The organism is Streptomyces massasporeus, from assembly GCF_014648995.1.
Taxonomy (GTDB): domain Bacteria; phylum Actinomycetota; class Actinomycetes; order Streptomycetales; family Streptomycetaceae; genus Streptomyces; species Streptomyces massasporeus.
In genome coordinates this window covers 566108-621753 of sequence record NZ_BMSE01000001.1, presented here as the reverse complement: position 1 = coordinate 621753, position 55646 = coordinate 566108, and the positions used below count along the sequence as shown (strand labels likewise).

Annotated in this window: 54 protein-coding genes and 2 tRNA genes (2 of these 56 running past the window's edge); 27 read left to right on the top strand and 29 right to left on the bottom strand. The window is 72.1% G+C overall.

Features of this window, described 5'->3' with window-relative positions; all coding sequences use genetic code 11:
- A protein-coding gene (locus IE153_RS02890; protein ID WP_189588107.1) for a Glu/Leu/Phe/Val dehydrogenase dimerization domain-containing protein crosses the window boundary here: on the bottom strand, positions 1–201 show its beginning. The gene continues 978 nt to the left of window position 1, outside the view; 201 of the gene's 1179 nt are visible here — the first part of the coding sequence; it begins with the start codon at positions 199–201; its stop codon lies off the left edge, out of view.
- Between the two features lie 128 nt (positions 202–329).
- Here IE153_RS02890 and IE153_RS02885 point away from each other — a divergent pair, with 128 nt between their 5' ends.
- From IE153_RS02885 to IE153_RS02830, 12 genes are all read left to right on the top strand, one after another.
- Entirely contained in the window at positions 330–1595 is a 1266-nt protein-coding gene (locus IE153_RS02885) for an MBL fold metallo-hydrolase (protein WP_189588105.1), read from the top strand.
- Between the two features lie 693 nt (positions 1596–2288).
- A complete protein-coding gene (locus IE153_RS02880) occupies positions 2289–4553 on the top strand; it encodes an ATP-binding protein (RefSeq protein ID WP_189588103.1) in 2265 nt (754 codons plus the stop codon).
- 68 nt (positions 4554–4621) lie between these two features.
- Complete coding sequence (locus IE153_RS02875; protein WP_031135180.1) at positions 4622–5053, top strand: roadblock/LC7 domain-containing protein; 432 nt, start codon at positions 4622–4624, stop codon at positions 5051–5053.
- Between the two features lie 2 nt (positions 5054–5055).
- Positions 5056–5427 (top strand): DUF742 domain-containing protein, encoded by a 372-nt coding sequence (locus IE153_RS02870; RefSeq protein WP_031107809.1) that lies wholly within the window; start codon positions 5056–5058, stop codon positions 5425–5427.
- A complete protein-coding gene (locus IE153_RS02865; protein ID WP_189588101.1) occupies positions 5405–6034 on the top strand; it encodes a GTP-binding protein in 630 nt (209 codons plus the stop codon). The genes IE153_RS02870 and IE153_RS02865 overlap by 23 nt, the downstream gene beginning before the upstream one ends.
- Before the next feature lie 61 nt (positions 6035–6095).
- Complete coding sequence (locus tag IE153_RS02860) at positions 6096–6668, top strand: GAF domain-containing protein (protein WP_189588099.1); 573 nt, start codon at positions 6096–6098, stop codon at positions 6666–6668.
- Positions 6669–6848: 180 nt separating this feature from the next.
- A complete protein-coding gene (tdh, locus tag IE153_RS02855; RefSeq protein ID WP_189588097.1) occupies positions 6849–7877 on the top strand; it encodes an L-threonine 3-dehydrogenase in 1029 nt (342 codons plus the stop codon).
- Between the two features lie 36 nt (positions 7878–7913).
- On the top strand, positions 7914–9107 hold the full coding sequence (locus IE153_RS02850; protein WP_189588095.1) for a glycine C-acetyltransferase: 1194 nt from the start codon (positions 7914–7916) through the stop codon (positions 9105–9107).
- A 36-nt stretch (positions 9108–9143) separates the two neighbouring features.
- A complete protein-coding gene (locus IE153_RS02845) occupies positions 9144–10046 on the top strand; it encodes a LysR family transcriptional regulator (protein WP_189588094.1) in 903 nt (300 codons plus the stop codon).
- A 46-nt stretch (positions 10047–10092) separates the two neighbouring features.
- Entirely contained in the window at positions 10093–10665 is a 573-nt protein-coding gene (locus IE153_RS02840; protein WP_189588092.1) for a helix-turn-helix domain-containing protein, read from the top strand.
- Positions 10662–11189 (top strand): GNAT family N-acetyltransferase, encoded by a 528-nt coding sequence (locus IE153_RS02835; RefSeq protein WP_189588090.1) that lies wholly within the window; start codon positions 10662–10664, stop codon positions 11187–11189. Before IE153_RS02840 ends, IE153_RS02835 begins: the two co-directional genes overlap by 4 nt.
- Positions 11190–11219: 30 nt before the next feature.
- Positions 11220–11576, top strand: coding sequence for an MmcQ/YjbR family DNA-binding protein (locus IE153_RS02830; protein WP_031107820.1), 357 nt, complete (start codon positions 11220–11222; stop codon positions 11574–11576).
- A gap of 13 nt (positions 11577–11589) precedes the next feature.
- Here IE153_RS02830 and IE153_RS02825 read toward each other — a convergent pair whose 3' ends face one another.
- Both IE153_RS02825 and IE153_RS02820 read right to left on the bottom strand, forming a co-directional pair.
- On the bottom strand, positions 11590–12501 hold the full coding sequence (locus IE153_RS02825; RefSeq protein WP_189588089.1) for a transketolase family protein: 912 nt from the start codon (positions 12499–12501) through the stop codon (positions 11590–11592).
- Between the two features lie 28 nt (positions 12502–12529).
- Entirely contained in the window at positions 12530–13234 is a 705-nt protein-coding gene (locus tag IE153_RS02820) for a thiamine pyrophosphate-binding protein (RefSeq protein ID WP_189588088.1), read from the bottom strand.
- Positions 13235–13370: 136 nt separating this feature from the next.
- Between IE153_RS02820 and IE153_RS02815 the strand changes: the two genes are divergently transcribed.
- A tRNA-Pro gene (locus IE153_RS02815) sits at positions 13371–13444 on the top strand.
- A gap of 11 nt (positions 13445–13455) precedes the next feature.
- Here the strand turns inward: IE153_RS02815 and IE153_RS02810 are convergent.
- The 7 genes from IE153_RS02810 to IE153_RS02780 form a co-directional block, all read right to left on the bottom strand.
- The gene (locus tag IE153_RS02810) at positions 13456–14475 is read right to left on the bottom strand and encodes an MASE1 domain-containing protein (protein ID WP_189588086.1); all 1020 of its coding nucleotides are present in this window, start codon (positions 14473–14475) and stop codon (positions 13456–13458) included.
- A gap of 103 nt (positions 14476–14578) precedes the next feature.
- Positions 14579–15910, bottom strand: a complete 1332-nt coding sequence (locus IE153_RS02805; protein ID WP_189588082.1) for a PP2C family protein-serine/threonine phosphatase — start codon at positions 15908–15910, stop codon at positions 14579–14581.
- Positions 15911–15958: 48 nt separating this feature from the next.
- Positions 15959–16495: an NUDIX hydrolase family protein gene (locus IE153_RS02800; protein ID WP_031107824.1), complete on the bottom strand. Its 537-nt coding sequence runs from the start codon at positions 16493–16495 to the stop codon at positions 15959–15961.
- Positions 16496–16571: 76 nt separating this feature from the next.
- Positions 16572–17711, bottom strand: coding sequence for an amidohydrolase family protein (locus IE153_RS02795; RefSeq protein WP_438817894.1), 1140 nt, complete (start codon positions 17709–17711; stop codon positions 16572–16574).
- Between the two features lies 1 nt (position 17712).
- Entirely contained in the window at positions 17713–19116 is a 1404-nt protein-coding gene (locus IE153_RS02790) for a type I glutamate--ammonia ligase (RefSeq protein WP_189588078.1), read from the bottom strand.
- A gap of 47 nt (positions 19117–19163) precedes the next feature.
- Positions 19164–19976, bottom strand: coding sequence for an SAM-dependent methyltransferase (locus IE153_RS02785; RefSeq protein ID WP_189588077.1), 813 nt, complete (start codon positions 19974–19976; stop codon positions 19164–19166).
- Positions 19977–20131: 155 nt separating this feature from the next.
- Positions 20132–20950, bottom strand: a complete 819-nt coding sequence (locus IE153_RS02780) for a hypothetical protein (protein WP_189588075.1) — start codon at positions 20948–20950, stop codon at positions 20132–20134.
- A gap of 238 nt (positions 20951–21188) precedes the next feature.
- Here IE153_RS02780 and IE153_RS02775 point away from each other — a divergent pair, with 238 nt between their 5' ends.
- Genes IE153_RS02775 through IE153_RS02745 form a run of 7 tightly spaced genes read left to right on the top strand, consistent with a single transcriptional unit; the run spans position 21189 to position 28171 of the window.
- Positions 21189–21809 (top strand): helix-turn-helix domain-containing protein, encoded by a 621-nt coding sequence (locus tag IE153_RS02775; RefSeq protein WP_189588073.1) that lies wholly within the window; start codon positions 21189–21191, stop codon positions 21807–21809.
- Between the two features lie 52 nt (positions 21810–21861).
- Positions 21862–23259, top strand: coding sequence for a M24 family metallopeptidase (locus IE153_RS02770; RefSeq protein ID WP_229828679.1), 1398 nt, complete (start codon positions 21862–21864; stop codon positions 23257–23259).
- The gene (locus IE153_RS02765; protein WP_189588071.1) at positions 23259–24236 is read left to right on the top strand and encodes a thiamine pyrophosphate-dependent dehydrogenase E1 component subunit alpha; all 978 of its coding nucleotides are present in this window, start codon (positions 23259–23261) and stop codon (positions 24234–24236) included. Before IE153_RS02770 ends, IE153_RS02765 begins: the two co-directional genes overlap by 1 nt.
- A complete protein-coding gene (locus IE153_RS02760; protein WP_189588069.1) occupies positions 24224–25204 on the top strand; it encodes an alpha-ketoacid dehydrogenase subunit beta in 981 nt (326 codons plus the stop codon). Before IE153_RS02765 ends, IE153_RS02760 begins: the two co-directional genes overlap by 13 nt.
- Before the next feature lie 41 nt (positions 25205–25245).
- A complete protein-coding gene (locus IE153_RS02755) occupies positions 25246–26607 on the top strand; it encodes an amidohydrolase family protein (protein WP_189588068.1) in 1362 nt (453 codons plus the stop codon).
- Entirely contained in the window at positions 26604–27485 is an 882-nt protein-coding gene (locus tag IE153_RS02750; RefSeq protein WP_189588067.1) for a cupin domain-containing protein, read from the top strand. The genes IE153_RS02755 and IE153_RS02750 overlap by 4 nt, the downstream gene beginning before the upstream one ends.
- Positions 27482–28171 (top strand): SDR family oxidoreductase, encoded by a 690-nt coding sequence (locus IE153_RS02745; RefSeq protein WP_189588066.1) that lies wholly within the window; start codon positions 27482–27484, stop codon positions 28169–28171. The genes IE153_RS02750 and IE153_RS02745 overlap by 4 nt, the downstream gene beginning before the upstream one ends.
- A gap of 104 nt (positions 28172–28275) precedes the next feature.
- On the opposite strand, the gene IE153_RS02740 is transcribed toward IE153_RS02745, so the two are convergent.
- The 4 genes from IE153_RS02740 to IE153_RS02725 are packed head-to-tail and all read right to left on the bottom strand — an operon-like array spanning position 28276 to position 30055.
- Positions 28276–28923 carry an HhH-GDP family DNA glycosylase gene (locus tag IE153_RS02740; protein WP_189588065.1) on the bottom strand — a complete coding sequence of 216 codons (648 nt, stop codon included), beginning with the start codon at positions 28921–28923 and terminating at the stop codon, positions 28276–28278.
- A 4-nt stretch (positions 28924–28927) separates the two neighbouring features.
- On the bottom strand, positions 28928–29272 hold the full coding sequence (locus IE153_RS02735) for a DUF3140 domain-containing protein (RefSeq protein WP_189588064.1): 345 nt from the start codon (positions 29270–29272) through the stop codon (positions 28928–28930).
- A gap of 52 nt (positions 29273–29324) precedes the next feature.
- A complete protein-coding gene (locus IE153_RS02730) occupies positions 29325–29801 on the bottom strand; it encodes a Dps family protein (protein WP_189588062.1) in 477 nt (158 codons plus the stop codon).
- Positions 29798–30055: a WhiB family transcriptional regulator gene (locus tag IE153_RS02725; RefSeq protein WP_189588060.1), complete on the bottom strand. Its 258-nt coding sequence runs from the start codon at positions 30053–30055 to the stop codon at positions 29798–29800. The genes IE153_RS02730 and IE153_RS02725 overlap by 4 nt, the downstream gene beginning before the upstream one ends.
- A gap of 185 nt (positions 30056–30240) precedes the next feature.
- On the opposite strand from IE153_RS02725, the gene IE153_RS02720 reads away from it, so the two are divergent.
- Positions 30241–31428, top strand: coding sequence for a thiolase family protein (locus IE153_RS02720; protein ID WP_189588058.1), 1188 nt, complete (start codon positions 30241–30243; stop codon positions 31426–31428).
- Between the two features lie 133 nt (positions 31429–31561).
- Positions 31562–32335, top strand: a complete 774-nt coding sequence (locus IE153_RS02715) for a sulfite exporter TauE/SafE family protein (RefSeq protein WP_142156972.1) — start codon at positions 31562–31564, stop codon at positions 32333–32335.
- Here IE153_RS02715 and IE153_RS02710 read toward each other — a convergent pair.
- Entirely contained in the window at positions 32321–33121 is an 801-nt protein-coding gene (locus tag IE153_RS02710) for an HAD-IIA family hydrolase (RefSeq protein ID WP_189588056.1), read from the bottom strand. The genes IE153_RS02715 and IE153_RS02710 overlap by 15 nt on opposite strands.
- 216 nt (positions 33122–33337) lie before the next feature.
- Between IE153_RS02710 and IE153_RS02705 the strand changes: the two genes are divergently transcribed.
- Positions 33338–34078 (top strand): cobalt-precorrin-6A reductase, encoded by a 741-nt coding sequence (locus IE153_RS02705; RefSeq protein WP_189588054.1) that lies wholly within the window; start codon positions 33338–33340, stop codon positions 34076–34078.
- Positions 34079–34281: 203 nt separating this feature from the next.
- Here IE153_RS02705 and cobF read toward each other — a convergent pair whose 3' ends face one another.
- Both cobF and IE153_RS02695 read right to left on the bottom strand, forming a co-directional pair.
- Positions 34282–35052: a precorrin-6A synthase (deacetylating) gene (gene cobF, locus IE153_RS02700; RefSeq protein ID WP_189588052.1), complete on the bottom strand. Its 771-nt coding sequence runs from the start codon at positions 35050–35052 to the stop codon at positions 34282–34284.
- A gap of 278 nt (positions 35053–35330) precedes the next feature.
- Positions 35331–35903 (bottom strand): DUF309 domain-containing protein, encoded by a 573-nt coding sequence (locus tag IE153_RS02695; RefSeq protein WP_189588050.1) that lies wholly within the window; start codon positions 35901–35903, stop codon positions 35331–35333.
- Positions 35904–36001: 98 nt separating this feature from the next.
- On the opposite strand from IE153_RS02695, the gene IE153_RS02690 reads away from it, so the two are divergent.
- The 3 genes from IE153_RS02690 (at position 36002) to IE153_RS02680 (ending at position 38073) form a co-directional block, all read left to right on the top strand.
- Positions 36002–36075 (top strand) — tRNA-Pro (locus tag IE153_RS02690).
- A 134-nt stretch (positions 36076–36209) separates the two neighbouring features.
- A complete protein-coding gene (locus IE153_RS02685) occupies positions 36210–37193 on the top strand; it encodes an aldo/keto reductase (protein WP_189588048.1) in 984 nt (327 codons plus the stop codon).
- A 55-nt stretch (positions 37194–37248) separates the two neighbouring features.
- Positions 37249–38073 carry a DUF427 domain-containing protein gene (locus IE153_RS02680; RefSeq protein ID WP_189588046.1) on the top strand — a complete coding sequence of 275 codons (825 nt, stop codon included), beginning with the start codon at positions 37249–37251 and terminating at the stop codon, positions 38071–38073.
- On the opposite strand, the gene IE153_RS02675 is transcribed toward IE153_RS02680, so the two are convergent.
- The 8 genes from IE153_RS02675 to IE153_RS02640 all read right to left on the bottom strand — a co-directional run bounded on the left by IE153_RS02675 (position 38039) and on the right by IE153_RS02640 (position 48262).
- A complete protein-coding gene (locus IE153_RS02675; RefSeq protein WP_189588045.1) occupies positions 38039–38767 on the bottom strand; it encodes a TetR/AcrR family transcriptional regulator in 729 nt (242 codons plus the stop codon). The genes IE153_RS02680 and IE153_RS02675 overlap by 35 nt on opposite strands.
- 84 nt (positions 38768–38851) lie before the next feature.
- Positions 38852–40207 (bottom strand): glycoside hydrolase family protein, encoded by a 1356-nt coding sequence (locus IE153_RS02670; protein WP_189588044.1) that lies wholly within the window; start codon positions 40205–40207, stop codon positions 38852–38854.
- 1 nt (position 40208) lies between these two features.
- The gene (locus IE153_RS02665; protein WP_438817893.1) at positions 40209–41036 is read right to left on the bottom strand and encodes a polysaccharide deacetylase family protein; all 828 of its coding nucleotides are present in this window, start codon (positions 41034–41036) and stop codon (positions 40209–40211) included.
- Complete coding sequence (locus IE153_RS02660) at positions 41018–42130, bottom strand: GNAT family N-acetyltransferase (protein WP_189588043.1); 1113 nt, start codon at positions 42128–42130, stop codon at positions 41018–41020. The genes IE153_RS02665 and IE153_RS02660 overlap by 19 nt, the downstream gene beginning before the upstream one ends.
- 3 nt (positions 42131–42133) lie before the next feature.
- The gene (locus IE153_RS02655; protein WP_189588535.1) at positions 42134–43279 is read right to left on the bottom strand and encodes a glycosyltransferase family 2 protein; all 1146 of its coding nucleotides are present in this window, start codon (positions 43277–43279) and stop codon (positions 42134–42136) included.
- Between the two features lie 1605 nt (positions 43280–44884).
- On the bottom strand, positions 44885–45271 hold the full coding sequence (locus tag IE153_RS02650; protein ID WP_189588042.1) for a hypothetical protein: 387 nt from the start codon (positions 45269–45271) through the stop codon (positions 44885–44887).
- Positions 45268–47142 (bottom strand): glycosyltransferase, encoded by a 1875-nt coding sequence (locus IE153_RS02645; protein WP_189588041.1) that lies wholly within the window; start codon positions 47140–47142, stop codon positions 45268–45270. The genes IE153_RS02650 and IE153_RS02645 overlap by 4 nt, the downstream gene beginning before the upstream one ends.
- 319 nt (positions 47143–47461) lie before the next feature.
- A complete protein-coding gene (locus IE153_RS02640) occupies positions 47462–48262 on the bottom strand; it encodes a glycosyltransferase family 2 protein (protein WP_189588039.1) in 801 nt (266 codons plus the stop codon).
- Between the two features lie 160 nt (positions 48263–48422).
- Between IE153_RS02640 and IE153_RS02635 the strand changes: the two genes are divergently transcribed.
- On the top strand, positions 48423–50342 hold the full coding sequence (locus tag IE153_RS02635) for a glycoside hydrolase family 15 protein (protein ID WP_189588037.1): 1920 nt from the start codon (positions 48423–48425) through the stop codon (positions 50340–50342).
- Here the strand turns inward: IE153_RS02635 and IE153_RS02630 are convergent.
- The 4 genes from IE153_RS02630 to IE153_RS02615 all read right to left on the bottom strand — a co-directional run.
- The gene (locus IE153_RS02630) at positions 50246–53392 is read right to left on the bottom strand and encodes a putative bifunctional diguanylate cyclase/phosphodiesterase (protein WP_229828676.1); all 3147 of its coding nucleotides are present in this window, start codon (positions 53390–53392) and stop codon (positions 50246–50248) included. The two genes, IE153_RS02635 and IE153_RS02630, sit on opposite strands and share 97 nt — an antisense overlap.
- Before the next feature lie 6 nt (positions 53393–53398).
- Positions 53399–54496, bottom strand: coding sequence for a UDP-glucose 4-epimerase GalE (gene galE / locus IE153_RS02625; RefSeq protein ID WP_189588035.1), 1098 nt, complete (start codon positions 54494–54496; stop codon positions 53399–53401).
- Between the two features lie 85 nt (positions 54497–54581).
- A complete protein-coding gene (locus IE153_RS02620) occupies positions 54582–55367 on the bottom strand; it encodes a GntR family transcriptional regulator (protein WP_189588033.1) in 786 nt (261 codons plus the stop codon).
- A gap of 21 nt (positions 55368–55388) precedes the next feature.
- A protein-coding gene (locus tag IE153_RS02615; RefSeq protein ID WP_189588533.1) for a CoA-acylating methylmalonate-semialdehyde dehydrogenase crosses the window boundary here: on the bottom strand, positions 55389–55646 show its final stretch. It continues 1236 nt past the right edge of the window; only the last 258 of its 1494 coding nucleotides appear in the window; its start codon lies beyond the right edge, outside the window; it ends in the stop codon at positions 55389–55391.

Below are 55646 nucleotides of genomic sequence, written 5' to 3'. Positions count from 1 at the left end.
GTAGCGGTTCGCGGGGTCGTAGTGCAGGGCCTCCTTCACGGTCATGCCGCGGGCGAGACCCGCGACCTCGTCCAGGGTGCAGCCCGCGCGCATCCGCAGACCGCCGCTGGAGACTCCGCGCACCAGCCGGTCGACGACCAGGAAGCCCTGCCGGCCCGTGAGGTGATCGGTCCAGGTCAGGGACAGCAGGGGGGTGGCCATACGGGCTCCTTAGCCGCCGGGATACTGAATCACCGGTCAGTATCTCCTGCGGTGGGACCCCTGTGATCCGGTGTTGTCGGAGGGGCCGACCATAATGGAAAGCCTGACCGACTCCACCTGGAGGTACCGTGGCCGGTTTCCGTACCCTGAGCTCCGGGCTCCGCGCGCTCCAGCCCGGGGCGTTCGGCGCGGATCCGAGCGGTGAGCGCATGGCGCGCATCCGCAGATCGCCCCATTTCAAGGACGGGGTCTTCCAGAACCCCGGCGGTCCCGCGCGGACCCGGCCCTCGGGCTCGACCCTGGACTTCGCGAAGGTCTTCTTCGACAAGGACACCCGGCCCCGCCGCACCCCGAAGGGCACCGTCCCGGTGCACTCCACCACCCTCGCCGACATCGCCCGGCCCCCCGCCACCGGCCTGCGGCTGACCTGGATGGGGCACTCCAGCGTCCTCGCCGAGATCGACGGCCGGCGCGTCCTGTTCGACCCGGTGTGGGGCGAGCGCTGCTCCCCCTTCTCCTTCGCCGGGCCCAAGCGGCTGCACCCCGTCCCCCTGCCGCTCGCCGCGCTCGGCCCGGTCGACGTCGTGGTGATCTCGCACGACCACTACGACCATCTGGACATGCCCACCATCAAGGCCCTCGCGGGCACGGACACCCTGTTCGCCGTGCCCCTGGGTGTCGGCGCGCACCTGGAGCACTGGGGCGTCTCGGCCGACCGGCTGCGCGAGCTGGACTGGCACGAGACCGCCAAGATCGGCGGCCTCACCCTGACCGCCACCCCGGCCCGGCACTTCTGCGGCCGCGGGTTGCGCAACACCCAGCACACCCTGTGGGCCTCCTGGGTCGTCGCCGGGGACGAGCACCGGATCTACCACAGCGGTGACACCGGTTACTTCGACGGCTTCAAGGAGATCGGCGCCGAGCACGGGCCGTTCGACGCCACGATGATCCAGATCGGCGCCTACTCCGACTTCTGGCCCGACATCCACATGACCCCCGAGGAGGGCATGCGCGCCCACCTCGACCTCCAGGGCGGGCCGGAGCACGGTCCGATGCTGCCGATCCACTGGGCCACCTTCAACCTGGCGACCCACCCGTGGGCGGACCCCGGCGAGGGGACGCTCGCGGCCGCCCGCGCGGTGGGTGCCGGTGTCGCCCTGCCCCGTCCCGGCGAGCCCTTCGAGCCCACGGCCGAGACGGTCCCGTCGGAGCCGTGGTGGCGTGGGGTGGCGCTCGCCCCGGCGGGCGGTCGCGCGGCCGGGGAGGCCCTCGCCGGAGCCGGTATCAAGACGGCCTCGGACGCGGCAGCCGTGGCCCAGGTCGACACGGTGAGTGACGGTGCTCGCGGGGCCGGTAAGGGCACCGAGGACCCCGAGACGCTCCCTGCGGGCTGACCCGGGGCGTACGGCAGACGAACGGCGAGGGCCGGGGAGCGAGAGGCTCCCCGGCCCTCGCCGTCTGCGTGCGACCGCTTCTGACCAGGTCTGATCGAGCTCTTTGCGTTCCTGGTCGAATGTGCGGAGGGGTTATCGGTCTGTCGTGCGAGGCCTCATACCAGAGCGGGACGCTCACCGTATGAGTTTGTCAACTGCCCACCGCACATGATGCGCTGGCGACTACTGTCAGTGGCCGTCGGGAAGCAGGGCGGATCAGGGAGTGGGGGCCGGCACGTGCAGGCGCAGGGCGGACGAGGGAGTCGACGCGACGGGGATCCCCGCTGCCCACGCGCCACCGACGCCGGCACGGGCGCGGCCGAGGACACGGGTGCCGGTGCCGACCGCGCGGGCACTGCTGTCGACCGCACGGGCCCTGCCGTCGGTGGCGCGGAAACCTCCGTCGGTGGCGCGGGTGTGGCCCGGCCCGGCGAGGGTGCGGCCCGGTTCGGCGCCGCAGCCGTAGGGGCCCCCGGCCCGGGGCGGCCCGCCGGTCCCCGTGGCGTCAGTGGCGCCGGCGTCGGCGGTGGCGCGCGGAAGCCGGGGGAGGCCGGGCGCACGGCCCGGGGCGCGCGCAGGCGGCCGCGCGAACCCGGCCGCACCCCCGCAAGCTCCCCTGGCACCCCGGCCCGACGGACCAGCACGAGGACACCGATGTCTCACCTCCGCGCCCCGGCCACACGCGCAGACCGCCGTGAGGGCGGGCGGCACGGGCGGCCCGCCGTCCGCACCGCACCCGCGCTGCCCGAGACCCACATACGGCCCCAGCTGCTGCGTCTCGCGGTGCTGCCCCCCGTCGCCGTCGCCCTCAGCGGCTGCGCCGCCGTCCTCTTCATCGTCCGGTCCACCGGAACGCGGCCGGGCCTCACCCTGTGGGCCGTGCTCGGCGGCGCGGTCTTCGTGGCCCTCGTCGGCATCGCCGTCGCCGCGGTCGCAGCCAACCGGGCCGCCCGGTCCGTGCACGACCGCATCGGCGTCCTGCGCCGCAGCACCGCACGGCGCGAGGCCGACCTGCGCACCCTCGTCGAGACGCTGCGCCGCGGCGACGGGCCGCCGCAGCTCGCCCCGCAGAGCCGCCACGCAGGTCCCGCCGAGGACGGCGACGACTTCGACCTCCTCGCCGCCGACCTGTCCCGCGCGCACGACGGCGCCGTCACCGCCGTCGTGCAGGCCTCCCAGCTCTCCAGCCAGGCCGGCAGCGAACAGAAGCTCGAGGTCTTCGTCAACCTCGCCCGGCGCCTGCAGTCCCTGGTGCACCGCGAGATCTCCATCCTCGACGAGCTGGAGAACGAGATGGAGGACCCCGACCTGCTCAAGGGGCTCTTCCACGTCGACCACCTCGCCACCCGCATCCGCCGCCACGCCGAGAACCTCGCCGTGCTCGGCGGCGCCGTCTCCCGCCGCCAGTGGAGCAACCCGGTCTCCATGACCGAGGTGCTGCGCTCGGCCATCGCCGAGGTCGAGCAGTACTCGCGGGTCAAGCTCGTGCCGCCGATCGACGGGCAGCTGCGCGGCCACGCCGTCGCCGACGTCATCCACCTCCTGGCCGAACTCGTCGAGAACGCCACGGTGTTCTCCGCCCCGCACACCCAGGTCCTGCTGCGCGCCAACCTCGTCACCTCCGGGCTCGCCGTCGAGGTCGAGGACCGCGGGCTCGGCATGCCCCTGGAGGAGCAGACGCGGATGAACGCGCTGCTCGCCGACCCCGACCAGGTGAACGTCGCCCGGCTCCTCGCGGACGGCCGCATCGGCCTGTTCGTCGTCTCCCAGCTCGCCCGGCGGCACGGCATCACCGTCCGCCTCCAGACCAACATCTACGGCGGAGTGCAGGCGGTGCTCGTCGTACCGCAGGCGCTTCTCGGAGCCGAGGCGGGGGCGGGAACGCCCGGGGGAGCGGGGCAGTCGACGGCAGGTGCCCCCGGTGCGGATGGTCCGGCGCTGCCGGGGCGGCCGGACGGGCAGGCCGGTCGGAGCGGTCCGGCCGCCCCGGGCAGGCAGGCCGGGCCGAACGGGCAGGTTGCCGCCGGTGCCGGTGGCGCGTCGAGGGGGCTGTCCCTGGTCGTCGACGGCGGTGAGGCCGGGCTCTCGTCCGTGCCGCTGTCCGCGTCCGGAGCCGGGCCGTCGGGTCCGCTCACCCCACCCACCGCGTCCCCCTCATCCATCGCGCCCCGAAGGCACGAGCAGGGGACCGAATCGGCCTCGGGCGGGAGCACACCGGACGGCCGGCCCGCGCCCCTGCCCATGCGGGGGGCCCGCCGGGAGCGTCCCACCCCGGCCGAGGCACGGCCCGGTATCAGTCCCGACGACCGGCGGACCCTCGCCGAGCACGTCACCGAGCCGCCCACCCCCCGCAACGGCACCGTCCGCGGCACCATGGGCAAGCCCCAACTGCCCCGTCGCCGCGCCCAGGAGCACATCGTGCCCCAGCTGCGCGACGGCCCGACGCCACGCCAGGACCCCGAGTACCTCGTGGGCCACGACCCCGGTCTGATGGCGGCCTTCCAGCGCGGCATCAGCCTCGCGGAGGCCCAGCAGAGCATGGAGGCCGGCAACACGGAGTGGGGCGACACGTCGTCCGTCCACACGGAGTCCGTCCACATGGCGTCCGCGCACACGGAGTCCGTCCACATGGCGTCCGCGCACACGGAGTCCGCCCACATGGACTCCTCCTACACGGACTCCTCCGACACGGGCTCCGCCCCCATGGAGATCGCCCACATGGACTCCTCCTACGCGGACTCCGCCCACACGGACCCGGCAGCCACGGGCTCCACCCGCAGGGACCCGATGCCCGTCCGCCCGGTCCACCTCGAGGCGCTCCCCTCGGAGCTGTCCCCCTCGAACAGGCCGACGCCCGGGTCCCGTTCCGACCACCCCACGACCACCACCCGGCAGGACGGGAGCGCACCCGCCGGATGACCACCCCCCTTCCCACCCCCACCCCCAGCGCTCCCGCAGACCTTCGTACCCCAAGGAGTCGATCCACCATGGCGAGCGATGCGCCGACCGCCCATGTATCCGATCTCGACTGGCTGATGAGCGGCCTCGTACAGCGCGTACCGCACACGAGCGCCGCGGTGCTGCTGTCCTGCGACGGGCTCGTGAAGTCCGTGCACGGTCTCGACCCGGACAGCGCCGACCACATGGCCGCCCTGGCCTCCGGCCTGTACTCCCTCGGCCGCAGCGCCGGAGTCCGCTTCGGCGACGGTGGCGACGTACGGCAGGTCGTCGTCGAACTCGCCTCGACCCTGCTGTTCGTCACCACCGCCGGCTCCGGCACCTGCCTGGCCGTGCTGGCCGGCCGCGAGGCCGACGCGGCCGTGCTGGGCTACGAGATGGCGATGCTGGTCAAGAGCGTCCGCCCCTACCTGGTGACCGCTCCCCGGCAGTCCGTCGAATCCCCGGCGATGAGGCCTTGAGCGTGACGGCGGCCGGTGACGGGCCCTGGCTCGACGACGCGGCCGGGCGGCTGGTGCGGCCGTTCACGGTCAGCAACGGCCGCACCCGTCCGTCCGTCGCGCTCGACCTCGTCTCGCAGGTGATGGCCACCGGGGCGACCCCCCTCGGCTATCTCGGCCCCGAGCACGCCCAGGCGCTCGAACGGTGCCGGGTGCCCGTCGCCGTCGCCGAGGTCGCCGCCCATCTCACACTGCCGGTGGCCGTCACCAAGGTGCTGCTGGCGGACCTCGTCGACTGCGGGGCGTTGACCACCAAGCCCCCCGCGTTCCACCACAACCCGACGGACCGGGCCCTTCTGGAGGCAGTGCTCGATGGACTACGACGACAGCTCTGACTACACCGACGGACCGGGCCACGGCGCCGACCCGTTCCCCACCGCGCTGAAGATCCTGGTGGCGGGCGGGTTCGGCGTGGGCAAGACGACCTTCGTCGGCGCGGTCAGCGAGATCGCGCCGCTCAGCACGGAGGAACTGCTCACCACCGTCAGTGCCGCGACCGACAACCTCGACGGCATCGAGAACAAGGTCGAGACGACCGTGGCCATGGACTTCGGCCGCATCACCCTCGACCCCCGGCATGTGCTGTACCTGTTCGGCACGCCCGGACAGGAGCGGTTCTGGTTCATGTGGGACGAGTTGTGCGAGGGCGCGCTGGGCGCGGTCATCCTCGCCGACACCCGCCGGCTGGAGGAGTGCTTCGCCGCCGTCGACTTCTTCGAACAGCGTGGCCTCGAATTCGTCATCGCCGTCAACGAGTTCGACGGCGCCTACCGCTACGACCCCGAGGAGGTGCGCGGTGCCCTGGATCTGTCCGATGACGTCCCCGTCGTGTGCTGCGACGCGCGGATCTCCAGCTCCGGGGTCCAGACCCTGCTGACTCTGGTGCGCCACCTCATCGCCCACACCCCGGCCCCGGCGACGGGGTACGGCGCCCACATGTGACCCCCGCACACCTGCCACGGAGGCCGTAGATGACGCGAGTTCACAACCCGGGAGCACGCCCATGACCTACGACCCGCCGCGCCCGGCCGGTCGTCTGCTGCTCACACCCGAGGACAAGGAGGCCCCCGCCCGCACCCGCCGACTGCGCAGACTGGGCCTGGGGGAGCGCCCCGAACCCGCACTGGACTCCTTCGCGGTCCGCCTCGCCGAGTTCACCGGTGCGCCGTACGCCATGGTCAACCTCCCCGACGAGCAGGGGCAGTTCTACGCGGGCCTGCACGTGCCGGCTGTGGCGCCGGTGGTGCGCAGCGACGGCACCAGCCCGCGCCTCAGCCGTGCCCTGCCCCGCGACCACGGCTTCTGCCCCCATGTGGTGGCGCGCCGCAAGGCCCTCGCCCTGGAGGACGTCGGCGACTATCCGCGGTTCGCGGGCAATCCGGTGGTCGACGAGTTCGGCATCCGCTCCTATCTGGGGGCGCCGCTCATCGACGGCACGGGCCTGGTGCTGGGCACCATCAGCGTCGCCGACGTCGAGCCGCGGCCGTGGGGGAAACCGGGCCTGACGGCGATCAAGGAACACGCCGCGCAGCTCGTCGTGGCGCTGGAGAGCCGGGACGGCCTGCCGCCCTACTGAAGCCCGGGATTCGCGCGGGCCCCCCGGGGCGTGAAGGAAAGCTGCGGCGGCGCTTAAGAAATCCTCGATGGACCGGCGCGCCCGCCGTACGGCAGATTTCAGTGCGATCCCACTCCTCTCCCGGTCCAGGGGTTCCTTCGGCATACCCGGAGCCGGGACTCACCCCCAGGAGCCGTAGCGGTGAAGGCGCTGGTCAAGCAGAAGGCGGAACCCGGGCTGTGGCTCGTGGACGTCCCCGAGCCCACCGTCGGGCCCGGCGACGTACTCATCAAGGTGCTGCGCACCGGAATCTGCGGCACCGACCTGCACATCCGGGCCTGGGACGGCTGGGCCCAGCAGGCGATCAGCACCCCGCTCGTGCTCGGACACGAGTTCGTCGGCGAGGTCGTCGAGACGGGACGGGACGTCACCGACATCGCGATCGGCGACCGCGTCAGCGGCGAGGGCCACCTGGTGTGCGGCAAGTGCCGCAACTGCCTGGCCGGGCGCCGGCACCTGTGCCGGGCCACCGTCGGGCTCGGGGTGGGCCGCGACGGAGCGTTCGCCGAGTACGTCGCCCTGCCCGCCGCCAACGTCTGGGTGCACCGGGTGCCCGTAGACCTCGACGTGGCCGCGATCTTCGACCCGTTCGGCAACGCCGTGCACACCGCGCTGTCCTTCCCGCTCGTCGGCGAGGACGTCCTGATCACCGGCGCGGGACCCATCGGCCTGATGGCCGCCGCCGTGGCCAGGCACGCCGGCGCCCGCAACGTCGTGATCACCGACGTCAGCCCGGAGCGGCTGGAGCTGGCCCGCAAGATCGGTGTCAGCCTCGCGCTCGACGTCTCAGGCTCCACCATCGCCGACGGGCAGCGCACGCTCGGACTACGCGAGGGCTTCGACATCGGCCTGGAGATGTCCGGCCGCCCCGAGGCCATGCGCGACATGATCGCCAACATGACGCACGGTGGCCGGATCGCGATGCTCGGCCTGCCCGCGCAGGAGTTCCCCGTCGACTGGGCCCGCGTCGTCACCTCGATGATCACCATCAAGGGCATCTACGGCCGCGAGATGTTCGAGACCTGGTACGCCATGTCGGTCCTGCTCGAGGCCGGCCTGGACCTCGCGCCCGTCATCACCGGCCGCTACGGCCACCGCGACTTCGAGGCGGCGTTCGAGGACGCGGCGAGCGGCCGCGGCGGCAAGGTCATCCTCGACTGGACCGCGTAACCCCCCTTCTCCGCAAGCACCTTAGGAGCTTCCCTCATGTTCGACTCCGTGCGCGACGACCTGCGTGCCACCCTCGACGAGATCCGCGCCGCCGGCCTGCACAAGCCCGAGCGCGTGATCGGCAGTCCGCAGTCCGCCACCGTGAACGTCACCGCGGGCGGCCGTCCCGGCGAGGTCCTGAACTTCTGCGCCAACAACTACCTCGGCCTCGCCGACCACCCCGAGGTCGTCGCCGCCGCCCACGAGGCCCTGGACCGCTGGGGCTACGGCATGGCCTCCGTCCGCTTCATCTGCGGCACCCAGGAGGTGCACAAGGAGCTGGAGGCGCGCCTGTCCGCCTTCCTGGGCCAGGAGGACACGATCCTCTACTCCTCGTGCTTCGACGCCAACGGCGGCGTGTTCGAGACGCTGCTCGGCCCGGAGGACGCGGTCATCTCCGACGCCCTCAACCACGCGTCGATCATCGACGGCATCCGCCTGTCCAAGGCCCGCCGCCTGCGCTACGCCAACCGTGACCTGGCCGAGCTGGAGGCCCGGCTCAAGGAGGCCTCCGACGCGCGCCGCCGCCTGATCGTCACCGACGGCGTCTTCTCCATGGACGGCTACGTCGCCCCGCTGCGCGAGATCTGCGACCTCGCCGACCGCTACGACGCGATGGTCATGGTCGACGACTCCCACGCCGTCGGCTTCGTCGGCCCCGGCGGCCGCGGCACGCCCGAGCTGCACGGCGTCATGGACCGCGTCGACATCATCACCGGCACCCTCGGCAAGGCCCTCGGCGGCGCCTCCGGCGGCTACGTCGCCGCCCGCGCCGAGATCGTCGCCCTGCTGCGCCAGCGCTCCCGGCCGTACCTGTTCTCCAACACCCTCGCCCCGGTCATCGCGGCGGCCTCCCTGAAGGTCCTCGACCTGCTGGAGGCCGCGGACGACCTGCGCGTCCGGCTGGCCGAGAACACGGCCCTGTTCCGCGGCCGGATGACCGAGGAGGGTTTCGACGTCCTCCCCGGTGACCACGCCATCGCCCCGGTGATGATCGGCGACGCGGCGGTCGCCGGGCGCATGGCCGAGCTGCTGCTGGAGCGCGGCGTCTACGTCATCGGGTTCTCGTACCCGGTGGTGCCGCAGGGCCAGGCCCGGATCCGCGTCCAGCTGTCGGCCGCGCACTCCACGGAGGACGTCAACCGCGCGGTCGACGCCTTCGTGGCGGCGCGGGCCGAGCTGGAGGGCTGACGAGCAGCACAGGGTGCATTTGAGACAATCGATCGCATGATCGAAGCGCGGCGGCTCCACATCCTCCGGGCGGTGGCCGACCACCGTACGGTGACGGCGGCTGCCGCCGCGCTGTATCTCACGCCGTCGGCCGTGTCCCAGCAGCTCGCCGCCCTGGAGCAGGAGACCGGCCACCGGCTCGTCGAGCGCGGCGCCAAGGGGGTACGGCTCACCCCCGCCGGCGAGATCCTGCTCAACCACACCAACGCGGTCCTCGCCCAGCTGGAGCGGGCCGAGGCCGAGCTCGCCGCGTACAGCTCGGGAGCGGCCGGCACCGTCACGGTCGCCTCGTTCGCCACCGGAATCGCCTTGGTCGTCGCGCCCGCCGTGGCCGCTCTGGCCCACTCGGCGCCCGGGATCCGCATCCGTGTCCAGGACGCCGAGGGCGACGCCAGCCTGCCGATGGTGCTGGACCGGCAGGTCGATGTCGCCGTCGCCGTCGAGTACCGCGGGGCCCCGCCCGCCGACGACCCGCGACTGGCCCACGTGCCGCTGTACGCCGAGCCCTTCGACGCGGTCGTCCCCGTCACCCACCGCCTGGCCGATGCGGCCGAGGTGCCCCTCGCCGACCTGGCCAAGGACCCGTGGATCGGCCAGTACCCCGGCAACCCCTGCCACGACGTGGTGATCCTGGCCTGCGAGAACGCCGGTTTCCAGCCCCGTATGGAGCACTCCTCGGACGACTTCCGCGCGGTCGTCGCCCTCGCCTCGGCCGACGCGGGCGTCGCCCTGGTGCCGCGCTCGGCGCTGCGCGGCATGGACCTCACCGGGGTGGTCGTGCGCCCTGTCGACGGAACGCCCCCCACCCGCCGGGTCTTCGCCGCCGTCCGCAGGGGAGCCGAGGAGCACCCCCTGATCCGCCCCGTGCTGGACGCGCTCGGCGAGGCAGCCAGGCTGTGAGCGCCCCGTAACACCGTCGTCTCATATCCGGGATAGCATCCCGGATATGAGAGGCGACGAGACGGATCCCGTGGACGCCCGGCTGGGAGCGCGCCTGGCCGAGCTGCGGGCCGAACACGACTGGTCCCTGGGTGAGTTGGCCGACCGCAGCGGGGTGAGCCGGTCCACCCTGTCCCGGGCCGAGCGGGCGGAGACCAGCCCCACGGCCTCCGTCCTGAACCGCCTGTGCGCCGTCTACGGGCGCACCATGTCCCAGCTCCTCAGCGAGGTCGAGGCCGAACCGGAGGCCGTCGTCCGCTCCGCGGCCCAGCCCGTGTGGCAGGACCGCACCTCCGGCTTCGTACGCCGGTCCGTGTCGCCCCCGCACGCCGCCCTGCGCGGCGAACTCGTCGAGGCCCGCCTCGCACCCGGCGCCGACCTCGCCTACGACCGTCCGCCCGTGGCCGGACTGGAGCAGCACATCTGGATCCTGGAAGGGGCCCTGGAGGTGACCGCGCAGGACACCGAGCACCGTCTGGTCACGGGGGACTGCCTGCGGATGCGGGTGTGGGGCCCGACCCGGTTCCGGTGCGCGGACCCCGGGGGCGTTCGCTACCTGCTGGCGGTGGTGCGGCCGTGAACCGACTGGACGAGTCTCAACTGCTGCGAAAGGCAGCGGAGTTGGCGGATCTGCTGACCTGCACCGTGAACGGGGGCGCCTCCGTCGGCTTCCTCGCCCCGCTCGGCCCGGCGGAGGCCCTGGCCTGGTGGCGGGGCCGGGCCGCCGACGTCGCCGCGGGCCGGCTCGCCGTATGGGTGGCGTGCGACGGGGAGCGGGTGCTCGGCACCGTCAGCCTGGCCTTCGCCGAGAAGGCCAACAGCCGTCACCGCGCCGAGCTCGTGAAGCTGATGGTGGCGCCGGAGGCCCGTGGGCGCGGCCTCGGCCGCGGGCTCCTGGCCACGGCGGAGGCCGCGGCCACGGCGGCCGGCATCACCCTCCTGCACCTGGACACCGAGACCGGCAGCCCCGCCGAACAGCTGTACCGCTCCAGCGGATGGACCCCTGTCGGCGCCATCCCGGACTACGCGGCCGACCCCGGAGGCGTCCTGCGGCCGACGACGATCTACTACAAGCACGTACCGGTAACCGCTCCCACCAGGTGACTGTCGGTGGGAGCCGATACGGTGCCTGCCATGCCGGATGCCGAAGACGTACGACGGATCGCCTTGTCCCTGCCGGACACGACGGAGAAGATCGCCTGGAGCATGCCCACGTTCCGGGTCGCGGGAAAGATGTTCGCCACGCTGCCGGAGAACGAGACCTCCATCGCCGTGCGCTGCCCCAAGGAGGAGCGCAACGAACTGGTGCTCGCCGAACCGGGGAAGTTCTGGATCGCCGACCACGAGTCCCAGTTCGCCTGGGTGCGCGCCCGGCTCGACGCCCTGGAGGACGAGGGCGAGCTGCGGGACATCCTCGCCGACTCCTGGCGCCAGGCGGCCCCGACCCGGCTCCTGGAGGCCCACCCGCGGATCGGCCTGCCCGCGGAGTGACGTCCTCCTGATCTCAGACGCGGACCGTCGCCCCGAGGAACCCCGAGATGCGCTCCCGCAGCGACCGGGCGTCGAGACCATGGGCGGCGACGTGCTCCTCCAGCCGCCCGTACCGCCGCAGTTCGCGACGGCCCACGCCCAGCCCGAGGACCCGGTGCGGCACATCCGCCAGCCCGTCGTTCGCGGCGGCCGTCGACGTGCCCGCCAGGTAGGGCTCGACGAGGACGACGTCCGTCCCGGCCGTCTCGGTGGCCCGCCGCAGGGCGGCGCCGTCGAAGGGGCGGACGGTGGTCGCGTACAGGACGGTGACGTCCAGCCCCTCGGTGGCGGCGAGTACGGCGTCGAGCATCGGCCCCACGGCGACGACCACGCCGGAGCGTCCCTCGCGGACCGTACAGAAGCGCTCCCCGTCGACCGGCAGCGCCTGCCCGTTGGCCTGGACGGACAGCCGTACGTACACCTTGTCGTCGCCCGCGGCGACCGCGTGCCGCAGCAGCGTCTCGGCCTCGTCCGGGTGCCCCGGCACATGGACGGTCCAGCCGTCCAGGGTGTCGAGCAGCGCCACGTCGCCCGGCGCCATGTGCGTGTAGCCGCCGGCCGGCCAGTCGAAGGAGGCGGCGGCGCTCACCAGCACCGCGCCCGCCTCCTGGTGCCCGAGGTCCAGCTTCACCTGTTCGAAGGGCCGCTCCACGAGGAAGCTGGCGAAGGTGTGCACGACGGGCCGCAGCCCGGTGAGTGCCAGCCCCGCCGCCGCCCCGATCAGGAGCTGCTCCCGGATGCCGACGTCGACGACCCGCCCAGGATGGCGGCGGGCGGCCGCGGCGAAGCCGTCCGTGCCGATCGCGGCGAGGACCACCGCCACCCGGGGATCCTCGTCGAGCAGCCGGGAGACGACAGGGGCGAAACGGTCACGCATGGTGTCCATGGAAGCAAGACTCCTCGGTAGCGGAAAATCAGGCGGACTTCGGCTCGACCCGGGCCACGACCACGTGCGGGCGACCCGGGTGCGGCGCGGTGAAGGCGGCGTACAGGGCCTCGTGGTCACGGCCGTCGACGGTCAGCGTGGACCAGCCCGCCGCCTCGAAACGGGCGGCGATCCCGCCGGGGCGGGCGTATGTGGCGGAGGAGTTGTCGACGACGACGGTGTGCAGCCGGTCGAGCCCGGCGGGCCCGGCGAAGGCGATCGCCTCGTGGTTGCTGCCCTCGTCCAGCTCCGCGTCCCCGACCAGCGTCCACACCCGCGGCTCGTCGAGCCCCTGGGCGCGCAGCCCCAGCGCCGTACCGACGGCGATCGGCAACCCGTGCCCCAGCGATCCGCTGCCGATCTCGGCCCCTGGCACGAGCGTCCGGTCCGGATGGTGGCCGAGCGGGGAGTCGTACGAGCCGAAGCCCGCCAGCCACTCCACCGGGAGGAACCCCTTGGCGGCCAGCACGGCGTAGTACGCCATCGGCCCGTGCCCCTTCGACAGCAGGAACCGGTCCCGCCCGGGGTCGTCCCCGCCCTCCGGGCTCACCCGCAGCACCCGGTCGTACAGCACCCACAACACGTCCAGCGTGGACGTCGCGGCCGGGCCGTGCTTCTCGTCGCCGGTCATCAGGCCCATCAGGCCCGCCAGGTCGGCATGCGCGGAGGTGTACGTCTGCGTCGCGTCGGTCATGACGACGAGCGTGCAACCTCAACCAGCCTTGAGGTCAAGCGGCGCCAACCCGGAAACGGATGCGCGATCACCGGTGCGAGTGCGGTATTGTTTCCCTGCGCGTTCGGCCGGGGGAACTCCCAGGTCAGACGGGCAACGGGACGTGGCGCAGCTTGGTAGCGCACTTGACTGGGGGTCAAGGGGTCGCAGGTTCAAATCCTGTCGTCCCGACTGTGAGGCAGTCATTCAGAGGCCGTATCGGATTCCACGGATACGGCCTCTTGATCATTTCTGCGGACGGAGAGCGCCGGCCGGCGGTCGCTGGTGGCGATCCTGGTCGCCATCTCGGCGAGCTGTCTGCACGCCTGCGCGATCTCCCGCTCGGTCTGGGCGCGTTCCCCCACGGCCGCCCCGAGCAGCAGCGCGGTCAGCGAGGCGGAAGCGTTGAACGCCTGCAGTGTGATCATATTGGTGAACAGGTCGTGGCCGGCGAACGGGCCGGATTTCTGCCCGGCCGCGACGATCGCGAAGACCGACACCGCGAGGGCGCAGGGCGCGGCCCCGGACAGCCGGAAGCGGAAGCCGGCCCAGATCAGCAGCGGGAAGCCGAGGAACAGCAGCGGGGTGTCGCTGGTCTCGACGAAGCCGACGCAGGCCGTGGCCGCCACCAGCAGGATCCCCTCCGCCCACCGGGCCGGTGAGACGCCCCGCGGCCACCGGGCCGAGCGGAGCAGGAGCAGCACCGGCGTGACCGCCAGGACGCCCATCGCGTCACCGGTCCACCAGACCGACCAGGTCGACGCGAAGTCGCCGGTGTCCAGTACACCGGTCAGGGCCAGCGTCCCGCTGCCGACCGTGGCGCTGACCAGCATCCCGGTGAAGGCGCCCAGGAAGATCAGGGCCAGCGCGTCCCGCAGCCGGTTCAGTTCGTTGCGGAACCCGGCACGGCGGAGCAGGACGTACGAACAGACCGGTGCGAGCGTGTTGCCCGCGGCGATCGCGAGAACGGCCGGCAGCGAGGGTCCCAGCGTGACGTTGACCAGGAACGCCCCGAGGGCGATCCCGGGCCAGACCCGGGGGCCGAGCAGGAGCAGGCTCGCCAGCGCGATGCCGCTCGGCGGCCACAGGGGGGTGACCTGGCCCCGCACCAGTTGCTGGAGCAGTCCGAGCTCGGCAGCGCCGTAGTACAGCCCGGCGACGGCGCAGATCTCCAGGGCGACCCGGACGTCGCGCCGGGGCCGTGCCTGCCGCGCGACCGTCATCGGGACCTCCGCATCGACATCCCCCGACCATCATCCGCCGGATCCCCCGGATCCTCCACAACGCCGCTGAGCTGGATGTTCGGGCCTCGCCGGCGCCCGGGCGTCAGGCCGTCGGGGTGCGCAGGGCGAGGAGGGCGATGTCGTCGTGACCGTCGCTCGGGTGGTCGTCGGCCAGGGCGCACACGAAGTCCCGCAAGGGCAGAGCGGCGTGGAGCGCGGCGAGATCGGCCAGCTCGCCCAGGCTCCGGTCGATAGGGTGGGCGGGATGCTCGATCAGGCCGTCGGTGTAGAAGACCAGGGTGGTGCCGGGGGGAAGGAAGCGGGAGTGGTCCGGACGGGGCTCCTCGGGGTCGACCCCGAGCGGCAGTCCGGGCTCGCCGGTCAGGACCTCGACCCGGCGCTCCGGGGTGATCAGCAGGGGCGGGACATGCCCCGCGGTGCTCCAGCGCAGGCGCCAGCCCGGTCCCTCCGGCTCGATCCGGGCCAGAGCGGTGGTCGTGACGGGGTTGGGCGTGACCGCCTGGAGCGTGCGGTCGAGCCGGGTCAGGACCGCGCCCGGTGAACTGTCCCGGTCGAAGAGCAAGGCGCGCAGCATGTTGCGGACGGAAGCCATGGCGGCCGCGGCGTGCAGATCGTGCCCGGCCACGTCACCGATGACGACCGCCACGACGTCGTCGGGCAGCGGGATCGCGTCGTACCAGTCCCCGCCCAGCCTGCTGGGCTCGGCGGCCGGCCGGTAGACGGCCGCGGCGGTGAACGGGCGCAGGTCGGGCAGCGTGGGCAGCAGCAGCCGCTGGAACTGCTCCGCCCCGAGCCGCACCTGTTCGAACAGGCGGACGTTCTCGATCGCGATGCCGGCGGCGCTGGCGAGGGCCACCACCACGTTCTCGTCCTGGACGTCGAAGGGCTGCCCGTCGCGCCGCTCGGAGAGGTACAGATCGCCGTAGATCTCGTTGCGAACACTGATGGCGACGCCGAGCAGGGTCCGCATGTGCGGGTGGCCGGGCGGGAAGCCGACGGAGGAGGCGTGGGCCGGGATGTCGCCGATCCGCAGGGGCTCGGGGTGGCTGATCAGATGGCCGAGGACACCCCGGCCGGTGGGCAGACCGGTCTCGGCCAGGTCGGCACGCTCCCGCGCGGACAGGCCGGCGGTGATGAACTCCTCCAGGTGCTCACCGGTGTCGTTGAGCACGCCGAGGGCGCCGTAACGGGCGCCCACCAGGTCCATGGCCGTGGTCACGATGCGGTGCAGTACCGCGGGCAGCTCCACCTCACGGCTGATGGCCACCACGGCGTCCAGCAGGCCCTGCATGCGGTCCATCGCGTCCAGCAGGGCGCGCAGCTGCTCGTCGATCCGGCTCAGCTCCGTGCGCAGGCGCACATGCAGGTCGGGAAGATGCGGCTGCCCCGCGAACGGGTCCTGCTCCGCGTCCATCACGAGCACCTCCAGGCCGGAGGGCGGTCACGTGAAAGAGCTTAGGCCTCAGATCGCGCAGCCCGCATGCGCCAGCGCCTGCTTCAGCAGCACCCCGTGCCCGCCCGGCATCTCGCTCTGCACCGCCTCCGAGACGGCGTCCTGGGGGCTGAACCACACCAGGTCGAGCGCGTCCTGCCGGGGCCGGCAGTCGCCCGTCACCGGCACGATGTAGGCGAGGGACACCGCGTGCTGGCGCGGGTCGTGGTAGGGCGTGATGCCCTGCGTCGGGAAGTACTCCGCGACCGTGAACGGCTGGAGCGACGCCGGGACGCGGGGCAGCGCGACCGGGCCGAGGTCCTTCTCCAGGTGGCGTAGGAGGGCGTCGCGGACGCGCTCGTGGTGCAGCACGCGGCCGGAGACCAGCGTCCGGCTGACCGTACCGTCGGGGCCGATGCGCAGCAGCAGGCCGACGCTGGTCACCTCGCCGCTGTCGTCGACGCGGACCGGGACGGCCTCGACGTAGAGGATCGGCATGCGGGCGCGTGTCATCTCCAGCTCGTCGGAGGACAGCCAGCCGGGCGTGGTTTCGGTCATGTCAGACATTGCTTGATCATACTTTCAGCCGTTCGGACTTCCTGGGTAGCCGCTCCAGGAGAACTGTGACCGGCCACACGCCTGTTCAATCGTCCTCCGGCCCGTCGGCCTCCAGCCGGTAGACCCGCAGGGCGTTGTCCCGCCCGGTCCATCGCGCGATCCGCAGCGCGTCCGGCAGGGACAGCTCGTCGGCGTCCACACGCTCCTGGAGCAGTTCCGCGAGCCCTTGCCGGAAGGCGAGCGCCCCGAGGTGGTAGAACTCGGCCACACCATAGGCGTCCGAGCTGTACAGCAGTTTGCGGAACGGTGTGATCTCCAGGGCCTCCGCGAGGACCGCACCGGCCCGGGCGGGGCCGACGTGGTGCAGGGTGAGTCCGACGTCGAGGTACACCTGCTCGAAGACCGCGGCGAGGTAGGCCGCCTGTCGCTGGTAGGGCCAGCAGTGCAGGAGCAGGACGGGGATCGTCCCGGCGGTGAGGTGCAGCCAGTCGGTGAGGTGGGTGGGGTCGACGCGGTGCAGCCGGATGTCGTTGTCGCCGAACCCGGTGTGCAGCTGGAGCGGCAGACCGAGGTCGACGGCGGTCCACAGCAGGTGCCGCACGAGGACCGGGTCGTCGAGGCGTCCGACCCCGGAGAGCCAGTACCGGGCCGCTTCGGTGACCTCCGCCTCCGAGGGGCGGGCCGGGTCCAGGTCGAATCCGGTGCGGTAGGCCGCCACCGACTTCACGGCCACCACGCCGGGCCGCCGCACGGCGGCCAGCGCTGCCGCGTGGAAGGCGTCCGCGTAGGCGTCCGGTTCGACGCCCGAGGCCTGCACCGACTCCGCGACACCCTCCAGCCGTACGACCTCGTACGAGGTCCCGCCCGCGGCCTCGGCGATCTCCCGCGGCGTGGTGAGGGGGTCGGGCGCGTAGCCGGTGTCGACGCAGAAGACGTCCGTGCCCGCGGTGCGCAGGAAGCGGCGCTGCACCTCGCGCCGGCCGAGTTCCGAGCGGCGGGCGAGGTACTCCTCGGCGGGCGCGTGCCGGGGCAGGTCGAGCAGGGGAGCGCAGTGACGGCGCACGGCCACGCCCACCGGGCTGTCGAAGGGCGAGATCCCCGGCCACGCCTCGCCCTCGGTGAGGAGGGACTCGAAGGCGTCCCGGCCGAGGTCGGCCGTGACGGTGCCGTGGCAGTGGTGGTCGACCAGCCGTACGGAGTCGAGTGCCTCACGGACCGCGCTCACGTCAGTACACCCAGCGGTACGCCGCCGCCACCTGGTCATCGTCCAGCCCGGCGACGGACGCCTGCTCGCCCCGCCGTACGGCGATGACCGCGTCGGCCAGGACCGGGCCGAGGGCCGTCCGCAGGGCCTCGTCGTCGCGGAAGGCCTCGACGGCCCGCTCCAGGGACTCCGGCAGTCGGCGCACGCCCCGGGCCGCCGCCTCGGCCTCGCCCAGGTGGGCCGGGTCGCCGGTGGTCTCGTCGGGCAGGACGGCGGACGACGTCAGGCCGTCCAGACCGGCGGCGATCAGGGCACCGATCGCGAGATAGGGGTTGGCGGCCAGGTCGACGGGCTTGATCTCCAGGTTGGCCGCCCGGTCGCGCAGCCCCGCGGTGCCGGTGACGACCCGCAGCGCGGTCTCCCGGGTCTCGCGGCCCCAGGCGGTGAACACCCCGGCCCACTGGGAGGGCTTGAGCCGCAGACGGCTGGCGGGGCTCGGGGCGGTGACGGCCGTGAGGGCGGGCAGATGGGCCAGGATGCCGGCCGTGAACGACTCGGCCTGAGCCGTCATGCCGTGGCGGCGCTCGCCCCCGGCGTGCAGGTTCGTCCCGTCACGCCAGGCGGACAGATGGACGTGCCCGCCGTTGCCGACGCCCCGGCCCACCACGGCCGGGGCGAACGAGACCCGCAGTCCGTGCCGCTGGGCCACCGCCCGGACGGTCTGCCGGACCAGCACACTGCGGTCGGCCGCCGCCACCGGATCGAGAGCACCCACCGAGATCTCGAACTGCCCGGCCGCGTACTCGGGATGGACCTGCTCGACGTCCACGCCCTGGGCCGCGCACGCCGCCAGCAGGTCGGCGGTGTAGTCCCCGAGCTCGATCTGCCGGGTCGCCCCGTACGCCGGTCCGGTCGTCGCGGGCACGAACGCGTCGCCGGGCGCGTCGCCCCGGGCGACGCTCCACTCGATCTCGATGGCGGCCTTGAAGGTGAGACCGTGCCGCTCGGCCGCCTCGGTGACGATCCGGCGCAGGAACGTGCGGGTGCAGCCGGGATGCCGCTCCCCGGCCTGCGTGACGCGGTCCACCGGCGCCCAGGCCCAGCCGGGCTGCCCGGCCAGGACGACGAGCCGGTCGAGGTCCGGGTAGAGGCGCAGATCACCGTCGGGGGAGCCGAGGACGTCGGTGGTGACGATGGAGTCGTTCGCCAGGAACGTGTCGAACACCGGTGACATGCCGACGCCCCAGGCCGCCGCGGCGGCGAGCCGGGCCGTGGGGACGGTCTTCACCCGGCCGATGCCCGCGGTGTCGACGTAGGCCAGCACGACGCCGTGCACACCCCGCCCGGCGAGTTCGCCGCTCAGCGCGGTGGCCCGCTCGACGTCGCCGGGGCGGCCGCCGGGCACGGGATCGGCCAGGGTGGTCATATGTCCTCCGCGGTTGTCCGGGTTCTTCTCCGGCGAAGGCGGCGCCGTCAGGGCTTCACGGCCACCGCGCCGTACTGCGGTACCAGCACCGACGAGCCGGGCTCGGCGCGCCACTGCCCGCACGACACCATGCCCGGTTCGAGCACCTCGAGGCCCTCGAAGAACGCGGCGATGTCGGCGCCGCTGCGGGCCGTGATCGGGGGAGTGGCGTTCTCGTTCCAGAACTTCATGGCCGGGATCTGGCCCGCGCCGCCGAGCTCGTCGTCGAAGGTCGGGTGGGTGAGGACCAGGAAGCTGCCGGACGGCGCCGCGGCCATCACCCGCCGCACGATGTCCCGGGCCTTGTCGACGTCCAGGACGAAGTTGAGGATGCCCAGCATCATCACCGCGATGGGCCGCGTGAAGTCGAGGGTGTGACCGGCCCGTTCGAGGATGGCGTCCGGGTCGTGCACATCGGCGTCGATGTAGGCGGTGACGCCGTCGTGGGTGCCGGTGAGCAGGGTGCGGGCGTGCACCAGGACGATCGGGTCGTTGTCGACGTAGACGATGCGCGCGTCGGGCGCGATCCGCTGGGCGATCTCGTGGGTGTTGTCCGCCGTCGGCAGTCCCGTGCCGACGTCGAGGAACTGCCGCACCCCGCGCTCACCGGCGAGGAACGACACGGCCCGGCCGAGGAAGTCCCGGTCTGCTCGGGCGATGTCCCGGATGATCGGGAACATGCCGGCGACGTGCTCGCCGACCTGCTGGTCGACCTCGTAGTTGTCCTTGCCGCCGATCCAGTAGTTCCACACGCGCGCGTTGTGTGCCACACCGGTGTTCAGCCTCGCCGACCCTCCCGAAGGGGTGTGGCCATCACTCACGACTCGTCCTCTCCCTCGCACGCACGACCGAGGCCGGTCGCCGCCGCCCATTGTGCCGCTCCGATGATCACGCTGTCCCGGGAATCGGCGGAGCGGGCACGGCGGTTGAGGCGGGGCCGGCGAGCGGGAGAGAGCTGCTTGCCGTGCCGGCCGGTCTAGTCGGTGGGGCTCGCGGCGGGCGACTTCCCGGCCAGGACGTCCTCCAGCCGCTGGGTGCCCTGTTGCGCCGCCTGCTTCATGGAGTCGTCCTCGCCCCCGTCGAGCCCGCCCGCCGTGACGGTGATCGCGTCGTCGCCGACCCGTACGGCGGCGACGTTCAAGGTCAGCGTGGCGTCGTTGCCGTCGACCGAGCCCTGCACCGTCACGCGCAGGCCCTGCCGGGCGTCGCCCACCTTGGGCACCGAGGTCTCGATGACCTGGACGGTGCGCTTCTCCTTGCCGTCGGTCACGGTGAACTGGTCGCACTTCTCCGGCAGCGTCGCCATCCAGTTCAGGGAGTCCTGCGGATCGGTCCGGTCGTAGGAGGCGACCTGGTACAGCAGGCGGGAGTCGCCCTGCTCGAAGCCGCGCAAGGCGGACGCGCCCGACGGCCGGCCCAGCAGATCGTCGTCGTACAGGGAGTCGATGAGCCGCTGGCAGTCGGACGCCTGGGCCTTGCCGGACACGAAGTCGGACACGTCGACCGTGCCGACGAGGAGGCTGTCGTGCCAGTTCTCGGCCTCCGTGTCCTTGACCTGCGTCCAGTCGTCCTCGATGTCCGCCTCGGTGATCAGCGCGGTCCGGGCGCCGTTCGTGGAGAGGGTGGCGGTGGGGGAGGGGGTCTGCCGCACGTCGGCGACCTGGGACGCGGTGACGCCGGAGACGCGCGAACCGTCCGTGCCGCCGTCGTCCGAGCAGGCGGCGGTGGAGAACAGCGTGCCTGCCGCCAGGGTGGAGGAGAGGACGCGGACGAGCCGGGTCGGACGACGGGTCATCGGGGTGCCTCCTGAGAGCGTGGCGCGTGCCCCTAGCGCACCACCACTGTGCAGGGCCCACCACCGGCGTCGGACCGTTCGGGTGAGCGCCTCGCGGGCTGCTCAGGGCGGCCTCGGCTCGAGCCGTCCGCCGGGGCAGGTGCGTCTCGACCGAGCGGAGCGGGACGACTCCTGGCGTCCGGGCTCTCACTCGCTGTTCAATGAAGCTGCACAGTCACCGTGAGCAGAGGAGTCGCCCGTGGCATCCGCCGTCGTGCCGCCCGTCGGCGCGCGCATCCGGCAGGCGCGCCAGGAGCGCGGCACGAGCCTGCGCGCGCTGGCCCGGGAGATCGGAGTGTCGGCGAGTCTGGTGTCGCAGATCGAGACCGGCAAGAGCCAGCCGTCCGTCAGCACGCTGTACGCGATCACCACCGCGCTGGGCATCTCCGTGGAGTCCCTCTTCGATGCCCGGGAGGCCGTCCGGGAGACTGCCGTGCCGCACGCCCTCGCCGCCTTCGCCGCCGATCCCGGGCGGCGGATCGGGCCCCTGGTCGGCTCGGCCGGGCGCGAGACGCTGGAGCTGGACTCGGGGGTCGTGTGGGAGCGTCTCGGGCGGGTGCCGGGCGCGGAGGCCGACTTCCTGCTGGTGACGTACCGGCCCGGCGGCTCGTCCTCCGGCTCCGGCGGGCTGATGCGGCACGCCGGCACCGAGTACGGCTATCTGACCTCCGGCGAGCTGGTCCTCACTCTCGGTTTCGAGGAGTACACGCTGCGGGCGGGCGACTCCGTGTGCTTCGAGTCGACGACTCCCCACCGGTACCGCAACGATGGAGAGGTACCGGCTGTGGGCGTCTGGTTCGTCTCCGGCGATGTTCAGTGACACTTGACACTCATTGCACACGGGCGTTCACTCCGAAGTGGGGGTGGTCGCCATGGCGATCCGCACATATGGACCCAACGCCGTCGACTGGGAAGAGCGCATCGACCTGGACCGGCTGCGCGGGCAGCGGCTGGCCCGGCTGCACGAGTCCCTGAACCGCTCCGAGCTCGGCGCGGTGCTCAGCTTCGACTTCGCCAACATCCGCTACATGACGGCCACCCACATCGGCACCTGGGCGATGGACAAGCTGATCCGCTTCGCCCTGCTGGTGCGCGACGGCGAACCGGTCGTCTGGGACTTCGGCTCCGCCGCCCGCCACCACCAGCTGTACAACCCGTGGCTCGACTACAGCGACGGCAAGGGCGGCCCGCCCACCGGCGCCCGGGCCGGCATCTCCACCCTGCGCGGCGCCTTCCATCCGGACGCCGGGATCGCCGAGGACGTGGCCGCCAAGATCGCCACCGAACTGCGCGACCACGGGCTCGCGGGCGAACCCCTCGGCGTCGACGTCGCCGAGATGCCGGTCCTCGCCGCGCTGCGCGCCGAGGGCATCGACGTCGTCGACGGTCAGCAGGTCTTCCTGGAGGCCCGCCGCATCAAGACCGGCGACGAGATCGCCCTGCTCACCCAGGCGTGCGCCATGGTCGACGCGGCCTACGAGGAGCTGTACGGGTACCTGCGCCCGGGCGTGCGCGAGAACGAGTGCGTCGGCGTGGTCAGCAAGGTGCTGTACGACCTCGGCAGCGAGTACGTCGAGGGCGTCAACGCCATCTCGGGCGAGCGCTGTTCGCCGCACCCGCACGTCTACAGCGACCGGTTGATCCGCCCCGGCGACCCGGCCTTCTTCGACATCCTGCACAGTCATCTCGGCTACCGCACCTGCTACTACCGCACGTTCGCCGTGGGCAGCGCCTCGCGGGCGCAGCGGGACGCGTACGTGCGCTGCCGGGCGTACATGGACGAGGCGATCGCGCTGGTCCGGCCGGGCGCCACCACCGCCGACATCGTGCGGGTCTGGCCGCGCGCCGAGGAGTTCGGCTTCGCCGACGAGACCGCCGCCTTCGCCCTCCAGTACGGCCACGGCGTCGGCCTGTCGATCTGGGAGAAGCCGATCTTCAGCCGGCTGGTCTCCCTGGACCACCCCGAAGTCCTCGAAGAGGGCATGGTGTTCGCCCTGGAGACGTACTGGCCGGCCGCCGACGGCTGGTCCGCCGCCCGGATCGAGGAGGAAGTCGTCGTCACCGCCGACGGCTGCGAGGTCATCACCAAGTTCCCCGCCGAGGAACTGCTGGTGGCCGGGCGCAAGTACTGGACGGTGGGCGGCGAGCTGAACACCCGCCGCGAGGCGCAGTCCCACCTCAACACCGGGGACCGCGCGCGGGCGGACACCGGGGAGCGCTCACGCGCGCCCACCCGGCACGGCCCGCGGACGACCCACGGGGACCGCTGATGGACGCCGGCGCGCTCCTCGACCGGTACGAGCGGATGAACGTCATCCGCCGGACGGAGAAGGCCGCCCACGACCTGTTCCTCCAGGGCCTCGTGAAAGGCACCACGCACCTGGCCGCCGGGCAGGAGGCGATCGCCGTGGGGGCGAGCGCCGCCCTGCGCCCGGACGACTATGTGTTCGCCACCTACAGGGGGCACCACCATGCCCTCGCCCGGGGCGCCACACCCGAGGAGTGCCTCGCCGAGCTGATGAGCCGGGCGACCGGGCTGTGCGGGGCCAAGGGCGGCTCCATGCACCTGACCAAGGCGGCCACCGGCATGCTCGGTTCGTACGCCATCGTCGGCTCGCACCTCCCGATGGCGGTCGGCGCGGCCTGGTCGGCCCGGCTGCGCGGCACCGAGCAGCTCGCGGTCGCCTTCTTCGGCGACGGCGCGACCAACATCGGCGCCTTCCACGAGTCCCTCAACCTGGCCGCCGTGTGGAGGCTGCCGGTGCTGTTCGTGTGCGAGAACAACCTGTACATGGAGTACACGCCGATCGCCGACGTCACGGCCGTGCCCCACCCCGCAGCCGACCGGGCCCCCGCCCACGGCATCCCGGGCGAGGTCGTCGACGGCAACGACGTCGTGGCGGTCGAGGAGGCGGTGGGGCGGCTCGCGCGACGGGCCCGGGCCGGAGACGGGCCCGCCGTGCTGGAGGCCGAGACCTACCGCCACTTCGGGCACAGCCGCGCCGACCCGGCGGCCTACCGCCCGGCCGAGGAGGTCGAACGCTGGCTGAAGCACGACCCGTTGGACCTCGCACGGGGGCGCTTGGCCGGGCTGGGCGTGGGCGAGGAGACGGTCGCCGAGGCCGACGAGCGGGCCCGGGCCGTTGTGGAACGGGCCGTGGAGGCGGCGAAGGCGGCGCCGCCGCCCGATCCGCGCGAGGCACTGACCGACGTGTGGGCCGACGGAGGTGCCGCATGGCGGACGTGATCACCTACCGGGACGCGGTCGCCGAGGGCATCGCCCGTGAGATGCGGCGGGACGCGTCGGTGGTGTGCCTCGGGGAGGACATCGCCGCGGCCGGCGGGGTGTTCAAGACGACCACGGGCCTGCGAGAGGAGTTCGGACCCGAGCGGGTGTGGGACACGCCCATCTCCGAACAGGCCATCGTGGGCGCGGCGATGGGCGCCGCCATGACCGGGATGCGGCCCGTCGCGGAGATCATGTTCTCCGACTTCCTGGCCTGCTGCTGGGACTACCTCGCCAACGAGATCCCCAAGGTCCGCTACATGACCGGCGGCCAGGTGACCGTGCCCCTCGTCGTGCGCACCGCCAACGGCGGCGGACTCGGCTTCGGCGCCCAGCACTCCCAGGCCACCGAGAACTGGGTCCTGACCGTCCCCGGGCTGAAGATCGCGGCGCCGGCCACACCCGCCGACGTCATCGGCATGCTGGCCGCGGCCGTCCGCAGCGACGACCCGGTGGTCTTCTTCGAACACAAGGGGCTGTTCGCGACCAAGGGCCCACCGCCCCCGCCCGGTCACGTCGTCGAGCTGGGCCGGGCCGCCGTCGTCCGCGAGGGCGGCGACATCACGCTCGTCGCGCTCGCCTCGATGGTCCCCCTGGCCCTGAAGGCCGCCGGCGTACTGGCCGGGGAGGGCATCGAGGCCGAAGTCGTCGACCTGCGCTGCCTGGTCCCGCTGGACGCCGCGACCGTCCTCGCCTCGCTGCGCAAGACCTCCCGGCTCGTCACCGTCGAGGAGAACCCGTACCAGGGCGGCTGGGGCGCCACCGTCGTATCGGTCGTCGCCGACGAGGGGTTCGGTCTGCTGGACGCGCCCGTGCGGCGGGTGGCGGGGGAGTGCGTCCCGCTGCCGTTCGCCGACGCGCTGGAGCAGCAGGTCATCCCCACCGTCGACAAGGTCGTCACGGAGGTCCGCAGGCTCGCCGCGTACTGAGCCGCACATCCGCCACCGAACACCCCATGGGAGGAAGCGCGATGACCACAAGGACACTGCTGCGCTCCGGTCACGTGATCTCGATGGACCCGGGCATCGGGGACCTGGCCCAGGGGGACGTCCTGATCGAGGACGGCAGGATCACGGCCGTCGAGCCCGAGATCAGCGCCGACGCCGAAGTCCTCGACATGAGCGGACACATCGTGATCCCCGGCTTCGTCGACACCCACCGCCACACCTGGGAGGCACCCATCCGGGGCGTCGCCCCCGACGCCACCCTCGACGACTACTTCGTCGACATCCTCGACACCTTCGCACCCCTGTACACCCCGCAGGACGTGTACGCGGGCAACCTCGCGGGCGCACTGGAGTGCCTCAACGCGGGCATCACCACGCTCGTCGACTGGTCGCACATCAACAACACCCCCGAGCACCCGGACGCGGCGATCCAGGGCCTGGCGGAGTCCGGCATCCGGGCGCAGTACGCGTACGGCAGCGCCAACACCTCCCTCGCGGAGTACTGGTTCGAGAGCAGGATCGCCATCCCGGCGGACGACGTACGGCGGATCCGGTCGACGCACTTCGCGTCCGACGACGGCCTGCTGACCATGGGCCTCGCCACCCGGGGCCCCGGTTTCTGCGTCGACGAGGTCGTCGCGGCCGAGTGGGCCATGGCGCGTGAGCTGGGCCTCCCGATCACCGTGCACGTGGCCATGGGACGGCTGGCCGGCCGCTTCGGCATGGTGAAGCAGCTCCACGACCTGGGGCTGCTCGGCCCGGACACCACCTACGTCCACAGCTGCCACCTCAGCGGGGAGGAGTGGCGGATGGTCGCCGACAGCGGCGGCACCGTGTCGGTCGCGCCGCAGGTGGAGCTCCAGATGGGGCACGGCTGGCCGCCCGTGATGCAGGCCATCGAGTACGGCCTGCGGCCCGCGCTCAGCATCGACGTCGTCACCACCGTGCCCGGCGACATGTTCACCCAGATCCGCGCGGCCTTCGGCGCCGAACGCGCCCGCGTCAACGCCGACTGCTGGCAGTCCAACATGCCGGTCCCCAGCAACATGCTGACAGCGCGTCAGATGCTGGAGATCGCCACCCTGAACGGCGCCCACGTCGCCGGTCTCGAGGACCGTACGGGTTCCCTGACCCCCGGCAAGCGCGCCGACATCGTCGCGATCGACGCCACCGCTGTGAACGTCGCCCCGGTGCACGACGCGGTGGCCGCGGTGACCCTGTGCGCCGACGTCTCCAACGTGGACACCGTCCTCGTCGACGGCGTGATCCACAAACGCGACGGCCGGCTCCTCGGCGACACCGCACGCGCCCTGCGGCTCGTCGGCGAGGCCCGCGACCGGCTCCTCGAGGCCAAGGAGGCCAAGGGGGCGAGGGCACCGGCATGACGAACCACCTGGTGCGCCACGCCGCCGACCTGCCCGAGCCGCCGTACGACGGCCACGGCCACCGGCGCAGGGCGCTGGTCGGCGAGGACGACGGCAGCGTCCACACCGGCTTCGGCCTGTGCGAACTGCGGCCCGACGGCCGGGTGCCCGCCCATCTGCACTCGTACGAGGAGACCTTCTTCGTCCTCGACGGGGCGCTGATCCTCGACCTGCCGGACGGCTCGTACCTGCTGGAGGAGGGCGACCACGGACTGCTGCCGACCGGCGTCCCGCACGCCTGGCGCGGGGCCGGGAGCACCGGCGGACGCTGGGCGGACATGCTGGCCCCCGTGCCGCGGGCCCGCTACGGACACGACACCCAGGCCGTGCCGGATCTGCCCGCGCGCGAGCCGGCCCGGGTCGACGTCCGCGACCCGCGCACCCGCGCCTTCGGCCACTTCGAGCCCGCCCAGATGGATCCGGGCAAACAGTCCCAGGACCTGCTGGCCGCCACGGCGAGCATGCGGACCGCGCTGCTGGTCTACAGCGGGATCACGGTGAAGATGATGATCGACGGCGACCTGGGCGCGGTCGCCTCGACGATGTTCATGGTGCAGTACGCGTCCGACGGGATCATCGGCACCCACGACCACCCCTTCGAGGAGACGTATCTGATCCTGGAGGGCGTCGCGGAGGCCACCCTCGACGGCGAGCGGTACCGGCTGGAGCCCGGCGACCTGGCCTGGGCGGGCGCCGGATGCGTGCACGGCTTCGTCAACGCGGGGCGGGGACCCCTGCGCTGGCTGGAGACGCAGGCGCCGCAACCGCCGTCGCGGCACTCGTACCGATTCACGCGGGACTGGGACTACCTGCGCGCGGCACTGGAGGAGAAGTCATGAGCAGTGTGCTCGTCGTCGGCGGAACGTCCGGGATCGGGCTCGAATTCGCCCGCACATGTGCCGAGCGCGGGGACGACGTGGTGCTCACCAGCCGCGACGCCCAGCGCGCCGACGTGGTCGCGAAGGAGGTGGGCGCGCGCGGACTCGCCCTCGACCTGGTACGGCCCCTGGAGATCGCGGCGGCCCTGGCCGACATGGGACGTGTCGACCACCTGGTCATCGCGGGCGTCTCGCGCGACGACAACAAGGTCACCGAGTACGACATCGACGCCGCCCTGCGGCTGGTCACCCTCAAACTCGTCGGCTACACCGAGGTCGTGCACACGCTGCGCGGCCGGCTGCACGACGACAGCGCCATCGTGCTCTTCGGCGGCCAGGCCAAGGAACGACCCTATCCGGGCGCGACGACGGTGGCGACGGTCAACGCGGGGGTGCGCGGCCTGATGAACTCCCTCGCCGTGGAGCTCGCTCCCGTGCGGGTCAACGCCGTGCATCCCGGTGTCGTAGGGGACAGCCCGTACTGGCAGGCCAAGCCGGAGAAGGTCCTGGCCACGCTGCGCACCGAGACTCCCACGGGGCGGCTCGCCGCGATGGCCGACGTGGTCGACGCGGTGGCCTTCCTGCTGCGGAACCGGTCGGTGAACGCGGTCGAACTGACCGTGGACGGGGGCTGGCTGCTCGGGTGAGGACCGGCTGCCCGGGTGAGGCCCGGCTGCTCGGGTGAGGGCGGTTGCCCGGGTGAGGCCCGGCTGCTCGGGTGAAGGGCCGGCCGCTCGGGTGTCGGGGCCGCTCATCCGGCGCGGCTGAGCGTGTCCCGCACGACCTCCTTGTCCATCGCCGCCCGTACCAGCGCGGCGGCGAGCACGGCCGGATCGGTGTCCCCGGCCAGTTCGGTGAGGCGCCCGGGGTCCTGGGGCAGATCCAGCCGCTCGGCGCCCTGGAGGGCCTTGGTGTCCAGGCAGGGGGCCGCCTCCGGCCAGACGCTCTGCGCCTCGCGCAGGAAGATGCCGGCGCCGGCCGGGCCCATGCCGGGGAACTCCTGGAGCAGGCGGCGCAGTTCGGGCACCTCGCCGCCCGCCTCCCGGCGCAGCCGCCGCAGGTCGCCGCCCCACCGGTCGTTCAGCAGCTCGGCGGCTTCCCCGAGCTGGGTCGCCGTCCGTTCGTCGTACCGCCGGTAGCCGCCCCGGCCCAGCGCGTCCACTCGCTCCTGCCAGGAGGCCTCCGCCATCCGCCGCGGATCGCGCAGCCCCGCCTCGTGCAGGGCACGGGCGGTGGCCAGCGCGATCGAACCGCGGATGCGGGCACTGAGCAGATGGGACAGGACCAGCAGCCGGTACAGCGGCTGCGGGGTGTCCTTCAGCGCGATGCCCGCCTCCTCGGCGTACGTCCGGCCGTGCGCGCCGACGAGTTCCCGTACGACGCGCTCCCGGCGGCTCACGGGCCTATCCCCGCAGCGGGTCGTGCCCGACCGTCATCAGCCGGTGCCGGCGGCGGGTGTCCTCCGCCGTCACCTCGGGCTCGGGCTCGTTCTCCGGATCCACCTGGTCGGTGACCGTCTCCACGACCTTCCGCATCACGCGCAGGTCGTCCTCGGTCAGGTCGGTGCGCCGCTTCTGGAGGATCGCCAGGACGTGCTGTCCGGTGGCGGAGCCCGCCTGGTCCGGCAGCGGCTCGGTGGTCTCGTCGGCGTCGCGGACCCGCAGCCAGGCCGCGAGTTCCTGCGAGGTCATGTTCACCACGCGGTGGAAGTCCTCCCACAGCGCGTCGAGTTCGAGGGCGTCGGTCATCGCCTGCCCCTTCCGTACGTCCGTCGGATGCCCTGTGCCGTCGCCCCGCGGGTCAGCGGGGGAAGTTCTCGGCGTCGAACATCCACCGCTGCTTCTCCAGCTCCGCGGTGATGGCGATCAGCAGGTCCTGGGTGACCGGGTCGGCCTTCTCGGTCGCGTCGATCCGCTCGCGCAGCCGGCCCACCGCCTCCTGCAGTGCCTCCACCATCACCTGCACGGCGTCCGAGTCGCGCACCCAGCCCTCCTGCGGGGAGGGCAGCGTGAAGGCCTTGGCGACGGTCTCCGGACGGCCGTCCGGCGGGACGCCGAGCGCCGCGGACCGCTCCGCGACCGTGTCGGCGAACTCGCGCGCCGCCGTGACCACCTCGTCGAGCTGGAGGTGAATGGACCGGAACCGCGGTCCGACGATGTTCCAGTGCGCCTGCTTCCCGACCAGCGAGAGCCCGAGCAGATCCACCAAGGTGTCCTGGAGTGCCTCGCAGGCGACCTTCCGGGCGTCGTCGGGCAGTGTGCTCCTCACAGGCGTCATAGGGCGCTTCTCCTTCTCGCGTCGTTCCTGGTCGTGCGGAGCAGTCGGTCGCGCTCGTCCTCGCCGGTGCCGCCCCACACGCCCGAGGCCTGACCGCTCGCCAGGGCGAAGTCCAGGCACTGGCCGGTCACCGGGCAGCGCGCGCAGACCCGCTTCGCGGCGCTCATGTCACGCAGGGCGGGGCCGGCGGTGCCGACGGGAAAGAACAACTCGGGGTCCTCGTCCACGCAGGCGGCGCTCCGCAACCACTCCATGAACGCGCGGGTGCCCCGGGCGTCCTGGTGCAAACGCGACGCATGGGGGTCGTCCGGCCTGCGATATGACCCCTGGGGAACGCCGGGAGGCGCAGAATCTTCACAGATGGCGGAGCGAGGGTCTATAGTCCGAAACTAGCAGTGCTAATTAATTGCGCGTTGATGCGCGGCGTGAGGAGCCTCTCGTGCGTCCCGTCCACTTCGCGGCCGCCCGCCGCACCCCCATCGGCAAGCTGCGGGGAGCCCTCTCCTCGGTACGGCCCGACGACCTCGCGGCGACCGTCGTCCGCGCCCTGGTGACCGGTGTGCCCGCGCTGGATCCCGCCCGGATCGACGACGTCTACTGGGGAGCCGCCAACCAGGCCGGCGAGGACAACCGCAACGTCGCCCGCATGGCCGCGCTGCTCGCCGGCCTCCCCGACTCCGTGCCCGGGGCCACCGTGAACCGTCTCTGCGCCTCGGGCCTGGAGGCCGTGACCACGGCCGCCCGCACCATCGCCTCCGGCGAGGCCGACATCGTGATCGCCGGCGGCTCCGAGTCGATGAGCCGCGCCCCCTTCGTGCTGCCCCGCCCCGACGAGGCGCTGCCGCACCGCATGGAGACCGCCGACACCCGCCTCGGCTGGCGCCTGGTCAACCCGGCGATGCGCGAGCTGCACGGACTGCTGGCCATGGGCGAGACGGCCGAGGAGGTCGCCGCGCGGTACGGCATCGCGCGTGAACGCCAGGACGACTTCGCCCTGCGCAGCCACCAGCGCGCCGCGCTGGCCCGCAAGAACGGCCACTTCGACGACGAACTCCTCCCCGTGGAGCGCCCCGACGGCGTGGTGGTCGACACCGACGAATGCGTCCGCGAGGACACCTCGTACGAGAAGCTGTCCCGGCTGAAGCCGGTCTTCCGCGACGGCGGCACGGTCACCGCGGGCAACGCCTCGCCGATGAACGACGGCGCCGCCGGCCTCCTCCTCGTCAGCGAGGACGCCCTGAACGACCTGGGCCTTACGTCCATGGGCCGCTACGTCGCCGGCGCCTCCGCCGGTGTCCACCCCGACGTGATGGGCATCGGCCCCGTCCCCGCCACCCGCAAGGTGCTGACCCGAGCCGGCTGGAGCATCGGCGACCTGGAGGAGGCCGAGTTCAACGAGGCCTTCGCCGCCCAGGCTCTGGCCTGCGTGGACCAGCTCGGCATCGACCCCGACCTGGTCAACCCCAGCGGCGGCGCCATCGCCCTCGGCCACCCCCTGGGCTGCTCGGGCGCCCGCATCCTGACGACGCTGCTCCACCGGATGCGGCGTACGGGGGCGGGCCGGGGGCTCGCCACGATGTGCGTCGGGGTGGGGCAGGGAAGCGCGATGCTCGTCGAACGGCCCTAGCGGCAGGCGCACGCTCGCAGCGGCAGGCGACCGCTCCTCGCGGCGGTCGCACCTCCCTGGCGACCCGGCCCGGCCCACCAGGCGAGACAGCGCTTACGGGCCCCTGTTCGTTGCACATAGCATCAGTGTTCGCATGAACACCATGACGCTCTGGCACATCACCGGCTGGGAGTTCGCCGCCCTCGCCCTCGCGGCCCTGCTCGTCGGCTTCTCCAAGACCGCCGTGAGCGGGGCCAACACGGTCAGCCTCGCCATCTTCGCCGCCGTGCTGCCCGCCCGCGCCTCCACCGGCGTGCTGCTGCCCATCCTGATCGCCGGGGACCTCCTGGCCGTCGCCACCTATCGGCGGCACGCCCACTGGCCCACGCTCTGGCGGCTGTTCCCGGCCGTCGCCGCGGGCGTCGTCGTCGGCACGGTGTTCCTGCTCTGGGCGGACGACGCGATCGTACGGACCTCGATCGGCGCGATCCTGCTGCTGATGGCGGCCGTGACGGTATGGCGCCGCCGTACGGCCGACAAGGAGGAGGAGCCGGAGTCGGTCACCACCCGGTCGGGCCGCCTCAAGGCCCGCTCCTACGGCGTCCTCGGCGGCTTCACCACCATGGTCGCCAACGCGGGCGGCCCCGTGATGTCGATGTACCTGCTCTCCGCCGGCTTCCGCAAGCTCGGCTTCCTCGGCACCTCGGCCTTCTTCTTCCTGATCGTCAACGTCTCCAAGCTGCCCTTCAGCGCGGGTCTCGGCCTGATCGACGGCCGGTCGCTGCTCCTCGACCTGGCGCTCGTGGCGTTCGTCGTTCCCGGCGCGCTGTTCGGCAAGTGGGCCGTGCACCGGATCAACCAGCGGCTGTTCGAGCAGCTCGTCATCGCGGCGACCGTCGTGGGCGGTCTGCAACTACTGCTGCGCTGACCCCCGCAGCAGCGCCGGAAGGTCCGCGAAGGAGTCGATCACGTGGTCGGGCGTGCCGTCGGCGGCCCGCAGCGTCTCCGGCTGGAACTTCCCGGTCCGCACGAGTACACCGGTGACCCCGGCGCGCTGCGCCGCGAGCACGTCGGACTCGACGTCGTCCCCGACCATCACCGCCTCCTGCGCGCCGACGCCCAGCCGGGCGAGCGCCGACGCGAAGAACGCCCGCGCCGGCTTGCCGGTGATCTCGGCCTCCACCCGCGCGGCCCGCTCCAGCCCGGCCAGGAACGCCCCCGAGTCCAGGCGCAGCCCCTCGGACGTGCGCCAGTACAGGTTGCGGTGCATCGCCACCAGCCGGGCCCCGCGCTGCACATGGCCGAAGGCCCGGTCGAGCGCCGCGTAGCCGAACTCGGGGCCGGCGCCGCCGACCAGGACGACGTCCGGCACGGCCTCGGTGTCACCCGCCTCGACGACGGTGACGCCATCGAGGTCCTCCGCGATGTCGCCGCTGTTCAGCAGCGCGCAGCGGGCGCCGGGGTGGTGCTCGGCGAGGTACGCGGCGGTGGCGGCGGGCGCGGTCAGGATGTCCTCCGCGGACACCGGGAACCCCGCCTCCGCCAGCGTCCTCGCGATCGAAGCCCGGGTACGGGAGGTGGTGTTGGTGACCAGCAGGACGCCGAACCCGGCCTCCCGGACCTCCCGCAACGCCTCGACGGCCCCGGGCAACGGCCGCCACGAGACGGTGAGCACCCCGTCGATGTCGATGAGCACGGCACGCACGGACTCCATGCCAGGACGATAACCACGGGGAGCGGCCTTCGCCGGTCGGCACCACCCGTCCCGCTGCCCGTCAGCCGGTCGGCACCACGAGTCCCGCTGCCCGTCGGCCGGTCGGCACCACCACTCCCGCTGCCGTCAGCCGGTCGATACCACCCGTCCCGCTGCCCGTCAGCCTGTCGGCACCCGTCCCGGCACCGCAGCACCCGACCTCGTACGCTCGACGTCGTGTCCCCTCACGTCCTGATCCTCGGCGGCACGACCGAGGCTCGAGCTCTGGCTGCCGCGCTGTGCACGCGTCCCGGCGTGCGCGTCACGACGTCCCTCGCGGGGCGCGTGGCCAAGCCGGGGGCGCTCGACGGGCAGGTGCGCGTCGGAGGCTTCGGCGGGGCGTCGGGGCTGGCCGATTGGCTGCGGGCGGAGGGTGTGGACGCGCTCGTCGACGCCACGCACCCCTTCGCCGAGTCGATCACGGCCAACGCGGCCCGCGCCGCGGCCGAGACCGGCGTGCCCGCGGTGGTGCTCCGCCGCCCCGGGTGGCGGCCCCGCCCCGGGGACCGGTGGCATTCCGTCCCCTCACTGGACGCGGCCGCGGACCTGCTCCCGCGCCTCGGCCACCGGGTGCTGCTCACCACCGGGCGCCTCGGCCTGGCCTCCTTCGCCCACCTTTCGCGCCTCCACTTCGTCGTGCGGTCGGTGGATCCCCCCGAGCCGCCGATGCCGCCCGACACTCATGTGCTGCTCGCCCGGGGCCCGTTCACCGTCCCCGGCGAGACGGCCCTCCTGTGCGAGCACCGCGTCGACGTCCTGGTGACCAAGGACAGCGGGGGAGCGGCGACGGCTGCCAAACTGACCGCGGCCCGGGACCTCGGAGTGCCGGTCGTGGTCGTACGGCGGCCGCCGCTGCCGGACGGCGTGACGGCGGTACCGGATGTGGAGGGCGTGCTGGAACGGTTGCGGCTCGACTAGGGCGCTCACACGAGCCGACCGTGAGGGACTTCTCCGCACTGCGGGGCAGCCCATGGTGCGACGACGGGCGTCCAGCACCGGCGGCTGGAGACGGGCGGGGCGGCTTCGCCCGCGACGGTCACGTCGTCACCCGCACACCTGCGGGCTACGCGCGCAGGCCGGAGCGGCCGTACGAGAGCCCGGTGATGTGGCCGCCGGTCCCCTCAGTCGCGGGGGTGACGGCGCAGCAGATACGTGTCCATGATCCAGCCCTTGCGCTCGCGGGCCTCGGCGCGCAACCGCTCGATGCGGGGGGCGGCCTCCGCGATCGGGCCGGAGACGAGGATCTCGTCCGGAGTGCCGATGTAGGCGCCCCAGTAGATGTCGACGTCCTCCTGCGCGTACCGCCGGAAGGTCTGGTGGGCGTCGAGCATCACCACGACGTCGTCCACGCCCTCCGGGAAGCCCTCCGCCAGCCGCCGGCCGGTGGTGATCTGCACGGGCCGCGCGACGCGGTTGAGGCCCGTGCGGTGCCGGGCGACGAGCGCCGAGACGCTGCTGATGCCGGGCACGACGTCGTACTCGAACGCCACCGCGCCCCGCTCCAGCACCTCCTCCAGGATCCCGAGCGTGCTGTCGTACAGCGACGGGTCCCCCCACACCAGGAACGCGCCGGTCTGCTCCTCGCCGAGCTCCTCGGCGATCAGCCGCTCGTAGATGTCGGCGCGGGCGCTGCGCCAGTCCCCGACGGCGGGGGAGTAGGCCGAACCGCCGGCGCTCCGGTCCCGCTCCGGGTCACGCGCCTCGACGACGCGGTACGTCCCCTCGGGCACGTGCGCGTCGAGCATGTCCCGGCGGAGCCCGGTGAGGTCCGCCTTCACCTCGCCCTTCTCCAGGATGAAGAACACGTCCGTGCTCCGCAGTGCCCTGACCGCCTGGAGGGTGAGCTGGTCGGGGTCGCCCGCGCCGATACCGATGACATGAATCTTTCGCACGCCCCGAGTCTGCCGCACGGGGGTGAGGCAGGGTTCACCGCGGTCGGATCACCGGCTTCCGGCTCAGTGCCACGGGGTCTTGTCATCGGCCCCCGACCGGCGCCCGGAGTCTTGTCATCGGCCTCCGGACCGGCGCCTGAGGCCCTGCCATCGGCCCGCGGCACAGCGTCCGGGGCCCTGTCACCGGTCCACGGCTCAGCGGCCAGGTCCCCGCGGCGCCTGAGGCCCTGCCATCGGCCCGCGGCACAGCGTCCGGGGCCCTGTCATCGGTCTTCGGCTCAGCGCCCAGGTCCCCCGCCATCGACCCCCGGCTCAGCGCCCGAGCCCCCGCCCCGCAGCCGAGGCGCCCGCGCCCCCGCGTCCACGGCCCGGCCCTCCCGCTCCACGTCCCCGGCCAGCTCCCGTGCCCACGCGGCCACGCTCGCCACGTCGATGCCGTGCGGCCGGGGCTGCCCGGACCCGGAGACCCACGCCTCCGCCGCGCCACCCCCGCGCCGGAGCAGCCGCGCCCCGCCCGTCAGATTGCCGCGGGCGGCGTGCGTGAGACCCACGGCGAGCTGCGCGAGACCGCGCCACAGCTCGCGTTCCTCGTCGGGCCCCGACTTCCACGCGTCCTCGAACACCTCGTGCGCGTGGAACGGCTTGCCCTCGTCCAGCAGCCGCTGCGCCTCCGCCACGGTCTCCTCCGGGGTGCGGACCACGCCCTCGGGCTGCCGGGGCACGCCGTCCGCGTCATACGGCAGGGGCCGGCCGAGACCGTCCCGGGGCCGGGCGTTGCGCGCCCGCCCCTCACTGTCACGATCCCGTGCGTCGCCCGGCCGGCCCGGGCCGGTCTCTTCTGTGCTGCCCATACGCCGATTGTCCCGCCCGGCCCGCTTTCGGCGCGGCCTGGGGTGTGGGGTAAAGTGCTGTTCGCGCGATCACGCGGTTCACCGCGGGTGGCGCGCACCGGGACGTGGCGCAGCTTGGTAGCGCACTTGACTGGGGGTCAAGGGGTCGCAGGTTCAAATCCTGTCGTCCCGACGGTGTGAAGGGTCTCGCAGGCCGATGCCTGCGGGGCCCTTTTCGTTGTGCGTCCGCCCTTGACCTCGAGAGCGCTCCAAGCCGTTGACTCCCTCCGTGCCCCGGAACCGGGGACCGACTTCAGGGAGCGACTCATGAAGTACCGCACGATCGGCACGGACCCCACGACCCGCCGCGAGGTGAGCGTCCTCGCGCTCGGCGCGATGCTCTTCGGCTCGGTGACGGACGAGGCGACGTCCTTCGCCCTGCTCGACCACTACGTCGAAGCCGGCGGGAACTTCATCGACACGTCCGACAACTACGCCTTCTGGGCCGACGGCGGCCAGGGCGGCCAGAGCGAGGAACTCCTCGGCCGCTGGCGGCGCAGCCGCGGCATCGGCGACGAGATCGTCATCGCGACCAAGCTCGGGGCCCGCCCGCTGGCCCCCGGCACCAGCTACACCGACAACCCCGAGGGCCTGTCCGCCAAGGTGATCCGCGAGTCCGCCGAGCGCAGCCGGGAACGGCTCGGCCTGGAGAAACTGGACCTGCTGTACGCGCACATAGAGGACCACACCGTCCCGCTCCAGGAGACCGTCGAGGCCTTCGCCGCCCTGGCCGCCGACGGCACCGTCGGACTGCTCGGCGTGAGCAACCACGCCGTCTGGCGCGTGGAACGGGCCCGGGCCCTCGCCGCCGCGGCCGGACTGCCCGGCTACGAGGTCCTCCAGTACGCGCACACCCACCTGCGCCCCCGCAGCGACGTTCCCGACGCCCTCTTCCCGGACGGCAGCCTCGGCCACGCCGGCCCCGACCTGCTCGGCTACCTCAGGGCCGAGCCCGGCCTGACCCTGGTCGCCTACTCGCCGCTGCTGAAGGGCGCCTACACCCGGCCGGAGAGGCTCCCCGCCGACTTCGACCACCCCGGTACCCCGGCCCGGCTGGCGGTACTGCGCGATGTGGCCCGGGAGGCGGGTGCGACCGTCAACCAGGTCGTGCTGGCCTGGCAGATCGGCGGCGAACTGCCCGTCCTGCCGCTGGCCGGGGTCTCCTCGGTGGCCCAGCTGGACGAGAACCTGGCCGCCGTGGACCTCGAGCTGTCCCCGGAGCAGCGCGCCCGGCTGGACGCGGCGCACTGAGACCGTGGGACCGTGGAGGGGAAAGGCAACGGGACCTCCGGAAGGAGCACCGGCCATGACCACCCACCCGGCCCACCCCGCCGCCCGCTCGATCCGAACCACCCCGGAAGGCCTCACATGGGAGCCCAGCGAGCGCTGGGTGCGCGGCCGCAAGGGCGACGTCACCGTCGTCGACAGCCGGCACCCGGTGCTCGTCTGGGAGCCCCACCTGCCCGTGCCGCAGTACGCCTTCCCCCGGGCGGACGTCCGCACCGACCTCCTCCGCCCGGCCAAGAGCCCGCCCACGGGCGCCCACACCGGCTCCCGGGTCTTCTACGACCTCGACGCCGAGGGCGAGGTGCGCGAGAACGCGGCCTGGACCTTCCCCGCCGACGACCTGGCCGGCCACATCTCCTTCGAGTGGTTCCTGCGCACCGACACGGGCCTCGACCACTGGTACGAGGAGGACGAGGAGATCTTCATCCACCCCCGTGACCCGCACAAACGCGTCGACGCGCTGCCGAGCAGCCGCCACGTGCAGGTCGAGATCGACGGGCAGGTCGTCGCGGACAGCCACGCCCCGGTCCTGCTCTTCGAGACCTCCCTGCCCACCCGTTACTACTTCCCCCGGGAGGACGTCCGCCTCGACCTGTTCGACGCCACCGACCACCACACCGGATGCCCCTACAAGGGCACCGCCGCCTACTGGTCGTGGCGCGGCGAGGCCGACGTGCCGCCCAACCTCGTGTGGACCTACCCCGAGCCGCTGCCCGCGGTGGCGGTGATCCAGGGGCGCGTCGCCTTCTTCAACGAGGTCGTCGACATCACGGTGGACGGTGAGCGCCTGGAGCGGCCGGACACACCGTTCAGCCGGATGCTGCGGAGGCGGAGCCGCGCGTGAAGCTGTCGAGCAGGGCGTCAAGACCGGCCGCGAGGCCCTCCGGACCGCCCTGCTCGGCCAAAGCGGCGGCCGTCTCCCGCAGCGTCGGCAGCTCCTTCGCGGACAGCCGGTGCAGTCCGAGACGGAAGGCCGGGTCGGTCTCGTCCGGGTTGTCCACCGTCGGGCGGAGTTCCACGGACACATAGCCCAGCAGCCATGCCGTGAAGGCGCGGAACATGTCGGCCACGGTCGACTCGTCGAAACCGGCATCCCGCAGCAGGGTCAGCACCCTTTCGTGATCCCGCAGGACCGCGGCGGGCCTGCGGGCCAGCGGGACCGCCAGCAGACGCGTGGCGAGCAGCGGCACCGCCTGCGGATGCGTCAGGCACACGGCGTAGGTCGCCCGGGCGATCCGGTGCAGCCCGGCCCGCCAGTCGGGGTCCTCGTCGCCGTCGGCGGCCAGCCGCTCCTCCAGCTCCAGGTACAGGGCCTCCACCAGCCCGTCCAGCAGGGAGTCCTTGCTCGCCGCGTACCGGTAGAGCGCCATGGCCTCCACGCCGAGCTCGGTGCCGAGACGGCGCATGCTCAGGGCGGAGAGGCCCTCACGGTCGACCAGCTCCAGCGCGGTGGCCAGCACCCGTTCCCTGCTCAGCCGGCCGTAACGGCCGCGGTCGCTGGCGCGGCGGGCAGGACTGCGCCCGTTCCTTTGCGCCATGGATGCCTCCCGAGCTGACAACACCAATGGGCCGGCCATTGGCAGGACGCTGAGCGAGTACGACGTCAATGTACGTCCTAAACTTCAGTGCCACAGCCACAGCACCTGATACTTGCCCAGATCGACGGCCCGGCCGTCGATCTCCACCCGAACGGCCCGGTCCAGTGTGTTGACGGCGAGAGTGGCTTCGTCATCGCCGAGCACCCGCACCCGCGGTGCCTCGCTTCCCGTCACGTCGACCGTGCGATAGCGCGTGTCGGGCGGAAACTCGGTGTCGAAACGACGCAGCAGCTCCAGCATCGGCAGGGCCTCGCCGCCCGTGCCGTCGGTGAGTTCGGTGCTGCGCCACAGGCAGCCCGCACACGGTGCCCCGCGTTTTTGCGGGTTCCAGTAGAAGCCGGTGGTCGCGCCGCCCTCGACCATGGCGATCATTCCGGCCGCCTGTACGGCCACTCGGAGCGGCTCACTCCAGCGGTCGTGATCGCCGTCCGCTCCCGGCTCGACGTAGTACTCGGCCCACCACAGAGGCGCCGAGGTACGCCCCCGTACCCATTGGCCGACGGCCGTGAACTTGTCCACCGCTCGGAACCGGTCCGGCAGCAATTCGTCGTCGTGGGTGTAGCTGGAGCCGTCGACGACGACGAAGTCCGCCCCGGCCTTGTGCGTGTTCCAGTAGTCGAACGCGTCGAGGACGCGCCGGTCGACGCTGCCCCACGGCCCCCGGAGAGGTGATGCGTAGGTCGTACGGCCCGGGCCGAAACTGTCCATGTTCAGATAGGGGCCGCCCACCCAATTCTCCTTGTTGACCCTCTTCAGAGTCCGGAAGACTCTGTTGTAGAGGTCGGTGTAGCCCTCGTAGTTCCAGCGCTTCTTCGCCTCGTCGAAGAACCCTTTGAACTCGTTCCACACGATGAAGTGCCGGACGTCCGGATAGCGTTTCGCGACCGTGGCGGCGAGTGCGGCGAAATCGTCGAAGTGCTCCGGGCTCGGGGCGGTTTCCAGAGCGTCGCGAGACCAGTCCGTGTCGCCCGGCCTGCCGCCCTTCATCCAGTCCGGCGCGCAGCACAGGGTGATGACAGGCGTTCCGCCGGTCCTCCTGATGAGGTCGATGCGGGCGTCGAGTGTGGCGAAGTCGTAGCGGCCCGGGGCCGGTTCGGGGTTGTCGGCGCCCCAACCCATGATGTGCTGCGTCTGGGGGAGTGATCGGCTGGAGAGAGCCTGCCGCGCCGTCTCCACCGCTGCCGGTTCACCGTTCTCGGCGCTGTACTGCGTGTGCGTCAGGCCCCAGCCGAGCGAAGGCGAGGGCGGGGCGGCCCCTCCGCCGTCGCCCCCTGTGCATGCCCCCAGGGTCAGACAGACAGCGAGGGCTGCGGCGGCCACCGTGCTGGACTTGGCTCCGCGCCGCCACCCGGATCGCGAGCTCTCCCGCGGCCTCGCCATCTCAGAGGCCTGCCCCCGCAGCTTTCCGCAAGAGCCGGCGGGATCCGCGGACGATGGCGTGCCCCTTCGTCAAAGCCCGGTCGGCCGCGAAGTTGAGCCGCACGGCTCGTCCCTCCGCCAGCCTGGCGAACTCCTCGAGGTCGGTGCTGCGCCGCACTGTCACCCGCCGCAGCGCGAAGGGGCTCTGCCGTGGTTCGGCCAGTTCGTTGCCCACTGCCACGGACTGGGCGAAGCCGGCCGCGCGCACCGCCTGCCGTACCCGGCGGTTGGAGTAGCCGTACGGGTAGGCGAAGGAGGCAGGGGCGGAGCCGAGCCGCTCGGCGATGATCTCCTTGCAGTACTCCACCTCGTAGCACAGCTCGCCCGCCGACAACTGATCCAGCTGCGGGTGGCTGTGACTGTGCCCGCCGATCTCCGTCCCCTGCGCGGCGAGTTCACGGACTTCCTCCCAGTCGAGCATGGTGTCCAGGGCGGCCCCGTCGATCTCGTTCGGGCCCCTGAGCCACCCTGTGGTGACGAAGACGGTCGCCGTGAATCCCAGTTCGCGCAGGATGGGGAGGACGTGGTCGTGCACCCCCCGGTACCCGTCGTCGAACGTGATCAGTACAGGGCGTGGCGGGAGGGGTGGTCCGCCGCGCCAGGCCGCACCCAGCCGAGCCGTGGTGACCGGAGTGAACCCCCGTTCGTCGAGCAGCCGCATGTGATCGGCGAACGCATCGGGCGAGACGGACAAGGCGCGAATCGCCGGCGCGGGCGAGTGTGTCACCGCGTGGTACATGAGGATGGGTACGGGGCGATGCATCCCCGAGCTCACGACGCGCTCCTCCATGTGCGGAACCTCCCCACACTCTTCAGCAGACGGTCGGCGGGCCTGCGCAGCTCCGGTCGTGAGACGACGGTGTTGCGCAGTGCCCGGGCGGGGGCCCGGCGCGCTTGGTGGGCAAGGGCGACTGGATGCCGCCGGGTCACCCAGCCCTCCGAAACGGAGAGCTCGCGCGTCTTCAGGAAGTCCTTGTGCTGCCTCTGGCCTCTGCCCAGGTCGAGATAGGCGACCCCGTCCTCGGCCGCTCCCCGGGCCATGCGCAGATGCAGCATGACACCGGGGGAGAACTTCGAGACGGCCGGATCGTAGGCCGGGAACCAGCAGGCCAGGAGGTGCTCCGTCCGCAGCCCGAAGTGGGCCGCGACCGGGCGACCGCCCGCGTAGAGGACGGAGAGCAGCCCCGAGAAGGACTCGGTGCGGGTGTGGAACAGCTCCTCCACCAACCCGGTGATCCATGGGTGCGCGAAGCGGTCGCTGCGGCCGGTCCTGCGGTACTGCGCGGACTTCCACTCCATCAGTGTGCGCAGCGCCGCGGGGTCGCGCTCGTCGTGCACGTAACGCACTTCTCCCGCTGCCAGGGCGAGCTTGCGCTCCTGAGCCAGTTTGGTGCGGGTTCCTCGCGCCGATCGCTGCCTGAGCTGGGCGATATAGGCGTCCCAGCCGTCCCCCACATCCATCACCGGGGACGGGAAGGATTCGGAGTCGGCCTGCTCGAACGCCGACTGTCCCTCGGCCAGGTGGTCGAACTCCCAGATGGCGAGGCCACAACCGGCCAGCAGCTCCCGGGCGTCCCAGCGGAAACCGGGCCGGTGCACGAGCCCCTGGCAGTCGGACAGGCCGAGTCCTATGGCGCGTCCTACACCCGTCGCCGTGCGCTGATAGGGGAAGTACCCCACAGGCTCGCTGTGGCGGCCGCCCTCACGCAGGACGGCGATCCGCACATCTCGCCTCCAGTGGCTCACCGCCATGGTGAATTCGGGGGAGAGGAAGGCGTTCGCCATCTGCGACGAGCCGTGGTGCGGTGCGGCACGCTGTATGGCCGTCCAGGCTGCAAGGTCGGCTGCCCTCAGGTCGTCCGGTCGGCACACGTCGATGTTCATGACTCATGTCCTTCTCATCGTGGCAGGGCCGTACCCGGACGGAGTCGTGGCAGGGTCGGCGCCGACCAGGAAACTGTCGTCGGGCCCGGTGGCCGTTCTCCGGGCGGCCGGGGTGATGCCGGGGGGCGATTCCGCCGCTGTGCCCAGCGCTGCCCCGGACGGTGCCTGGACGACCCAGTCCGGGGAACTGTCCTTGCGTGCACGGAAGGTGCCGACGGCGTATCCCGCTGCCGCGAGAAGGACTCCGGTCACGACGGCCCCGGCGCGCCCCGCCCCGCCCCGCCGCCCCCGCACCGCGTCGCCGAGTCCACGAGAGATCCCGGCGGGCAGCACGCGTGTCGTGTAGTGGCGTTCGGTCTCCAGCCCCTTGCCGACGCCCACGTGGTGTGTGACCCGGGCCTTCGACAGGCCCTCGGCGTAGGCCCGGCGGCGGAAGTAGCGGAAGCGTTCCCGCACGGCCGGGACCTTGTGATGGATGACGGCACGGTCGTCGATCAGCAGTACGGCGTCGGGCAGGGCCCGGGTGAGCCGGATGCAGAGTTCGGTCTCCTCACAGCCCAGCGGGCGTTTGTCGCCGTCCCGGCCGATCCCGATGGCGAAACCACCCACCGCGTCGAACGCCGTCCTTCGGAAGGAGGAGTTCCCGCCCAGTACGTTGCGGACGGGTGTCCGGCCTGTGGGCAGACCCTTGTAGGCGCATCCGACGATCCAGTCGAATTCCTCCGGGAACCAGACGGGTCGGTGCCCGGAGGCCCACGCCGGGACCGTGCGCCCGCCCACCGCCATGACGTGGGGGTCGGAGTACGCCGACGCCATGTGGAGCAGCCAGTCCGGTTCTGCCACGGCGTCGTCGTCCAGGAAGGCGATGACCGTGCCCTCGGCAGCGGCAATACCGGTGTTGCGTCCCGCCGACAGACCTTGTGGGCCGGCGTTGGCGAGTATGCGGACGGAGGGTCCCGGGCCGGCCCTGTCGTGGTTCCGGTACTCGGACTCCAGCCGGGAGAGCAGTGCGGGATTGTGGTCGACGACCAGCAGGAGCTCAAGGGCCGGCCGGGTCTGCGCCCGCACCGACTTTACGGCGGCGAGGATGTCCTCCCAGCGGTCTTCGGTGTACACACAGATCACCACGGAAATCTCTGTACGGGCCATGGCGCTTCTCCTTGTGCGAGCCTGGCGTACGGCCGCCGGGCCGAGGTCGTTCGCCTCCCGGTGCTCGGGGGTGTCGACCGGATCGGGTTCGGACGGTGTCTGCGGGGTGGGGTGCCGGCCGGTGGTTCCCGCCGGTGACGTCGGCGGCAGCCACCGCTTCCGCCGGATGAGGAGGCAGACGGCGATCAGGGACTGTGCCACCAGCCAGGCAGCCCCTCCGCCGGCCGGCCCGAGCCGAGGCAGAAGGACTTCGGCCAGGCCCAGTACCAGGAAGCACAGGGCCAGCTGCACTCCGACGACCATCCGCAGCCGCCGCCGCATGCGCGCCACGTCGACGGCCAGGCTCATGACGAGGTTCGGTATCGCCGACAGCGCCAGCAGTCGCAGCAGCGTCGTGCCGTCTTCGGCGTACTCGGGCCCGAAGAAGGCCAGGAGCTCCGGCGCGATGACGATGATGACCACCGCGCACGCCGCCATCAGCAGTGCCGAGTGCCGGAGCACGCGGAACGCGTGTGCCGCCAGCTGCCCTGGGGCGTGGGCGGCCTCCACCATGAGCGAGCTGCCCATGTTGGTCGCCAGCAGGTAAGGGACGTAGCCGATGATCCAGGCGAGGGAGTAGTGGGCGCTCTGGGCCGGGCCCAGTGTGTTCAGCACCAGCAGGGGGACCAAGCTGTAGGCGGCCATCCGGAACAGTGAGCCGAGGTAGTCGGCGGTCGCGTATCCCACCATGCGGCGCGGGCGCTTCGCCTCCGGCGCTTCCCGTTCGTGGCGGGGCACAGCGCGTCGCAGCAGATACATGTTGGCCACGAGGAGAGCCACGATGAGGGCCCCAGCCCACGACAACAGAATCCCCGCGAAGAGCGTCAGCGCGGCTCCCACGGCCAGCAGAAGGATCTTCACGGCGGCGAATATGACGTTCTCCGCCACCACCCAGCCGGGGCGCCGCACCCCGGTGAGGGCGCCGTCCTGGAGGGAGAAGATGGCGTAACCGGCGGTGTACGCCACGAAGAAGGCGCCGGTCACCGGGTGCAGCAGAAAGCCGAGGTCGGGTGCGATCCGGGGCACCAGCAGCAGGAATCCCACGGAGACGAGGACGCTGAACGTGATGCCGGCGCAGTAGCAGGCGAGCACGAGCCGACGGGTGTGCCGCCCGGCGGAGGGCACGAAACGCACCAGGAAGTCGGACAGGTTGAGCTGCCCGACCGTGGACAACAGCGTGGCGGCGGAGACGGTCGCGTAGTTGAGCCCCACCGTCTTGTCGTCGTACCACTGGGTCGCACACACCCAGAAGACCGCTCCGAGTGCGGCGTTGACGATGGAACTGAGGGCCAGGACGTGGCCGTTGCGCAGCAGCGGCTCGCGGGGCAGGGCCGCCGCGCACTTCGTCCGTGCCGCTGCGGTGAAGGAACGTCCGGCGTTCCGGGGGGAAGGGGCGGTCACCTCCCGCGTCGCCTCGGGCGGCGGCAGTCCCTGTGGCGCATGCACGGTGTCTCCTCAATCCCCGTGATCGCCCGCGCGGGCTGAACACTCAGCTGTACGTTTACAATGTATAGATACACAATATCCGTCATGCACCATTAGTCAATGGGCCTCGTTCCGGGGTTCTCAGTCCTTGCCGGCCGCCACCCGGTGCGCACGGCGGCCTTCGCCGCGGAGGCTCGATGCCAGCACCAGAGCGGAGCAGACAACCGCCAGGATCAGAACGGCTCGGGTGAGGGTGAACGTGTGCGTCAGGAACAGCGCCTCGGCCACCAGCGCCGTCAGGGACAGACTGACGGCTCCGGCCAGGAGGGCGCCTTCCAGCAAGCGGGCCGCCCCAGCCGTCCCGCGCGTGAGCGACTCTCCGGCCCACAGGAGCACGGCGGCCAGCCCCGGGCAGACGAGGAGGAAGAGGGAGGTGACCACCAGCCGTGCGGGCGACGTCTCCGGGAGCCCGGTCGCGGCGAGGGCGATCCACCCGGACAGGGCCACCAGGCAACGCAGCGCGATCATCGACGACCGCCTCCCGTCGTCGGGTCGTACCGGTAGACGACCGCGTCGTCGCTGCGGAAGACCGGTGTGAAATCACGCGACCCGGCCAAGTCCGTCTCCAGGCGGTCCATGAACCCCGGAGGCATTTCCCCGTTGAGATGCACATCCTCGTACTGCGCGCGATTGAGGAGGACGTAGGCGGGTTTGCTCCCCGCCCTCCTCAGCAGCGGCTCCAAACCGGCCAGGGGGTCCTTCACCAGCAACCGCTTGGCTCCCAGGCCCTCCTCGGTGATCTCCGCGCGCTCGTGCCGGTCGTACTGCATCTCCAGGCCCGGCGCGGCGAAGGTGACTGAGATGATCACGGAGCCGGGCGGGGTCTTCGTCGTCACATACCGCGTGGCGGCCACTTCGTCGCGGGAGAAGTGGTTCATCCCCTCCTTGCTGTAGTAGCCGAAGAAGAGGCTTCCGAGCATGGCCGCCAACAGGACGGCCACGACGGGCCTGCGGGCCTGCGGGCGCCTGCCGGACGGCATCAGGAGGGTGGCGATCAGAAACGCGGCGGCGGGCAGCGCGAACATGTAGGCGCGGAAGATCATCTCCCCGCCGTAGGCGTTGACGAGGGCCAGGGGGAGGGGAAACAGTACGAGCGGCAGCAGAGGGGTGCGCCTGGTCCATGTGCGTGTCAGGAGGGCCAGCGCGGCCAGGAGGAAGACGCCGCCCGACAGTCCCCGGTCGATCCAGGACACCATGACTTGGCTCGGCGCGGCGTCGGCGAGACGGCTCAGACCGGACCAGAGGTTGGCCTCGGGTCGTGTGAGTGCGCTGACGAAGCCGGCGAGGTTCTCCGACACGTAGGGTCTCGCCACGGTGGCGTACCAGGCGACCGTGAGCACGACCGCGCCGGCCAGCGCCGGCAACGCGATCCTGCGGTTGCGTTTCGGGAACGAGAGCAGCGCCAGGGCACTGATCATCATCAGCGGGGTCAGCTGGTGGGAGGAAACGATCGCGGCCTCGATCACCAGCACGAGGACGAGCCGGCCAAGCGGCCAGCCCCCGCCTGGCGCATCCGGCCTCGGCAGCCGGGACGAGGGCAGCTGCCTCACGACGAGGGCGATCACGCAGGCGCAGAGAAGGAAGGTGAAAGCCTGCGGTGCGAAATAGTCCTGTCCCACCCATGCGCAGGAGTAGTAGATCCAGACCGCTCCCCAGATCAGCCGGCGGTCGGTGGTGAGTGACCGGAAGATCACCAGAATGGGGCCCAGCATCAACACGTTGGCGAGGGCTTGGGCCCACACCGCATACCCCAAGGGCGACTCCAGTCCGGTGGCTCTCAGGATCAGGGCGTTGAGCTGGAAGAAGCCCGGCCATTGGTTGTAGATGTCGAAGCCGCCGGCATACGGCACCTCCCCCTTGTGCCGGAGCATCGCGTCGACGACGGCCACATGCTTCCACGCCCATGAGTACCGCAGCTCGTGGTAGAGGAGCGGGGGAGTCGCGTGGATCATCCCGATCAGGGCCAGCACGTAGAGCGCGAAGCAGCCGTGCGGAGTGCGCCGGCCGGCCAGGGCGACGCAGAACCCCAGGAGGAGCAGACCCACCGCGATCCAGAAGAGCACCGGCAGCGCTTGGAGCAGCCCGAGATCGCCCATGGCGTCCAGATCGACGTGGCGCAGGGACAGCAGCCAGAGGGTCACCGAGGCGGGGAGCACGACGAATGCCGCCCAGGTGGCCGGCCCGGCCCGCCGAAGCCACGGCCGGCCGGCCGGCGGGGCCCACTTGCGCGGTGCGCCGTGTGATGCGTCCGGTCCGGCATCGTTCGTGGTGGGCGGGAGGGCGGCGCTGGTCGACTCCTGGACCTTTCCGAGGCCGGCGGCGCGACGCCGGCCGTTCACCGACGGCTCCCGCCCGACATCGACGCCGTGCGCAACACTCGCTCCGACGAGTTGGTGCGGGTTCGAGCGTGCTGCATGACCAGACCTCCGGCGACGCATACGGCTGACGCGGTCGGCGATGATCGTGCGCCCTGTTCGCAGATACGGCACGCTGGACGCCGTCGCGCTCTGGGGTGGCGGCGGGGGTGTCACCTCATAGTCCATCATGAGCTCCTGGCCCCGGCTACTTGCCGAGAGCAGGGCGAAGTGGCGTGCCGTCGTGCTCTCTTGGCAAGGACCCATGTCTTCGGGGATGCCGGGTCGTGGTTCGACGTCCCGCTCAGCGACTGCCCGGAGCGGCGGTCGGTGTGTACTTGCCCGGCCGTTCGGACAGCAGCGTCCTCAGCACCCGGCGGCCGTCGGAGACGGCGTGCAGATGGGAACGCCCGCTGCGGCGGGGCAGTTCGAGACTCGGGACCTCGGCGATGCGCAGCCCCGAGCGCAGCGCATGGGCGATCATCTCGGTCTCGATCTCGAATCCGGAGGAGTGCAGGTCGAGGTCGTCCAGGAAGTCCCGCCGGAAGGCGCAGAACCCGTAACACAAGTCCGTCAGCTTGGCGTCGTAGAGATGGTTCACGGCGGTCAGCAGCACTTGGTTGCCGAGTCGCCGGACGGGAGTGATGTCGAGTGAACCGCCGCCGGCGATGAAGCGTGAGCCCTTGACGAAATCGAAGCCGTTGTCGAGGAAGTGCAGGTAGTGCGGGATCTCCCCGGGAAGCATGCTGCCGTCGGCGTCCATCATCACGATGTGGTCGCCGGTCGCGGCGAGGAAGCCGGTGCGCAGCGCGTTGCCCTTGCCCGGGGCGCTCTGCTCGACATGGCGGACGGTCGGCAGGCACCGGGTCGCCATGTGCACCGTGGCGTCGACGGAGTCGCCGTCGACCAGGATGACCTCGTCGACGCATTCCGGAATCTGCTCGAAGACCCAGGGGATGTTGCGGGCCTCGTCGCGGGCGGGGACGACCAGGCTCACGGTGGCTCGGGGCGGGGGGCGGTCCCCGGCCCGGCGCATGGGGTGCACGGAACCGTTGGTGTGGGCGTGTGAGGTGGGGAGCTCGGGGAGCTGGTGCGTGTGGTTCATGATGCCGATGTCTCCGCGTGCGGCGCCGTGAGCATGACGCCATATATTTACGGTGTATACATACATCTTGCCCCATTTGCCCCTGAGGTCAAGGGCGGTCCTGGTTCGACCGGCGTATCGTGAGAAGTGGCAAAGTGCATGACGGCGTGATCCCGAGATCATGAATGCGCTCATCGAGGATTACGCCCTCATCAGCGATCTGGAGACGGCCGCCATGGTCGGCCGGGACGGGTCGGTCGACTGGCTGTGTCTGCCCCGTTTCGACTCCCCGGCCTGCCTGGCGGCTCTGCTGGGCACCGAGGACAACGGGCGTTGGCGTCTCGCCCCCGTGTCCGGCGGCCGGTGCACTCGCCGCTCCTACCGGCCCGACACACTGGTCCTGGACTCCGTCTGGGAGACCCCCACGGGCACGGTGCGGGTCACGGACCTCATGCCGCCGCGTGCCGACGTGCCGTGCATCGTCCGCCTGGTCGAGGGCTTGTCCGGCACGGTGGACCTGCGCAGCGAACTGCGCCTGCGCTTCCACCAGGGCCGCGTCGTGCCCTGGGTCCGGGACGTCGGCCACTGCACCGTCGCGGTCGCCGGCCCGGACGCCGTCTGGCTCGGCCGCGACGGGCATGTCCGCGACCGGGGCGACGAGGACGCCACCGTCTGGGAGTTCACGCTGACGGCCGGACGCCGGATGGGCCTCACGCTGGGGTGGACGCCGTCGTACCGGTCCGCGCCCCCTTCGCCCATGTCCGTCCCGGCGGAGACCGCCCAGAAGGAGACCGCCGACTTCTGGCGGCGCTGGGCCGTCCGGTGCCGCTACCAGGGCCCGTGGCGGGACGCCGTGGTGCGTTCCCTCATCACCCTCAAGGCCCTCACCTACGCCCCCACGGGTGGCATCGTCGCCGCCCCCACCACCTCACTGCCCGGCTGTATCGGCGGCCAGAACAACTGGGACTACCGGTTCTGCTGGTTGCGCGACTCCTCACGGACCCTGTCCTGCCTGCTGCGCAGCGGCTACCGGGACGAGGCCACGGCCTGGCTGGACTGGCTGGTGCGGGCCGTCGCCGGAGACCCCGCCGATCTCCAGACCGTCTACGGCGTCAAGGGGCAGCGGCTGCTGCCGGAGACCGAGGCGCCCTGGCTGCCCGGCTACGAGGGCTCGCGGCCCGTGCGGTTCGGCACCTCGGCGGTGAGCACCTTTCAGCTGGACGTCTACGGCGAGGTCATGGACACACTGTGGCTGTCGCTGCGCGCCGGGATCCCGATGCCCGCACACGTGTGGGACCTGGTCGAGTCCCTCATGGGCTTTCTGCTGCGGCACTGGCGCGAACCGGACCAGGGGTTGTGGCAGGAGCGCGGGGCGCGCCGGCAGTTCGTGCACTCCAAGGTCATGGCGTGGGTGGCCGCCGACCGAGCCGTGCGCATGGGCGAGCTGCTCGGGCGCAACGGCTCCTCCGGGGAGTGGCAGGCCATGCGGGACGAGGTGCACCGGGAGGTCTGCCGGGAGGGCTGGGACACCGCGCAGCGCTCCTTCGTGCAGTCCTACGGCGCACCCGGCCTGGACGCCTCGGCGCTGCTGATCCCCCGGGTCGGGTTCCTGCCCGCCCACGACGAACGGGTGCGCGGCACCGTGCGGGCCCTGGCGCGCCTCGGGCACGGCGGCTTCCTCCGCCGCTGCACCCCGGACGGCACCCTGCCCGAGGCCGCGGACGGCGCCGAGGGCACGTTCGTGTCCTGCTCCCTGTGGTACGCCGACGCCCTCGCCGCCACGGGGCGTCGCCGGCAGGCCCGGGAGGCCTTCGAGCGGGTCCTCACGGTCCGTAACGACGTCGGGCTGCTGGCCGAGCAGTGGGACCCGGACACCGGCCGTCAGCTGGGCAACGCGCCCAAGGCGTTCAGCCACATCGCACTGGTCGAGACCGCGTTCGGCCTGTCGTCGCCCTCCGCCTGGAACCGCGCGGACCCGGGGCGGGACGGCACTGAAGCCGGCCCTCAGCCCTCCGCCCGTCCGCCGTCGTTGCGCTCCCGCAGCACCGCCTCACCCTGCTCCACCGTGAGCGGCCGTGCGAACAGGAAGCCCTGCCCGTAGAGGCAGCCGATGTGCCCCAGCAGTTCCCGCTGCGGCTGGTCCTCGATGCCCTCGGCGATCACCTGGAGGCCGAGCGTGTCGGCGAGATGCACGATGCCCTCCACCAGGGCGAGCTGCTGGGGGTCGTGCGGGATGCCGTCGATGAAGGACTTGTCGATCTTGAGCACGTCGATGGGGAAGTCCCGCAGGTAGCGCAGGGAGGAGAACCCGGTGCCGAAGTCGTCTACCGCGATGCGCACCCCGCGGTCCTTCAGTGCCTGGATCTGCGCGTCGATCTGCTCGGTCCGCTGCATGAGCACCGACTCGGTGAGTTCCAGCTGGAGTGTGCCCGGGGCGAGGCCAGTGGTGTCCAGAGCCGTGCACACCTCGTCCAGGAAGTTGGTGTCCCGCCACTGCCGCGTGGACACGTTGACACTGAGGTAGGGCGGGTCGAACTGCGGCGTGCGGTGCTGGAGCCGGGCGATGTCGGCGGTGGATCTGCGCAGCACCCACGCGCCGAGGGTCGAGATGTGCCCGGTCTCCTCGGCCAGCGGGATGAACTGGCCCGGCGGAACCGGATCGGGTCCCCGTTCGGGCCATCGGGCCAGGGCCTCGAAGCCCACGACGCGGCCCTCGGCGATGTCCACCACCGGCTGGTAGCACAGCCCGAACTCCTCCTTGCGGATGGCCTGGTCAAGCCGGACCTGCAAGGCGTGGCGCTCCACGACACGGATCCGCTGCTGGGGCTGGAACCGGCGCCAGGTGCGCTTGCCGGACGCCTTGGCGGCGTAGAGGGCCAGGTCGGCGAGCGCGAGCAGTTCTCCCGCGTCCGTGCTGTCCTTGGCCGTGGCCACGCCCACGCTGGCCGAGACGCTCACCGACTCCACCGCCAGGTGGAACGGCCGGCTGAGCGTCCGGACCACGTGCGCGGCCAGCACCTCGGCGTCCATGGGCTGCTCCGCGTCCTCGATCAGCACGGCGAACTCGTCGCCGCCGAGCCGGGCGGCGGTGTCGGTGCGCCGCAGTGTCCCCGACAGGCGCTCGGCCACGGCGCACAGCAACCGGTCGCCGACCGAGTGACCGAGTGTGTCGTTGACGATCTTGAAGTCGTCCAGGTCGATGAAGAGCAGACAGGTGGTCGTCGACTCCCGGTGGCCCCGGCGCAGTGCGCGTCCGGTCCGCTCCAGCAGCAGAGTGCGGTTGGGCAGGCCGGTGAGGGAGTCGTGGAAGGCCCGCTGGGTGAGTTCGTGCTCCAGCTGCCGTTGCTCGGTGATGTCCCGCAGGGTGACGACCAGACCGCCCACGGTCGGGTCGTGCCGCAGGTCCCGGCAACGCACCTCCACCTCGATGTGGACCGCGTCCCGGGGCACCCGCCAGTGGTCGTGGGCTTCCTGCCGCCCGTCGCCGTGCACGGCCTTCAGAGTGTGCACGACCTGGTCCCGCTCCTGGGCGTCCACCAGATCGGGCAGCGGTGTCCCGGCGAGTTCGGTGCGGCCGAACACGGTCGGCGCGGAGGGGCTGGCGTAGCGGACGGTGGTGTCGTCGTTGACGATGAGGATGACGTCCGAGGCGTTGTGCACCAGGGTGCGGAAGTAGGCCTCGCTCTCCTTGCGGATGACCTCCCGCCGCAGCGCGATGCGTTCCGTCGTGAGCCCGGCGTGCGAGGCGAGGAGCTCCAAAGAGCCGCGCATCTCGGTGAGTTGCCGCTCAGAGCCGGCCGCCAGCAGTGCTCCCGGGAGCTCACCGCCGGCCGGCTGCTCGGGCTGGACCATGGGGCACAGGAGCGCGGTGGGCAGCTTGCCGAGCCGGGCGGCGAGCTCCGGCCCCAGCACGGCGGTCGGGACGATGACCGTGCGGCTGCGGGCCGCCACGGCCGGCCCGCCCCGTGCCGGAGCTGTGGCGCCGGCCCAGGCGGGGCAGCGCTCCAGCCGGGCGTACAGGTCCTGAGCCTCCTGGGCCGACAGCAGGAGTGTCACGTGCCGGCCCGCCGGTCCGAACAGGGAGGTGACCGCCCTGTCGCAGGCCCGCGCGATCCCCTCGGGCCAGCAGGCCTCCATCATGGCGGCGGCCGCGGTGCGCAGGGCCAGCTCCCGGGTCATGGCCCGGCGATGCGCGACGACCATCAGGGCGAGCCGGACGATCACCAGCAGGAACAGCGCGCCGGAGAACGCGGCCAGCACCGTCGCGTCGTAGTCCAGGCCGTCGCTCTCCTCGTGAGCGAGGATGGCGGGCGGGACCAGGGTCGCGGTGGCGAGCAGCAGCAGCCGCGGCCGGGGCGGCAGGAGGGACTGGGGTGGCGAGTCCGGGGCGGTCAGCCGGGCCATCGAGGGGTGCAGCGCGGCCAGGCCCCAGGCGGTGCAGAACACGATGCCCCCGATGTCCAGCAGGGGGCCCGCCTGCCAGGAGCCGTTGAACCGGAGGACGCCGAGGGCGATGTCGAAGCCGAGCAGGGTGAGCGCGCCCAGGGTGAGCAACTGGGCGGCCCGGTTGGTGCCCGGGGAGGGGCACCGCGAGAGCAGCCGGACCAGCAGGGCCAGCACCAGGATGCCCCCGAGCGGACAGGCGGCACTGATCGCGCGCTGCTGCCAGGTCAGCCCCTCCGCCCGGGCCAGCGGCTGCACCAGGTAGACCCACACCGGCAGCGCGAGCCCGCCGGTGATGACCAGGCCGTCGAGCAGTCCGGGCAGGTCACGGCCCGTCCAGCGGTAGCGCAGCAGACCGGACAGGCCCAGGGCGAACAGCGGATACACGGCGAGGTGGCAGGCGTCCGCCCAGGACGGGAACGGGTGCGGCGCGGAGAAGTACGTTTCCTGCGCCTGGGCGAAGGTGCCGCCCGCGGTGAAGGCCAGCAGCCCGGCGGCGAGGAACAGCCACGGGCGGGGCCGAGGGGGGTGGTGGACCCGCACTCCGGTCAGGACGGCCGCGGCTCCCGCCAGCCCGACCAGGGCCCACAGCGGCGTGCGCAGGACGGGAACGGACAGGTACGCAACGGTCAGGAGGCCGGCCGCCGCGACGTAACCGGCCGGCAGGCGTCGGGCCGGGCCGCCTCTGCCGCTCGGCGGGGGCCGCACGGCGGCCTACTCCTCGGTCTCCGGCGGCCGCGCGGTGTCCGTGTAACCGTGCGGGTTGAGCCGCTGGAAGCGCCAGGCGTCCCGGCACACGTCTGCGAGATCCCTGGTGGGGCGCCAGCCCCAGGCACGGTTGACGGCCGTCGCGTCGGTGACCAGCTCGGCGACGTCCCCGGGGCGGCGGGGCCCGACCTCGTACGGGATGGGCCTGCCGGAGGCCCGGGAGAACAAGCCGACCACGTCGAGGACCGAACGGCCCGCGCCCGCACCCAGGTTGAACACCTGCATGCCCGGCTCGTCGGTCAGATGGTCGAGTGCCACACGGTGTGCTTCCACGACGTCCATGACATGCAGGTAGTCCCGGATCCCGGTGCCGTCGCGGGTCGGGTAGTCGGCGCCGTAAACGGTGAGCTTCTCGCGCCGGCCGACCGCCACCTGCGCGACGTACGGCATCAGGTTCTGCGGTGTGTGGCGCGGCTCCTCGCCGAGGAGTCCGCTCGGATGGGCCCCGGCCGGGATGGGATAGCGCAGGCACAGCACGGCGTACTCGGGGTGACGGCGGCAGACGTCCGCGAGAATCTGCTCGCAGATCCACTTGGAGGCCGCGTACGGGGTGCCGGGACGGACGGGAGTGGTCTCGTCGAGCGGCCCCCCGCCCGCGTCGCCGTAGACCCAGCAGGAGGACGGGTAGACCAGCCGGTGCACCCCGTGCTCGTGCATGGTCCGCAGCAGGGCGGTGGTGCCGCCCACGTTGGTGTCGTAGTACGCAACGGGCATCCGTGTCGACAGACCCCCCGCCTTGTGCGCGGCAAAGTGCACGACGGCGTCCACGGAGTGTCGGTCGAAGACGGCCGAGAGGGCGTGCCGATCACGGATGTCCAGCTCGTACACGGCGCCGACGAAGCGGCCGGCGATCCGTTCCACCCGGGCGAACACCTGGGGTGTGCTGTTGGTGTAGTCGTCGACCACGATCACCTCGTAACCGTGGTCCAGCAGTTCCACGCAGGTGTGGCTGCCGATGAAACCGGCTCCGCCGGTCACAAGGACGGTCGAAGGGGCCCATGAGGATCCTCCTCGAGCGGTCGGCAACTGGTTCCTGCGGGCCATGCCGTGACTCCCGCTTCGGGTGCGGTCGAAGAACCGTATGTTTACGGTGTATATGTACGACTTTGCACCCGACCCCCGAGTCCGGTCAAGGCCGGACCAGCAACTGGAAGTCGAAGGTGTAGAGCGAGGCACGGTAGATGTGCGTTCCGTACTCGACCGGGCGCCCCGTGTCGTCGTACGCCGTGCGGTGCATCGTGAGGAGCGCCGCGCCCTCCTGCTCGTCCAGGCGGGACGCCTCCCCGGCGGTCGCCGCGCGGGCGCCGACGGTCTGGCGGGCGCTGTGCAGGGTGATGCCCGCCGAGCGCATCATGCGATACAGGCCGGTCGACTCCAGGCGGGCGCTGTCCAGGTCCAGCAGGGACACCGGCAGGTGGTTGCGCAGCAGCGCCACCGGTCGGCCGTGGGTGCGGCGCAGCCGGTCCAGGACGGTCACCTCGTGACCCTCCGGCATGCCGAGGGCGGCCGCCACGTCGCAGGAGGCCGGGACGACCTCGTTGCGCACGACCTCGGTGGTCGGCGCCTGCCCCGCCGTCTCCAGGTCGTCGTAGAGGCTGCTCAGTTCCAGCGGGCGTTTGACCTGGCTGTGCACCACCTGCGTGCCCACCCCGCGCCGCCGGACCAGCAGCCCCTTGTCGACGAGGGACTGGATGGCCTGGCGGACGGTGGGTCGGGACAGGCCGAGGCGCACGGACAGGTCGACCTCGTTGCCCAGGAGGTTCCCCGGGGCGAGGACCCCGTGCTCGATCGCCGCCTCCAGCTGCTGCGCGAGCTGGTGGTAGAGCGGCACGGGACTGCCCCGTTCCAGCGCGAAGTCCAGCGAGCCGAGCGCGGCGGCGGCCGTGGTACGGGCCCGGTCACCTGTCTTCGCCATGGACGAACCCCCCTACGGGTGTCAGGAGTTGCTCGGGAAACCGAGGTTGATGCCGCCGTCGGACGGGTCCGGCCAGCGCGTGGTGATGACCTTGCCCTGGGTGTAGAAGGCGATGCCGTCGTTGCCGTAGATGTGCAGGTCGCCGAAGAGCGAGTCCTTCCAGCCGCCGAAGGAGTGGTAGCCGACGGGGACCGGGATCGGGACGTTGACGCCGACCATGCCGGCCTTGACCTCCAGCTGGAAGCGGCGGGCCGCGCCGCCGTCCCGGGTGAAGATCGC

Excerpts from the sequence above, each read along its gene's own strand:
- IE153_RS02880 (WP_189588103.1), top strand. The coding sequence starts at position 2,289 with ATGTCTCACCTCCGCGCCCCGGCCACACGCGCAGACCGCCGTGAGGGC.
- IE153_RS02875 (WP_031135180.1), top strand. The coding sequence starts at position 4,622 with ATGGCGAGCGATGCGCCGACCGCCCATGTATCCGATCTCGACTGGCTG.
- IE153_RS02865 (WP_189588101.1), top strand. The coding sequence starts at position 5,405 with ATGGACTACGACGACAGCTCTGACTACACCGACGGACCGGGCCACGGC.
- IE153_RS02860 (WP_189588099.1), top strand. The coding sequence starts at position 6,096 with ATGACCTACGACCCGCCGCGCCCGGCCGGTCGTCTGCTGCTCACACCC.
- IE153_RS02850 (WP_189588095.1), top strand. The coding sequence starts at position 7,914 with ATGTTCGACTCCGTGCGCGACGACCTGCGTGCCACCCTCGACGAGATC.
- IE153_RS02845 (WP_189588094.1), top strand. The coding sequence starts at position 9,144 with ATGATCGAAGCGCGGCGGCTCCACATCCTCCGGGCGGTGGCCGACCAC.
- IE153_RS02840 (WP_189588092.1), top strand. The coding sequence starts at position 10,093 with ATGAGAGGCGACGAGACGGATCCCGTGGACGCCCGGCTGGGAGCGCGC.
- IE153_RS02830 (WP_031107820.1), top strand. The coding sequence starts at position 11,220 with ATGCCGGATGCCGAAGACGTACGACGGATCGCCTTGTCCCTGCCGGAC.
- IE153_RS02825 (WP_189588089.1), bottom strand. The coding sequence starts at position 12,501 with ATGGACACCATGCGTGACCGTTTCGCCCCTGTCGTCTCCCGGCTGCTC.
- IE153_RS02820 (WP_189588088.1), bottom strand. The coding sequence starts at position 13,234 with ATGACCGACGCGACGCAGACGTACACCTCCGCGCATGCCGACCTGGCG.
- IE153_RS02810 (WP_189588086.1), bottom strand. The coding sequence starts at position 14,475 with ATGACGGTCGCGCGGCAGGCACGGCCCCGGCGCGACGTCCGGGTCGCC.
- IE153_RS02805 (WP_189588082.1), bottom strand. The coding sequence starts at position 15,910 with ATGGACGCGGAGCAGGACCCGTTCGCGGGGCAGCCGCATCTTCCCGAC.
- IE153_RS02800 (WP_031107824.1), bottom strand. The coding sequence starts at position 16,495 with ATGTCTGACATGACCGAAACCACGCCCGGCTGGCTGTCCTCCGACGAG.
- IE153_RS02790 (WP_189588078.1), bottom strand. The coding sequence starts at position 19,116 with ATGACCACCCTGGCCGATCCCGTGCCCGGCGGCCGCCCCGGCGACGTC.
- IE153_RS02780 (WP_189588075.1), bottom strand. The coding sequence starts at position 20,950 with ATGACCCGTCGTCCGACCCGGCTCGTCCGCGTCCTCTCCTCCACCCTG.
- IE153_RS02770 (WP_229828679.1), top strand. The coding sequence starts at position 21,862 with ATGGCGATCCGCACATATGGACCCAACGCCGTCGACTGGGAAGAGCGC.
- IE153_RS02765 (WP_189588071.1), top strand. The coding sequence starts at position 23,259 with ATGGACGCCGGCGCGCTCCTCGACCGGTACGAGCGGATGAACGTCATC.
- IE153_RS02760 (WP_189588069.1), top strand. The coding sequence starts at position 24,224 with ATGGCGGACGTGATCACCTACCGGGACGCGGTCGCCGAGGGCATCGCC.
- IE153_RS02755 (WP_189588068.1), top strand. The coding sequence starts at position 25,246 with ATGACCACAAGGACACTGCTGCGCTCCGGTCACGTGATCTCGATGGAC.
- IE153_RS02750 (WP_189588067.1), top strand. The coding sequence starts at position 26,604 with ATGACGAACCACCTGGTGCGCCACGCCGCCGACCTGCCCGAGCCGCCG.
- IE153_RS02745 (WP_189588066.1), top strand. The coding sequence starts at position 27,482 with ATGAGCAGTGTGCTCGTCGTCGGCGGAACGTCCGGGATCGGGCTCGAA.
- IE153_RS02735 (WP_189588064.1), bottom strand. The coding sequence starts at position 29,272 with ATGACCGACGCCCTCGAACTCGACGCGCTGTGGGAGGACTTCCACCGC.
- IE153_RS02730 (WP_189588062.1), bottom strand. The coding sequence starts at position 29,801 with ATGACGCCTGTGAGGAGCACACTGCCCGACGACGCCCGGAAGGTCGCC.
- IE153_RS02725 (WP_189588060.1), bottom strand. The coding sequence starts at position 30,055 with ATGGAGTGGTTGCGGAGCGCCGCCTGCGTGGACGAGGACCCCGAGTTG.
- IE153_RS02715 (WP_142156972.1), top strand. The coding sequence starts at position 31,562 with ATGAACACCATGACGCTCTGGCACATCACCGGCTGGGAGTTCGCCGCC.
- IE153_RS02710 (WP_189588056.1), bottom strand. The coding sequence starts at position 33,121 with ATGGAGTCCGTGCGTGCCGTGCTCATCGACATCGACGGGGTGCTCACC.
- IE153_RS02695 (WP_189588050.1), bottom strand. The coding sequence starts at position 35,903 with ATGGGCAGCACAGAAGAGACCGGCCCGGGCCGGCCGGGCGACGCACGG.
- IE153_RS02685 (WP_189588048.1), top strand. The coding sequence starts at position 36,210 with ATGAAGTACCGCACGATCGGCACGGACCCCACGACCCGCCGCGAGGTG.
- IE153_RS02680 (WP_189588046.1), top strand. The coding sequence starts at position 37,249 with ATGACCACCCACCCGGCCCACCCCGCCGCCCGCTCGATCCGAACCACC.
- IE153_RS02675 (WP_189588045.1), bottom strand. The coding sequence starts at position 38,767 with ATGGCGCAAAGGAACGGGCGCAGTCCTGCCCGCCGCGCCAGCGACCGC.
- IE153_RS02670 (WP_189588044.1), bottom strand. The coding sequence starts at position 40,207 with ATGGCGAGGCCGCGGGAGAGCTCGCGATCCGGGTGGCGGCGCGGAGCC.
- IE153_RS02665 (WP_438817893.1), bottom strand. The coding sequence starts at position 41,036 with ATGGAGGAGCGCGTCGTGAGCTCGGGGATGCATCGCCCCGTACCCATC.
- IE153_RS02660 (WP_189588043.1), bottom strand. The coding sequence starts at position 42,130 with ATGAACATCGACGTGTGCCGACCGGACGACCTGAGGGCAGCCGACCTT.
- IE153_RS02655 (WP_189588535.1), bottom strand. The coding sequence starts at position 43,279 with ATGGCCCGTACAGAGATTTCCGTGGTGATCTGTGTGTACACCGAAGAC.
- IE153_RS02650 (WP_189588042.1), bottom strand. The coding sequence starts at position 45,271 with ATGATCGCGCTGCGTTGCCTGGTGGCCCTGTCCGGGTGGATCGCCCTC.
- IE153_RS02640 (WP_189588039.1), bottom strand. The coding sequence starts at position 48,262 with ATGAACCACACGCACCAGCTCCCCGAGCTCCCCACCTCACACGCCCAC.
- IE153_RS02635 (WP_189588037.1), top strand. The coding sequence starts at position 48,423 with ATGAATGCGCTCATCGAGGATTACGCCCTCATCAGCGATCTGGAGACG.
- galE (WP_189588035.1), bottom strand. The coding sequence starts at position 54,496 with ATGGCCCGCAGGAACCAGTTGCCGACCGCTCGAGGAGGATCCTCATGG.
- IE153_RS02620 (WP_189588033.1), bottom strand. The coding sequence starts at position 55,367 with ATGGCGAAGACAGGTGACCGGGCCCGTACCACGGCCGCCGCCGCGCTC.